The organism is Nocardioides bigeumensis (assembly GCF_039531755.1).
GTDB classification, from domain to species: Bacteria; Actinomycetota; Actinomycetes; order Propionibacteriales; family Nocardioidaceae; genus Nocardioides; species Nocardioides bigeumensis.
Genome location: NZ_BAAAQQ010000013.1, coordinates 55,657 through 112,390 on the forward strand (window position 1 = coordinate 55,657; position 56,734 = coordinate 112,390).

Consider the following 56,734-nt stretch of genomic DNA (forward strand, 5'->3'; position numbering starts at 1 on the left):
CAGCTTGATCTGGCGGCTGACGTCGGCGCGGTCGCGGAGGTCGACGGCGCCTTCGTCCGAGATCGCGGTGGCAATCGCCATGGCCTACGTCACCAACCCTTCGCCATCAACGCGGAGTCGCTGCCCTGGGCTCTCATGCGGGTGATCCCGCGCACGAAGGCGGGGGCGGCGACGAAGAGCACGATCAACGCCTGCAACACCTGGGTGAGCTCCTTGGGGGTCGACGCGGCGCTCGCCTGCATCGCCACGCCGCCGACGGCGAGGGCCCCGAAGAGCAGCCCGGCGAGCACCGTGCCGAGCGGGGTCGCCCGGCCGAGGAGCGCCACCGTGATGGCGTCGAAGCCGATCGTCCCGGCCATCGTCGGGCTCAGCGAGTCGCCTCGTCCCAGGACGCTCATCGTGGCGGCCAGGCCCGCGAGCAGGCCCGCGATCAGCATGGCCAGCGTGTAGATCTTCGGGACGCTCATGCCCGCCGTCCGGGCGGCGTCGGGATTGGCACCGACGGCGCGGATCTCGAAGCCGAGCGTGCTGCGCTCCAGCAGCCACCACACGACGATCGCGGCGAGAAACGCCAGGATCACGCCCCAGTGGGTGTTCCCGACGACGTCGGCGAACCGTGCCGACTCGTTGGCCGGGGGTGAGAGCCGGTTGTCGCTGCCCTCGCGCTGGAAGGCCTCCTTGGACAGGGCGTAGAGCAGCACCGATCCCGCGAGGAAGTTCAGCATGATCGTCGTGATCACCTCATGGGCGCCGGTCTGCGCCTTGAGGACACCGGAGATCGCTCCCCACGCCGCGCCACCCAGCAAGGCGGCGGTGAAGGCCGCGAGCAGGTGGATCCCGGCGGGCAGGTCCCAGGAGAACCCGACGTAGCCGGCCAGCATGGCGCCGATGATGAGCTGACCCTGGGCGCCGATGTTGAACAGGCCCGCGCGGAAGGCCAGGGAGACGCCGAGGCCGGCACAGATCAGCGGCGCGGACCGCTCGACCGTCGTGCCGATCGCCGAGCCGCTGCCGATGGCGCCCTTGACCAGGGCGGCGTACGACGAGGAGATGGCGTCCCACGACTCGCGGAAGAAGTCCTGGGGGTAGGAGAAGATGTAGGGCATCGCCTCGATGACCTTGCGCTCCGACAGGGCGATGAGGACCGCGCCGATCACCAGGGCCAGCGCGACGGCGACCAGCGTCTCCACCACCGTCGGCAGCCAGGTGATCGGGCTGCGCAGGTCAGCGGACTCCCCGTCGGCGTTGGGGTCCGGGTCGTCGCCCGCGCGTCCGGTCTCGAGCTTGGCCTTGGCCTCCTGCTGGAGGTCGGTCCACTGCTCCTTGTTGCTCCCGCTCGCCTGGTCGGGCGGCTCGGCGCCGTCCGACGGGCCTTTGCGGTGCTCGCTCACGCGGTCGCCTCCTGGTCAGCGGGGACCTCGCGGGCACCGGCCATCATCAGGCCGATGTCCTCGCGCTTGATGTCGGGACTGACGGTGCCGACGATGCGGCCGTCGTACATGACGGCGATCCGGTCGGACAACGCGTAGATCTCGTCCAGCTCGGTGGAGACGATGATCACCGCGGTGCCGTTGTCACGCTCGGAGATGATCCTCTTGTGGATGAACTCGATCGAGCCCACGTCGACACCGCGGGTCGGCTGTGAGGCGATCAGCGCCTTCAACGACCGGCTGAACTCCCGGGCGACGACGACCTTCTGCTGGTTGCCGCCGGACAACGAGCTGACGGGGCTCTCCGCCGACTCGGTGCGGATGTCGAACTCCTTGATCCGGGACTCTGCGTTCTCGCGTATCGCGTCCAGCTTGAGCGCGGGGCCATTGGCGAACGCGTCACTGCGGTAGAGGTCGAGCACGAGGTTCTCGCGGACGCTGAACGAGGCGACGTAGCCGTCGTGCGAACGGTCCTCGGGGACGTAGCCGATCCCGGCGTCCAGGCTGTCGCGCGGGGAGTACCTCGAGATGTCCTCGCCGTCGAGCAGGATCTTGCCCGTCTCGGGCCGCACCAGGCCGAGCAACGACTTGATCAGCTCGGTCTGGCCGTTGCCCTGCACGCCCGCGATGCCGAGCACCTCACCGGCCTTCGCGACGAACGACACGTCCTTGACGACCTGGTGGCCGCGCGGGTCGACCACGGTGACCCCGGAGACCTCGAGCACCGTCTCGCCGGTCTTCGCCGGCGCCTTGTCGACGACGAGGTTGACCTCGCGCCCGACCATCATCTCGGCGAGCTCGGTCTCCGGTGTCGACGGCGGCGCGCTCCCGACGACCCGGCCGCGGCGGATCACCGTGATGACGTCACCGACCGCCTTGACCTCGCGCAGCTTGTGGGTGATGAAGATGATCGAGGTGCCCTGCTCCTTGAGGGAGCGCATGATGTCCATGAGCTCGTCGATCTCCTGCGGCGTCAGCACCGCGGTGGGCTCGTCGAGGATCAGCACCTTCGCGTCGTGACTGAGCGCCTTGATGATCTCCACGCGTTGCTGCACGCCGACGGGCAGCTCGCCCACGAGGCTGTTCGGGTCGACCGCCAGGCCGTAGCGCTCGGAGAGCTCGCGGACCACCCGCGCGGCCTCGCGGCGGTTGAGCACGCCGGCCCCGCGCGTGTGCTCCCGGCCGAGCATGACGTTCTCGGCGACGGTGAAGACCGGCACGAGCATGAAGTGCTGGTGGACCATGCCGATGCCGGCATCGATCGCGCCGCTCGGCGAGGCGAAGGTGACGGGCTCGCCGTCGACCAGGATCTCGCCCTCGGTGGGATCGAGCAGGCCGTAGAGCATGTTCATCAGCGTCGACTTGCCGGCGCCGTTCTCGCCCAGGAGACAGTGGATCTGCCCGGGTTCGACGGTCAGGTCGATGCGGTCGTTGGCCGTGAACGTCCCGAACCGTTTGGTCAGCCCTCTGATCTCCAGCTTCACGCGGCCTCCCCGCCTCCGGATTCCTGTCCGACCTTGCTGTGCTGCCCCCCGAGGTCCCTGTCTCGCTGGCCTGAACCTTAGAACGACGAAGCCGGGGCGGGGAACACACCCCGCCCCGGCCTCTGTGTCGTTCGTCAGCCCAGAGGCGACTGGATCAGCCGGCCTTGATGTCCCCGCTGATGATCTGCGCCTTCAGGTCCTCGATGGTCGCCTCGAGGTCGGCGTCGACCTCACCGTCGGCGTACGGCGCGAGGCCGACACCGCCGTTCTCCAGCGTGCCCACGTAGAGCTCGTTGGAGAAGGAGCCTTCCAGGGAGGCACCGATGGCCTCGGTGACCGCGACGTCCATGCCCTTCATGACCGAGGTCAGGAGCGAGTCGCAGTACTCGGCGGCCGAGACGCAGCCGTCGGTGTCGACCCAGATGCCCCAGACGTCGTTGTCCTGGGCGGCCTGCAGGCCACCGAGGCCGGCGGGACCGGCGACCGGGAAGATCACGTCGGCACCCTGCTGGATGAAGCCCTCGGCGATGTTCTGGCCCTTCGACTTGTCCTCGAAGTCCTCGGTGAACGAGCCGTCGGTGCCGTCCCAGCCCAGGAGCTGCACGTCACCGCCGGTGTCCTCGTTGAACTTCTCGACACCCTGCTTGAAGCCGGTCATGAACGACGTGACGGTCGGGATGTTCAGGCCACCGAAGGTGCCCACGGTGCCGGTCTCGGACTTCGCGGCGGCGAGGTAGCCGGCGAGGAAGGAGGGCTCGGCGGTGTTGAAGACCAGGCCCTTGAGGTTCTTGGGAGCCTTCTCGTAGGCGTAGTCGACGATCGCGAAGTCGACGTCCTTGTTGGCCTTGGCCGCGGCCAGGGTCGCGTCTCCGAGGAGGAAGCCGACCGTGGTGATCTCGTTGCAGCCCTCGTCGACCATGGCCTGGATGTTGTCGCCGTACTCGGTGTCGGAGTTGGACTCGACCTGGCCGGTCTGGACGCCGAGCTGCTCGGCAGCGTCGGTCAGGCCCTTGTAGGAGGTCTGGTTGAAGCCCTTGTCGTCGAAGCCGCCCGAGTCGGAGACCATGCAGGCCTTGAAGTCGACCTCTTCAGCCGGCGCGGACGTCTCCTCCGTGGGGCTGGACTCCGACGTGGTGGGCTCGTCGGTGCTCTCCTCGTCGGGCCGGTCGCCACACGCGGCCAGACTGAGAGCTGCAATCGCAATGACTGCAGCGAAACGGGCCGTCTTCTTCACGGCGCCTCCTGATCCTCGGGATTTCGTCTGAGAAAGGAGCCCCAGCCGGGCTCCTGTGCGGGGCCACCCTAATACCCCGCCAGGCCAGATTCCCCGCCTGCGGGGCCGAACATCTAGAACTGTTACCGGGCGGTGACCGGGCCGCTCAGGGAGGCGATGGCGCCAAGGGCAACTTCTGCCAGAAGTCGGGCCCCGATTCTGGTCGAACCCTCGTCGACGCGCAGGTTTCCCTGGTGGAGGTCGTACGTCGGGCCCCCCGGCGTCCGCGTGCCCAGCCGAGCCATCGCGCCGGGCACCTTCTCGACGTACCAGCCGAAGTCCTCGCCACCCAGGCTCTGGGAGGTGGGCACCCAGCCCCCTACGCCGAGGACCCTGGCGATGGCGGCCCCGAACAGCTGTGTCGAACCCCCGTCGTTGACCACGGGTGGGACCCCGCGGTGGTAGTCGACCTCCGCGGTCACGCCGTAGGGCGCGACGACCTGCTCGATGGCCTCGCGGGCCAGCACCTCCGCCTCGGCCCAGGCGACCTGGTCGAGCATCCGGACCGTGCCGCCGACCATGCCGCGGCTCGGGATCACGTTGAGCGCGGAGCCGGCGGCGACGACGCCCCAGACGACACTGACCCCCGCGCGCGGGTCGAGACGGCGTGACATCACGGCCGGGACCTCGGCGATCACCTTGCCGAGGGCGAAGATCACGTCCTGCGTCAGGTGCGGTCGGGAGGTGTGGCCACCGGCGCCGCTGAGGCGGACCTGGATGCTGTCCGCGGCACCGGTGAGCGGACCCTCCCGGAGGCCGACCTGGCCCACGTCGACGGTCGGGTCGCAGTGCAGGCTGAAGATGCGCTCGACGCCGGCGAGGGCGTCCGCCCTCATCAGCTTGAGCGCGCCGCCCGGCATCACCTCCTCCGCGGGCTGGAAGAGCAGCCGCACCCGGCCCCGCAGCAGGCCCTGCCCGTGGACCTCGGCGAGCGCGTGCGCGGCACCGACCAGTGCGGTCGTGTGCACGTCGTGCCCGCAGGCGTGGGCGACGCCCGGGGTCTCGCTGGCCCACGGGTCGGTCGTGGTGTCGTCGACAGGAAGGGCGTCGAGGTCGGCGCGCAGCGCGACCAGAGGCCCGTCCTCACCGAGGTCGGCGACCAGTCCGGAGTCGCCGGCGCGGGTGGTCCGCCAGCCGGCCGCCTCCGCCTCCGCCGCGGCGATGGCCGTCGTCCGCCGCTCGTGCCACGAGAGCTCGGGGTGCCGGTGCAGGTCGCGCCGCATCTCGACGAGCTGGTCGGCGATCTTCTCGACGACGGCCTCCACGACGCGGGAGGCGTCGGGGGTCGGATCTGAGTGGGCGGGAACGGCGGGCTGCGGCGACATGTCAACACCGAGGTTAGTTCAGATGAGGCGTCCGGCCGTCCTCGGGACCGTGGCGCCTCAGTCGGCGTCGTACGCCGCGAGCAGCCGGTCGGCCGCCAGGCTGGCCGGCAGCTCGCCGGACAGGACGGCGGTGCGGACCTCGTCGCGGATCGCCGCGACGCCGGGCGAGCGCTCGAGCCGACGGGCCAGCTCGTCGCGCACGATCGACCAGGTGAACTCGAGCTGCTGCTCGGCACGCTGAGCGGCGATGCCGTCGGCGCCGAGGTGCTCGCGGTGCCGGCCGACCTCGGCCCAGACCTCGGGGACGCCGGTGCCCTCCAGACCTGAGCAGGTGAGGACTGGTGGCGTCCACTCCCCTGTCGCTTCGCTCCTGTGCACCATCCGCAGGGCGCCCGCGAGCTCGCGAGCCGCGGACCGGGCCTCCTGCACGCGGTCGCCATCGGCCTTGTTGACGGCGATCACGTCGGCGAGCTCGAGGATGCCGCGCTTGATGCCCTGGAGCTGGTCGCCGGTGCGCGCCAGGGTGAGGAAGAGGAACGTGTCGACCATCCCCGCGACAGTCGTCTCGGACTGACCGACGCCGACGGTCTCGACCAGCACGACGTCGTACCCCGCGTTCTCGAGCACGATCATCGCCTGGGTGGTCGCCCGGGCGACACCGCCGAGGGTCCCTGACGACGGTGAGGGCCGGATGTACGCCGCCGCGTCGGCGGTCAGCCGCGGCATCCGGGTCTTGTCCCCCAGCACCGAGCCGCCGGTGCGCTGCGAGGACGGGTCGACGGCGAGCACCCCGACGCGGTGGCCCAGGCCCGTCAGGTGCGTGCCGAGGGTCTCGATGAAGGTCGACTTGCCGACGCCCGGGACCCCGGAAATGCCGACCCTGGTCGAGCCCGGACTCGGCTCGAGGGCGCCCAGCAGCTCGCGAGCGGCCGCACGGTGGTCGTCGTTGGCGGACTCCACGAGCGTGATGGCCCGGGAGACCGCTGCCCGGTCGCCGGCGCGGACGCCGGCCAGGAGCGCGCCGACGTCGACGGGACTGGCCATCAGTCGTCGGCCATCAGTCGTCGGCCATCAGTCGGTAGCCATCAGGTGTGGCGCAGTCGCTGGACGAGGTCCAGCGCGGACTCGGCGATGACCGTGCCGGGCAGGAACACCGCGGCCGCACCCATCTCGTGCAGGCGGGCCACGTCGTCGGGCGGGATCACGCCGCCCACGACGATCATGATGTCGTCGCGCCCGAGGTCGGCCAGCGCCTGCTTCAGCGCCGGGACCAGGGTCAGGTGCCCGGCCGCCAGGGAGCTGACGCCCACGATGTGCACGTCGCTGTCGACGGCCTGCTGGGCGACCTCATCGGGCGTCGAGAAGAGCGGCCCCACGTCGACGTCGAAGCCGAGGTCCGCGAAGGCGGTGACCACGACCTTCTGGCCGCGGTCGTGGCCGTCCTGGCCCATCTTCGCGACCAGGATGCGGGGACGACGCCCCTCCTCGGCCTCGAAGGCGGCCGTCGCCTTCAGCACCTCCGCCACCGTGGTGTCGGAGCCCTCCGCCATCTCCGACCTGTACACGCCGCTGATCGTACGGATCTCGGCGCGGTGCCGGCCCCACACCTTCTCGAGCGCGTCGGAGATCTCGCCGACGGTCGCCTTGGCGCGGGCGGCGTCGACGGCCAGCTCGAGCAGGTTGCCGGTCCCGCTCTCGGCCGCCCCGGTCAGGGCGTCGAGCGAGCGTCGTACGTCGTCGTCGTCGCGCTCCGCGCGCAGCCGCTCGAGCTTGGCGACCTGCGAGCGGTAGACCTCGTCGTTGTCGACGCGCAGGACGTCGAGGCGGTCCTCGATCGGCAGCCGGTGGGTGTTGACGCCGATCACCTGCTGGGTGCCGGAGTCGATGCGCGCCTGCGTGCGCGCGGCCGCCTCCTCGATGCGCAGCTTGGGGAGCCCCTGCTCGATGGCCTTCGCCATGCCGCCCGCCTCCTCGGCCTCGAGGATGTGCGCCCAGGCACGGTCGGCGAGGTCGCGGGTGAGCCGCTCGACGTAGTAGGAGCCGCCCCACGGGTCGATCGTGTGGGTGGTGCCGGACTCCTGCTGCAGCAGCAGCTGGGTGTTGCGCGCGATCCGCGCCGAGAAGTCGCTCGGCAGCGCGATCGCCTCGTCCAGGGCGTTGGTGTGCAGCGACTGCGTGTGCCCCTGCGTCGCGGCCATCGCCTCCACGCAGGTGCGGGTGACGTTGTTGAAGACGTCCTGCGCGGTCAGGGACCACCCGCTGGTCTGGCAGTGGGTGCGCAGGCTGAGCGACTTGGGGTTGCGCGGCTCGAACTGGCTCATCAGCCGCGCCCACAGCAGTCGCGCCGCGCGCAGCTTGGCGACCTCCATGAAGAAGTTCATGCCGATCGCCCAGAAGAAGGAGAGCCGCGGCGCGAAGGCGTCGACGTCGAGGCCCGCCGCGATGCCGGCGCGGACGTACTCGACGCCGTCGGCGAGGGTGTAGGCGAGCTCGAGGTCGGCCGTCGCCCCGGCCTCCTGCATGTGGTAGCCGGAGATCGAGATCGAGTTGAAGCGCGGCATCCGCTCGGCGGTGAAGGCGAAGATGTCGGAGACGATGCGCATGCTCGCCCGCGGCGGGTAGATGTAGGTGTTGCGGACCATGAACTCCTTGAGGATGTCGTTCTGGATGGTCCCCGACAGCAGCTCCGGCTTCACCCCCTGCTCCTCGGCGGCGGCGATGTAGAGGGCCATCACCGGGAGCACAGCGCCGTTCATGGTCATGCTGACGCTCATCTGGTCGAGCGGGATGCCGTCGAAGAGCGTGCGGGTGTCGTAGATCGAGTCGATCGCCACGCCCGCCATGCCGACGTCGCCGCGCACCCGTGGGTGGTCGGAGTCGTAGCCGCGGTGGGTGGCGAGGTCGAAGGCGACGCTGAGCCCCTTCTGCCCGGCCGCGAGGTTGCGGCGGTAGAAGGCGTTGGACGCCTCGGCGGTGGAGAAGCCGGCGTACTGGCGGATCGTCCAGGGCTGCGTGGTGTACATCGTCGGGTAGGGCCCGCGCACGAACGGGCTCGAGCCCGGCCAGGTGTCGAGCCCGTCAGGGCCCTCGAGACCCTCGAGGTCCGTGAGGTCGTACGACGGCTTGATCTCGATGCCCTCGGGGCTGAGCCAGGTCTCGGGTGGGCTCGACCACCGGGGGTCGAAGCTCTCCGGCACGCTCATCCGAGGACCTCCCTGGTGCGGGTGAGGAACGCCAACGCGTCGGCGCCGACCGAGCAGGCGTCGTCGGCGTAGTCCACGGGCTTGCCGGCGATCACGACGTGCTGGGCGCCGGCCGCCCGCAGCGCGGCCGCGGCTTCGGCGCCCCAGGCCGCGTAGGCGGAGTCGGTGCCCGCGAGGCAGACGACCTGCTGCTCGTCGTACGCCGCCACCAGGTCGTCGACGCCGGTCGTCGGTCCGGCGGTGTCGACCGCGATCCCTCCGGCGGCCAGCAGGTTGGCGGCGAAGCTCGCGCGAGCGGTGTGCGCGGCGACCGGTCCGAGGGTGGCCAGGAAGACGGTCGCGTCGGCGGGGACGTCGCGCAACGCCTCGAAGGCCGCGCCGTAGCGGCGTACGGGCGGCGCACCAGGATCGGGCTCCCGGACGGGGAGCACCTCACCGAGGTGCGGGAACTCGGTCAGACCGGTGATCGGTCGGCGGCGGGTGGCGACCAGGCGGTCGCGCTCGGCGACGGTGTCGGCGACGAGCCGGTCCAGGTCGGCACCCTCGTCCAGGCGGACGAAGAGGTCCCACGCCGCGGCGGCCAGGTCGTGGGTGAGCCGCTCGACGGCGTACGCACCGCCGGCCGGGTCGGCCACCCGGCCGAGCTGCGCCTCGGCGAGCAGCACCGCAGAGGTGTTGCGGGCGATCCGGCGGCCGAAGGTGTCCGGCTTGCCGAGCGGGCTGTCGAAGGGCACGACCGTCACCGCGTCGGCGCCGCCGACCCCGGCCGCGAAGGCGGCGACGGTCGTGCGCAGCAGGTTGACGTGGGGGTCGTAGGTGCTCAGCATCGCCCGGCTCGTCACGGCGTGCTGGCGCTGGGCCGCGTCCCCGGCTCCACTCGCGTCGAGGATCCGCGCCCAGAGGCGACGGGCCGCCCGCAGCTTGGCGATGGACGGGAACTGCTCGTCGGTGGCGGCGTACCTGAACTCCACGAGCCCCGCGGCCGTGGTCGCATCGAGGCCGCCGGCCTCCAGGCTGCGAAGGAGGCGCACGCCTGCCGCGACCGACCAGGCGAGCTCCTGGACCTCGGACGCGCCACGGTGGTGGAGGTCGAGCGCGTCGACGACGAAGGCGAGCGTGCCGGCCTCCGCGGCCAGCTCCGCGGCCTCCCTCAAGGTCGCGTCGTCGGCGGTCGCGGGGACGCCGAGGTTGGTGCCGGTGGCGGGAGCCGCCCCGGTCAGGTGCGTGCGGAGGTGGTCGACGAGGTCGCGCGCGTGGGCGAGGTGGTCGACCTCCAGGTCGAGCACGACCGGCGCGAGGTCGAGCAGCACCCCGTCGAGCAGCGTCGGGAGGTCGTGGGCGGAGTGCACCCACAGGCTGTTGGCGCCCGTCTCCAGGTCGGCGAGCACCTGCTCGTTGAGCGCCCTCGCGTCGTCCCCTCGGACCTCCACCCGCACGTCCCAGGCGCCGTGTCGCGTCGGCCGCACGTCGGTGTCGACGCCTTCGAGGTCGGCGGGGGTGCCCAGCGGGGTGACGGCGATGCCGTCCAGCGTGCGCCGCGTGAGGGCGTCCCACACCGCCGCGTCGGGGTCGCCCTCGCCCAGGCGTCCCGCCTTGCGCAGCACGCCCGCGGCGGCGTGCTCCCAGTCGGCGCGTGTGGTCATGCCTCGACCCTAGAAGCCGGTGACACCCCGCTCCACCTGGTGTGAGCAATCGGGCACGCCGCAGGGCCTTGTCTTAATATGATGTCATTAAATCTCGGATCCCTCTCGCCCACCCGCCGCCCATGCCCCCCAGACCTCGGAGCGCCCCGATGCCAACGCTCACGCCACCTACCCCTCAAACCTCCCGTCCGATCAAGCGACGGGCGGCCATCCAGGCGGGGCTGTGGAGCGCGCCGGCCATCGTCGTCAGCGCCGCCGCACCAGCTGCGGCGGCCACGTCGGGGCGGACCCTGACCCTCGACGGCGGCGCCAGCAACCCGGTGCTCGAGGTCGGCCTCCTCACCTGGGAGTTCTGGTTCGCGAGCGCGACGATCGTCAACGACGGCCCGCCGATACCCGCCAACAGCCTGCAGCTGACCGCCACCTTCGCGCCCGACCCGGGCTTCGGCGGGCACAGCCTCCTGGCGCTGCAGCCGACGGCGCCCCCAGGGTGGACCAAGGTGGGCAACAGCAACATCGACTTCTCCGTGACCTACGTGTACGCCGGCTCCGTGGCGAGTGGCGCCACCGTCCCGATCCCCGACGGCTACTGGTTCGGCACGTGGGAGGCCCGCGACCGGCAGCAGGGCAGCTTCGTGCTGACCGCCAGAACCATCTCGGGATCGGTCTCGCCTCCCTGGACTCTGCACGTACCACCCAGTCGCTGGCTGCAGATCGGGCGGGGAGGCTCGGCGGTGGTGCCCGTCGGGCCCTGTGCCGGCCTCCAGTTCGACAACTTCGCCGTCTCGTCCGGTGGCGGGACTCCACCAGACCTGCGCCTGACGACCACCTTCCTCTCTGACCCGGACGCCACTGACCCGAGGCTGTCCTGCACGTCGATCCCCACCGGATGGTCCGGCTCTGTCATGTCCAACGCTGACAGGATCGACTGGACGGCCACCACCATCAGTGGGGCCACGTCCGTGCCCGACGGAACCTACTTCTGGACCACCCAGTCGGCCTTGTCCCAGCCGGGCTTCTTCCAGGTCCTCGCGACCTCGACCGGCAACACGTCATCGGTCTGGCGCGTGCACACCTGAGGTCGTGCGCGCGGCCCTGAAGTCCTCGAGCAGCTAGTCAGCCAGCCGCTGCGCCGCCTGTGCGAGGTCGTCGACGCCTCGCGCGAGCTCGTCCGGGCGGTCGGTGGTGAGGTCGAGGTGGAAGCCGTAGAGCGCCGAGTCGACCAGCGTCACGATGCGCTCGACCCGGCTCTTCGGGGCGCCGCTGCGCACGAGGTAGTCGGCGATGGCGGCCGACCACCTCGCGTTGCTGGCCCGGGCGTCGGTGAGGTACGGCTCGCGCCCGATCAGGCCCGTGGCGGCGGCCTGCACGTAGACCGACTGGCAGCTGAAGAGCGGCTCCTCCTGGTAGGCCACCCACAGCCGGTTGACGGCGGCCCGGACCGACGGCGCCGCCGGCAGCGCCCGCACGGCCGCGGTCGAGCGCGCCGTCACCTCGGCGACCACCGCCGACACGAGCGCGTCGCGGTTGTCGAAGTGGTAGAGCAGCATCCGGTCGCTCGTGCCGATCGCCGCCGCGAGCGGTCGCAGGGTGAGCCCGATCAGCCCCTCGTGCAGCACGTGGTCGGTGACGGCTGCGAGCAGCTCCTCGCGACGGCTCACCTGTGACTCACCCGACTCCCTGCCTCATGGGACTGCTAAAGGTGCGGCTCTTGACCCGCGGGAATAGCGTAGCGACTGCTACAGTTACGGGTGTAGCGACTGCTACATCCACGACGGCGAAAGAAGACGAAGATCATGTACGGCGCGGCACTGCTCCTGGTGGTCGCCATCCTCATCGAGGTGATGGCGACGGCGCTGCTCCCGCGTACGGAGGGTTTCACCAGCCTAGGGTGGACCGTGGCGGTGGTCAGCGGCTACGCCGCGTCGATCTGGATGCTGGCGATCGTCGTGCGCACGCTGCCCGTCTCGATCGCGTACGCCGTCTGGTCGGGCCTCGGCACCGCCGTGGTCGCGATGATCGCCTACTTCTTCCTCGGCGAGCAGATGACGCTGCTCAAGGCTGCCAGCCTCACCATGATCGTCGCGGGCGTCGTCGGGCTGAACTTCTCGGGCGCGCACTGAGCCTTGCGCGAGTAGCGTTCGCAGCATGGCCACGATGAGCATGAACAAGGTGATCCACCGTGCGTTCCGGCGCGACCTGGACCGCTTCGTCGCCGCCCTCGGATCCTTCCCGGCAGGGGACCACGAGCGCGCGGCCGGGCTCGGCAGGGCCTGGGACAACTTCGAGGACCAGCTCACCCACCACCACACCGGCGAGCACGAGATCGCCTGGCCGGCGCTGCGCCGGCTGGGCGTGAGCGACGACCTGCTCGCGCAGCTCGACGCCGAGCACGACGTGATGGCGGGCGCGCTCGGGGACGCGCTGACGACGATGACGAGGCTGCGCACGTCCGCCTCCGCCGACGACGCCGCTGCAGCCAAGGCCGCGTTCGAGCAGCTCCGAACGGTCACCATCACCCACCTCGACCACGAGGAGAGCGAGGTGGAGGACGTCTACCTCAGCAACGTCGACAGCCCGGTCGTCAAGGAGATGGGCAAGCAGTTCGCCAAGGTCTCGCCTGCCCGCGGCGGCCGGTTCTTCGCCTGGCTCCTCGACGGGGCCACACCCGAGGAGAAGGCGGCCGCCACGAGCGACATCCCCGCGCCCGTCCTCGCCGTGATCAGCGGCGTCTTCGGACGCGGGTACCGCAAGGACATCGCCCCGGTCTGGCGGTCCTGACACGCCCTGACGGGACGCCGATCGCGGGCGATCAGGGCGACAACAGCCAGGGGTCGGTCAGGTCGAAGTACTCCGTCTCCCCGATCGCGAGCGTCTCCAGCTCGGCCATCGCCTCGGCCATCTCGGGCGGCGGCGGCTTCTGCTCACCGGCGCGCGCGTCGGCCTCGCTGGTGAAGTAGATGGCCATCGCCCAGCCGTCGTCGTCGTAGTTGATCATCAGGGTTCCGAGGATGTCGGGCCGGTACTCGTTCCAGTCCACATCGCCGTCGCTGCTCATGAGCTCACGACCGCGCCCGAGGTCCTTCGTCCTGCCCTGCATCACCTGCACGAAGCCTGCGGCGTCCGGGTCGCCCGGCTGGTTGGCCTGCACCCACGTGCTGTCGTGGAACTCCGGCTCGCCGTCGAAGCAGGCCGCCATCCCGGCCCACCACGCGTCCTGCTCGGGCCGCTCGCTGTTGCGTCGCGCGGCCTCCGCCGACTCGAACCGGGCCAGTGCGACGACGCGCCCGTCGGCCGTCACCCCGCTGGTGCTGCCGAGCCAGCCGTCGGCGCCGGGAGCCACCTCGTCGCGCCACTTGTCGAGCTGCGCTCGTACGGCGCCTGGATCACCGGTTCGCCCCTGGATCATCTGCACGAACATCTGTCGCCCTCCTTTCGAGGACCCCCTGGATGCGGTCGCGGCTGCTGATCGCGGTCTTCGACGCTACTCGCGTGCTGGCAGCACCGGGAGTGCTCTGTCGGAGCGGTCCAGACCTGCCAGCTGTGGAGCCGCGGTGTGCAGCCAGCCCTGCCGCCAGCACCAGTGGACGCACAGCGCGGCGGTGATCGCGCCGAGGCCACCGAGCGCGATGTCGCCGAGCGTGTCGGCGTACGCGCTCATCCGCTCGGGCGAGGTGCTGATGAAGGCGAAGTACTCGGCGATCTCCCACGCGACCGCTGCGGTGACCCCGAAGGCGACCCCACGCTCCAGCGTCTCCATCACCGTCGCGGCGTGCTGCTTGGTCAGCAGGATGACCGCGCCCGTGAGCACGCCGGTGTTCATGAAGTGCATCCAGTCGTCGAACCAGACGATCCGGTCGTAGAGGTCCATCCGGTTGCCGAGGGTGTCGGTGAAGCAGGTGGCGGTGACCAGCAGGTCGGCGACCCAGGGGAAGGACGCGCGCTCGCGCCAGCGGTACCACCAGATGAAGGGCACGGTGAACGCCAGCAGCGGGTAGGCCACGGCGCGCGCACCGGCTGCCTTGTCCTCCATGTTGCCGATCTCGGGGTAGACCAGGGCCACGGCGAGCAGCCAGACGAGGAACACCTTCGCGGCCACGTCGAGCGCTCGCACCACTGGCGGCGTGGGCCACCTCACGGCGTCGTCGATGGTGCTCATCGTGCGTCAGGGTAGTGGCGCACGAGCTCAGGCACCGGCACGGGGCTTCGGGCGGGCCCGCAGGTGGGCGCGCTCCCCCTGCTTTCCGAAGAGGCTGAGGAACTCGACGGACTGCCCGTCGGCCGGGCCGAACCAGTGCGGGGTCCGCGTGTCGAGCTCCGCGGCCTGTCCCGGCTCGAGGACCAGGTCGTGCTGCGCACCTCCTGGCAGACCCAGGATGAGGCGCAGCCGTCCGTCGAGCACGTAGACCCACTCATAACCCTCGTGCGTCCTGAGCTCCGGCTCGTCGCGCTCCTGGCGGGGGGCCAGCACGATCTTGAACGCCTGGATCCCCTCGGCCCGGCGGGTCAGGGGCAGCATCGTCATCCCGTGCACGGTGACGGGCTTGAGGTTCACCCGTGGGTCGCCGGTGGGGGGAGCGTCGACCAGCTCGTCGAGGCTGACCTGGTGGGCACGCGCCAGGGGCAGGAGCAGCTCGAGGGTCGGCTTGCGACTGCCCGACTCCAGACGCGAGAGCGTGCTCACGGAGATCCCGGTCGCAGCGGACAGCTCGGCCAGCGTGGTCTCGCGGTCCTGGCGCAACGCGCGCAGCCGCGGACCGACCGAGGCGAGGGCGTGCTCGTCGTCGGGCTCGTCGTGTGGCATGCGAGCAGTTTGCCAGATCAGCAAGGGCGTTTGCTCGTCGGGCTCCCGGTGGTCATGCTGGTCGCATGGATCAGCTGGAGAGCGCGTACGACGTGGTGGTGGTCGGCGGCGGTGCAGCCGGCCTGAACGCAGGGCTGATGCTCGGCCGGGCGCGGCGCAGCGTCCTGGTCGTCGACGCTGGGACGCCACGCAACGCGCCCGCGGACGCGGTGCACGGGCTCTTCGCCCGCGAGGGCACCCGCCCGGCCGAGCTGCTCGAGCGCGGTCGCCACGAGGTGCGGACGTACGGCGGCGAGGTGGTCGCCGGCGAGGTCGTCACCGTCGAGCGCGCCGGCGACGGCTTCGCGATCGGCCTGGCCGACGGACGCGAGACCCGCGCCCGCCGGCTGCTCGTCACGAGCGGCCTGGTCGACGAGCTGCCCGACGTGCCCGGCCTGCGCGAGCGGTGGGGCCGCGACGTCGTGCACTGCCCCTACTGCCACGGCTGGGAGGTCCGCGACCGGGCCATCGGCGTCGTCGGCAGCAACCCGATGGCGGTGCACGGGGCGCTGCTCTGGCGGCAGTGGAGCGACGACGTGGTGCTCTTCCGGCACACGGCTCCCGACCTCACCGACGACCAGGCCGAGCAGCTCGCCGCGCGAGGGGTCCGCGTGGTCGAGGAGCCGATCGCGGAGGTGGTGGTCGAGAACGACCGGATCGTCGGCGTCCGGCTCGCCGACGGCCAGGTCGTCGCTCGCGAGATCCTCGCGGTCGGCACCCGGATGGTCGCCCGGGCCGGCTTCCTGGCGGGGCTAGGGCTGGTGCCCGAGGAGCACCCGACCGGCATGGGTGAGTTCGTCCCCGCCGACCCGATGGGCCGCAGCAGCGTCCCCGGCGTCTGGCTCGCGGGCAACGTCACCGAGCTGCACGCCCAGGTCGGGGCGGCCGCCGCCGGCGGTGCCTTCGCCGCGGCGCAGCTCAACATGGACCTCGTCGCCGACGACACCGCGCGGGCGGTCGAGCTGCGGCGCCGTCAGCTCCTGGCCGACGCGTAGCCGAGGACGGCCGCCAGGCCGAGCGCGCTGCGGGGCTCGTACGGCGCCCGCCAGAGCCCGCCGTGCACGGCGGCGTGGGCCTCGTCCTGCCAAGGGTGCGCGTGCGGGACCGGGTCGGTCGACAGGTCGTGCACCAGCAGGGCGGCCATCAAGGTGTTGGCCGTGTCGGGCTCGAAGACCTCGACCCCGAAGCGGTGCGCGCCGGCGAAGGCGGCGGCGAGCGCGCGGTTCTTGACCACCGAGCGGGTGCGTGTGGACGGCGCGACGTGGAAGGACACCTGGCGTCCCTCGTGCCGGGCAACCGTCGCCCGCCACCGCTGGACGCGCTTGGCCAGGGCGTAGTTGGGCCCCTGTTGCGGGACCAGGCTGTCGGCGATGCCCCAGCCGGTCTCGGTCGTGGCTGGGTAGGCGCGACGCAGCAGCCTGCCGCGGCTCGCCCAGCGAAGGGGCCGGCCGAGCGTCTTGGCGGTGGCCGTGCGGTCGGCGTACGCCTGCGTCGAGTGCTCGACCGCTTCGCGCGGGACCACGAAGACGTCGGTCGGTGTCGCCAGGAAGCCCAGCGCCGTGTCGGGACGCGCGGCACAGACCCGCTCCCCCAGGGCGTCGGCCGCGACGGACACCCGCACGTGCGTGCCGCCGTCGGCGTAGAGGTAGTTGCCGACCAGCAGCCGGCCCTCCAGGCCGGCGAGCCAGTCAGCGACCGCGGGCACCTCCGCCAGGAGATCGACGCCCGCCCGCTCGGTCAACGAGGCCCCCTCGCCCGACGCGGTCGGGACCACGAGGCGGCCGGCGCCGTCGCGGGCGGTCCTGACGACGCGCTCCCAGATGGCCGCGACCGGCAGGTCCACCGCGGCGACGGTGGCTCCCCAGCCGAGCAGCGGCCGCAACGGTCCCATCTCCGCGCCGGCGCCGAGCACGGCGATCGTGCGGCCCTCGAGCCGCAGCCACTCCGGGTGCGCGGCCACGGCGCGCAGCGCCTCGGCCGCCGACGGCTCGAGCACGCCGTTGGTGAGCCACTCGTCCAGCTGCCGGTGCAGCGCTCCGCCGGCGAGGCGGCGGCCGCGATGAGGAAGGACGAGCTCGTCGACCCGGTCGCCCTCGCCGCGCACCTCGACGGTGTCGAGCGCCCGGCCCGCGGGAGCGTCGGCCAGCGACGCCAGCGGCACGTCGCCGTCGTCGGAGGCGACGACCATCCGGCTCCGGACGGAGCCCAGACCCGCGGCGGCCACCGCGCGCCACGCCTCGGGCGTCGCCACGCCGGCCTCGACCAGGCGGCGGAAGTGCCGCAGGTAGCGGCCCCGCCAGGCCGTCTCCTGCTCGGCACCCAGGGCGCCGACCGGGTCGACGTCGCGCAGGGCGTCGGCGACCACTGCGCGCCCTGTAGTGGTCGTGCTCCTGTCGTCGGAGCCCTCGGTGACGGGGAACGAGACGCCGTGGGTCACTGGTCGGGGGCCAGCACGATGTCGAAGCGGGTGCGCGTCCAGGGGCGACCGTCGAGGTCGCGCCCGTCCGGCGTGGCGACCGAGGCGTCCTGGTCGACGAAGTCCTTGATCAGCGACTCGCGTACGCCGAACACGGCGTCGGTCGGCAGGCCCGGGTCTCCCTTGACGAAGATGTGGGTGATCAACGTGCGGTGGCCCGGGGCGCTGACCAGGAAGTGCAGGTGCGACGCGCGCATCGGCGTACGGCCGGACGCCCGGAGCAGGTCGCCCACCGGACCGTCGTCGGGCACGGGGTAGTTGAGCGGCATGATCGCCCAGAAGCGGTAGCGGCCCTCGTCGTCCGCGCGCAGCCAGCCGCGCGTCGACATCCTCCCGTCGGGGTGCTGCATGTCGTAGAGGCCCTCACCGTCGGCCTCCCACACGTCGAGCCTGGCTCCCGGCACCGGGGCACCGGTCGTGTCGGTGACCGTTCCCTCGACCCAGAGCGGGCGGCCGTGCTCGTCGCCCACGGCGATGTCGCCTCCGAGCGGGATCTCCGGAGCGCCCTCGTTGAAGAACGGCCCCAGCACCGTGGCCTCGGTGGCGTCGCCGGCGGCCGGGTTGTTGACCGTGATCGTCTGCATCGAGGCACCGAGGACATCGGAGAGCAGGATGAACTCCGACCTCCGCTCGTCGGACCAGTGGCCCACCGCGGTGAGGAACTCGATGCCACGCATCCACTCCGCCTCGGTCGGACGCACCTCCCGCAGGAAGGCGTGGAGGTGGCGCACCAGCGCCAGGACGACCTCGCGCGTCCGTGGGTCGGGCGTGGCGTCGAACGCGGCGAGGACCGTCGCGACGAGCTCCTCCTCGCGGTTGCGTTGCCGTTCGTTCTCGTGGGCGGTCATCTCGGGCGGGCTCCTTCCCAGGAAGCGGTCAGCAGGTCGATCAGCTCACCGGCGGTGACGTGCACCGGGTTGCTGTCGGGTACGAGCGGCAGGATCGCATCGACGGCGCCGGGGATCGCCTCCCGCTCGAGTCCGAGGTCGCGCAAAGATCGTGGCGCGTCGAGGCGGTCCCAGAGGGCGTCGATCCCCAGGGCGGCGCTCGCAGCCCCGAGCGCGTCGGCGACCAGGCGCTCGGCCTCCGGGGCACCGGGCATGTTGAGAGCGACGACGTGGGGCAGCACGACCGCGTGGGTCTCGGCGTGCGGCAGGTCGTGGCGGCCACCCAGCACGTGGCAGATCTTGTGGTGCAGGCCGGAGCCCGCCAGCGCGAAGGACAGCGCAGACACGTAGGCGCCGCGCAGGGCCTCCTCGCGGCCGGCCAGGCCCTGCGGCTCGTCGGCCACCTGAGGCAGCGCGGCCGCCAGCGCGGCGATGCCGTCGCGGGCGAGGCTCGCGGTGCGGTCGTCGGCGCGTGGTGCCCACAGGCCGTCGACCGCGTGGGCGAACGCGTTCAGCCCGGACACCACGCTGAGACGGGTCGGCATCGACAAGGTCAGGGCGGCGTCGTACACGATGGCGACGGGCCGCACCCGCGGGTCGCTGCCGGTGGTCTTGCGGCCGTTCTCGGTGAGGCCCCAGACGTCGGTGACCTCGGAGCCGGCGTACGTCGTCGGGACCGCGACGATCGGCAGGCCGCCCGGCCGGTCACTCGTCAACGCGACCGCCTTGGCGAGCCCGACCGCCGAGCCGCCGCCGATGCTGACCAGCAGGTCGGCCTCGTGCTCGGATGCGGCGGCTCGGGCGCGCTCGGCGACCTCGACCGGCACGTGCTGGACCACCTCGTCGTGGCGGTGCACGACCGGGAGACCCGACGTCAGGTCGTGGGCCACCTGCTCCGACGAGGGCGAGGCGATCACCAGCACCCGTCGGGCACCATACGTCGCCGCCTCGACCCGGAGCGCCTCGGCGGCCCGTTCCGGCACGAAGTGGACCCGCTGGTCCCGCGCCGCCCCTTCGCTGCCGGTCAAAGCACGATCTCGCCGTACATCTCCCCCAGCGGGTCGGCGATCAGCTCGATCCGCGCGCCGTCGGGATCGGTGAAGTAGACCGACACGTCGCTGTGGATCACGTGCTCGACACCAGCCTCCTCGAAGCGCGCCACGATCGCCTGCCAGCGCTCCGGTTCCATCGAGATGGCGCAGTGGTGCAGCCCGCCGAGCACCTCGGCGTAGGGACCCACGTCGAGGCCCGGGAAGTCGAAGAACGCGAGCAGGTTGCCGTTGCCGATGTCGAAGAAGAAGTGGGACGAGCCGGGGTAGTCGCGGTTCTCGATCAGCTCGGTCAGCGGGAAGCCCAGCAGGTCCTGGTAGAAGCGGATCGTGGCCTCGACGTCGCTCGAGATGAGGGCGGTGTGGTGCAGGCCCCGGGCCGTCGAGGCCGGCCGCTCCCCCGCGGGCTTGAGGTGGGCGGACCTGAGGCGCGCCCGCCTGGCGTTGATCGCGTCCAGGTCTGCAGGGCTCCTCGTCATGGGCCCATCCTGGCGTGGAAGGATGAGAGGCGCCATGAGCGACAGCCCCCGACACCCGACCACCCCGCCGATCGCCCCGCACACGGCGCAGCAGTACGACGCCCTGCGCAGCGAGATCGCCCGCAGCACCCGCCTGCTCGTCGGCTTCTCGGGCGGCGCCGACTCGGCCCTGCTCGCCTACGCCGCCCACGACGTGCTGGGCGAGGCGGCGGTCGCCGCCACCGCCGTGTCCGCGAGCCTGCCCGCGGCCGAGCGCCGCGGCGCGGCGGACTTCTGCCGGGAGCTCGGCATCGCGCACGTCGAGGTGTGCACCGACGAGCTCGGCCGGCCGGAGTACGCACGCAACGGCGCCGACCGGTGCTTCCACTGCAAGTCCGCGCTCTTCGACGCCCTCGAGCCGCTGGCCCGGATGAGCGGCGCCGACATCGCGGTGGGCACCAACCTCGACGACCTGGGCAGCCGGCACCGACCCGGCCAGACGGCCGCCGCACAACGCGACGTACGCCGCCCGCTGGCCGACGCCGGGCTCACCAAGGCCGACGTCCGCGCCGTCAGCGCGATGCTCGGACTGCCCTCCGCGGCCAAGCCCGCCGCCGCGTGCCTGGCGTCGCGGGTCGCGTACGGCGACCAGGTCACCGAGGCGTTGCTGGCTCGCATCGAGGCTGCCGAGGTGACGCTGCACCAGCTGGGCTTCCCCGAGTCGCGGGTCCGCTCGCACGCCGACGGCGCGGTGGCGCGGGTCGAGGTGCCGGCTGCCGACCTGCCCCGCCTGGTCGACCTGCGCGACGAGGTGACCGCAGGGGTGAAGGCCGCCGGCTTCACGTTCTGCTCGCTCGACCTCGACGGGTTCCGCTCGGGCAGCATGAACGCGCTGCTCACCCTCACCCCGGTGGCGCCTGCGTGAACGAGCCGCGGCTCGACGAGCTCGGGTTCGCCGTCGTCGACCTCGATCGCGAGCGTCGGCAGGGGCTCCCTGAGATCGTCTACGGTCCCGGCAAGACCTCCGAGGAGATCGCGGCGATCGTCACGTCCCTGCTCGCGGGCTGCGAGGGACCGGTGCTGGTGTCGCGGGTCGAGGCCGACGTCGCCGCGAGCGTCCTCGGTTCGCCGGAGCTCGTGAGCGGTCGGGACCAGGGCGAGTACGACGCCGGGGCGCGGCTCCTCGTCTGGCGCCCCCGCCCAGCGGGCACGGTCTCCCTGACGGTCGTCAGCGCCGGCACCTCCGACGGGCCGGTCGCTCGCGAGGCGGCGGGAGTGGCCCGTGCGATCGGGCTCGACGTCACCGAGCACGCCGACCTCGGGGTCGCGGGGATCCACCGGATCCTCGGTCGCGCCGAGGAGATCTCGCGCGCCGACCTGGTGATCGTGGTGGCCGGCATGGAGGGTGCCCTGGCCAGCGTGGTCGGCGGGCTCGTCGCCGTCCCCGTGATCGCGGTGCCGACGTCGACCGGCTACGGCGCCGCCTTCGAAGGGGTCACCGCGCTGCTGGCGATGCTGTCGTCGTGCGCAGCCGGCGTGACCGTCGTCGGCATCGACAACGGCCTCGGGGCGGCCCTCGCCGCGCACCGCCTGGCCACCACGCTGGACCGCCGCGCGAGCCGATGACGAAGCCGGCAGATCGAGTCCTCTGGCTCAACCCGGTCTCCGGGATCTCCGGCGACATGCTGCTCGGGGCGTTGATCGACCTCGGAGCGCCTGTCGAGGAGATCCGCGAGATCGTCGCCTCCACCGGGCTCGACGGCTGGGAGCTCGACGCCGACGTCGACCGACGCCACGGCGTACCGGCCACCAAGGCCGACGTGCGGGTCACCGACACCGCCACCCACCGGCACGCGCGCGACCTCTTCGCGATCGTGGACGCCGTCTCCCCCGCCGAGGTCGGCGCGGTGGCGCGGCGCGCACTCGAGGCCGTCGTCGCGGTCGAGGCACACACCCACGACGAGTCGCCCGACGAGCTGCACCTCCACGAGCTCGGCGGCCACGACGCGGTCGTCGACCTGGTCGGCGTCGCCGCGGCCCTGCACCTGCTCGGTGTCACCCGTGTCGTCAGCGCGCCGCTCCGTCTGGGGACGGGCACGGTGCAGACCCGGCACGGCCTGCTGCCGTCACCCGCGCCCGCGACCCTGGCCCTGCTGGAGGGCATGGCCGTCGAGAGCATCCCGACCAGGCTCGAGACCGTCACGCCGACGGGGGCCGCCCTCCTGCGCGCGGTCGGCTGCACGTTCGGGGCGCTGCCGCGATCGACGGTGCTGCGCACGGGCTACGGCGCGGGCACCAAGGTGCTCGACGACCGGCCGAACGTGCTCGTGGCCACGCTCTGCGAACCCCTGTCCACACAGGCCCTGGTCGAGGACCTCGTGCTCGTCGAGACGACGGTCGACGACGTGACCGGCGAGCTGCTCGGACACCTGGTCGCCGCGTCGCTCGAGGCCGGCGCTCTCGACGCCTGGGTCACGCCGGTGCTCGGCAAGAAGGGCCGTCCTGCCCACGTCGTCACGATCCTCGGGTCGCCCGAGCAGGCCGACGTCTTGCAGGACCTCCTGCTCCGTGAGACCGGCAGCCTCGGCGCTCGGCGCACGACGATCGAGCGGCACGCGCTCCCCCGCGACATCGTGACGGTCGAGGTCGACGGACACCCGGTCCGGGTGAAGCGCGGACCCGACGGCCAGAAGCCCGAGCACGACGACGTCGCCGCCGTGGCCCGGGCTACTGGTGAGCCGCTACGCCGGGTGGCCGATCGGGCCACCCGCGCGGCCGACGACTGACCCCCCGCAACGACGAGTCGGCGCGAAGTCGAGGTCCCACAACGCCGAGCGGCTAACCGCGTCCGCTCGACGAACGGAGCCGCCTCGAGACCGAGTCGATGGCGACAGCCAGGAGCAGCACTGCGCCCGTGACCATGAACCGCACCTCGGACTCCACGTTGATGAGGTTGAGTCCCGCGGTGATCGCCTGCAGCACGAGCATGCCGAGCAGCGCGGCGTACGCCGAGCCGCGACCACCGAAGAGGCTGGTGCCGCCGATCACCGCGGCCGCGATCGCGGTCAGGTTGGTGTCGGTCGTGCCACTGCTCTGCGAGACCGTGGTCAGCTGGCCGGCCAGCATCAGGCCGCCCAGTGCCGCGAACGTCGAGCACAGCCCGAACACCGAGGTGTAGATGAGCCCCACCTTGATGCCGGACCGCCGGGCCGCTTCCTCGTTGCCACCGACGGCGGTGACGTGACGTCCCCACTTGGTCTTGCGCAGCAGCAGGTCCATCAGCACGACGAGGAGCACGAAGAACGTGAAGAGATAGCCCACACCGCGCGCGTCGTTGGCCCCGAGGTAGTAGCAGAAGAAGCCGAGCCCGACCGCCATCGCAGCGGCCTTGACCAGCACGCCCACCAGGCTCGGCGGCGTGAGTCCCGCGACCTGGCGTCGCCGGATGCCGACGACGTTGCTCACGACGTACGCCGCCACGGCGATCGCGACGAGGCCGTAGGCCTGCGCGTCGGTGAGGAACTTGTCGCGGGCGAACTCGCGGAGACCCGAGTCCTGCGGGAGCGTGATGGTGCCCTGGTCGCCGAGCGTGTAGAGCAGCGCGCCCTGGAAGGCCAGCAGGCCCGCCAACGAGAACACGAAGCTCGGCACCCCCACCACCTGGTGGAGCGTGGCGTAGACGAGGCCGATGAGCAGCCCGACGCCGAGCGCCGACAGCAGTGCGACCAGGAGGGAGGCGCCGTGGTTGGCCACCATGACCGCCATGACCGCGGACGTGAAGCCGGCCACCGAACCGACGGACAGGTCGATCTCGCCGAGCAGCAGGACCAGCACGATGCCGAGCGCGATGATGCCGGTCGGTGCCGCGAACTGCGTGAGGGTCACCAGGCTGCGTGAGGAGAGGAACGTGGGTTCGCGCGCGTAGAAGACCGCGCAGATCACGACCAGGCCGACGATGACCGGCAGGGTGCCGAGCTCGCCGCCCTTGAGCCGGTTCCAGACCATGGTCGCGATCCCGGCCGGGCCCTTGCTCAGGATCAACCGCTCGTCGGCCATGTCGGCCGCGACCGCGGAGGTCGGGGTCTCCTTGACCTCACTCATCGGGATCTCCTTCGGTACCGGCGGGCCCTTCAGCTGACCGGGCCTCTGAGCGCGCGGTGCGCGCGGCGACGACGTTGTCGCTGGCTCCCGTGATGGCGGCGACCAGCTGTTGGGTGGTCGCCTCCTCCACGCGGAACTCCGCGGCGTTGCGGCCGAGCCGCATCACCACGATCCGGTCAGCCACCGCTTGGACGTCGGCCATGTTGTGGCTGATCAGGATCACGCCGAGCCCGGACTCGCGCAGCCGCTCGATGAGGTTGAGCACCTCCGCGGTCTGGGCGACGCCGAGCGCGGCCGTCGGCTCGTCGAGCATGACCACCTTGGGCGCCCCCACCAGGCTGCGGGCGATCGCGACGGTCTGTCGCTGACCACCCGAGAGCGAGGCGATGGGGATGCGGACCGACGGGATCTTCGCCGACAGGGACCGCAGGAGGCGCCAGGCCTCCTTCTCCATGCCGGCCTCGTCGATGATCGGCCCGAGCAGCCGCTCCTGCCCGAGGAACAGGTTGGCGACCACGTCCAGGTTGTCGCACAGCGCGAGGTCCTGGAACACCGTCGCCACGCCGAGGTCCTGGGCAGCGGACGGACCGTTGACGGTGACCTTCTTGCCGTCGTAGAAGATCTCGCCGTCGTCGGGCTGGTAGACCCCCGAGATCACCTTGACGAGCGTGGACTTGCCGGCGCCGTTGTCGCCCACGAGGGCGACGACCTCACCGGCCGCCACCTCCATGTGCACGTCGCTGAGCGCCTGCACGGCGCCGAATCTCTTGTTGACCCCAGCCAGGGACAAGACGATCTTGCCCCTGGCGGGTGCCGTAGCCGAAGTGGTCATCAGGAGATGCCGGCCGCCTCGCAGTCGTCGACGTAGTCGCCGGTGCAGATGTCGGCGGCGTCGTAGAAGCCGTCGGCGATCACGGTGTCGGCAACGTTGTCGGCGGTGACCACGATCGGGTCGAAGATGTACGACGTGACGCCTTCGTACTCGGACTGGTCGATGCCCGTGTCGGACGTGGCGCCCGGCTCGTCGCCGTTGGCCAGCGCGACGGCGACCTCGGCGGCGGTCTCCGCCTCGATCGGGATCGGCTTGTAGATCGTCAGCGCCTGCTCACCCGCGAGGATCCGCTGGATCGCAGCGACCTCGGCGTCCTGGCCGGTGATCGGCGGCAGCGCGTCGAGCGCCACACCGGCACCGGTCAGAGCAGCGACCACGCCACCAGCCTGGCCGTCGTTGGCGGCGTACACGCCCTGGATCTCGCTCGGGTCGTACTTGCTCAGCTGGTCGCTGGTCCACTGCTGGGCGTTCTCCGGGCTCCAGTCGGGGTTGTCGTACTCCTCCAGGATGTCGACGTTGCCGTCGAGCGCACTGTGGGCGCCGGTCTTGAACTGCGCGGCGTTCGGGTCGCTGGGGGCACCGTTGAGCATCAGGATCGCGCCCTCGCCGCCCATCGCCTCGAGGAGTCCTTCACCCTGGAGCTTGCCGACGGTCTCGTTGTCGAAGGACATGTAGTAGTCGGCGTTGGTGATCAGGCGGTCGTACGCGATGACCGGGACGTCCTGGCCCTGCGCCTCCTCGACCATGCCGGTCGCGCCGGCGCCGTTGACCGGGTCGAGCACGACGACGTTGGCGCCGTCGTTGAGGGCTGTGGTCATCTGCTGGGCCTGCTTGGCCTCGTCCTGGTCGGCGTTGTAGTAGAGCACCTCGCAGTCCTCGCACAGCTCCGCGACCTTGGCCTCGAAGAGCGGCTTGTCGAAGGTCTCGTAGCGCGTGGTCTTCGACTCGGGCAGCAGCAGCGCGATCTTGGCGCCGCTCGCGCCGTCACCGCCGCCGCCGTCGCCGCCGTCGTCACCGCCGTCGTCGTTGGCGCCGCAGGCGGCGAGGAAAGCCGTGCTCAGCACGAGCGCGGCTGCGCTGGCGGCCACACGGGCCATCTTTGGAGGAAGGGTTCTGGTCACGACGGGTTTCTCCTGGGATTGCTCGGGGCCGCCTTGGTCTTGGGGCTGGAGGGTGCGGCCTGGTGCGCCGAGTGTGGCGGTCATCACCGTTTGTCGTCAAGAGGTGAACACAAACTGTGCTCTCATCGTGAAAACACATCATTTGCGTTCGAGTCTTGACGACAGAGGAGGGACCGGTCACAGTTCCGCCATGACCTCGCCACGACCGGACGCCGGCGCGGCGCCGGGCTCCACGGCGTCGTTGCGCACGGCCAACCGGCACCGCGTCCTGGACGTGCTGCGCGACGAGGCAGGGGTCTTCACGCAGGCCGAGCTGGCCAGGGCCACCGGCCTCGCCCCGGCCACGGTGTCGAGCCTGGTCCGCGAGCTGTCGGAGGAAGGGCTGGTCGAGGCCGAGCCCGGCAGCGGTCGCCGCGGCTCCGCCGTACGCCTCTCCCGAGAGACCGGCATCGTCGCCGGCATCGACTTCGGCCACAGCCACGTCGCCGTCGCCGTGGGCGACCTCTCCGGGCGCATCCTCGGGGAGTACCGGCGCCGTCTGCAGGACAGCGTCGACCACCACGTGGCGCTCGCCGACGCGCGCACGATGCTGGACAGCGTGCGCGTCGGATCGGCTCGCCTGCGTGCGGTCGGGCTCGGCCTGCCCGCGCCGATCGCCGGTGACGTGGTCCAGTCGTCGGCGATCTTCCCCGGCTGGGAGGGCGTCAACGCCCGAGAAGTCGCGGAGGAGGTCTTCCAGGTGCCCGCGCACGTCGACAACGACGCAAACCTCGGAGCCCTCGCCGAGCACCGCATCGGCGCCGCGCGCGGCCACGACAGCAGCGTCTACGTGAAGACGGCGTCCGGTGTCGGCGCCGGGATCATCGTCGACAACGAGCTCTTCCAGGGCGCGAGCGGGACCGCCGGCGAGATCGGGCACCTCACCATCGACGACAACGGCCCGCTGTGCCGCTGCGGCAAGCGTGGCTGCCTCGAGGCCTACACCTCCACGCCCTTCGTGACCCGTGAGGTCTCCGGTCAGGTCCCCGGCGCCGACGACATCGACAAGGTCGTCGCCGCGGCGCGGGAGGGCAACGTCGCCGCACGCAGGGCGCTCGAGGAGGCGGGACACCACCTCGGTCGGGGACTGGCCGCCGTCGTCAACCTGATCAACCCCTCCATCGTCGTGGTCGGGGGCCACCTGGCGATGGCAGGTGACCTGCTGCTGGACTCCGCGCGCATCTCGCTGCGCAGGTATGCCGTCGACCCGGTCGCCTCCACCCCGGTGCTGCCCAGCGCCCTCGAGGGGCGTGCCAGCACCATCGGCGCCGTGCTGCTCGCCGCCGAGCGGACCACGATCGTCGACTGACCTGATCCTCAACGAGGGTGCGCTGCGTGCTGCGTGTCCGCGTGCGTGGCGTGCAGGTAGAGGATGCCGACCAGGTTGTGCTTGCCCTCGCGGCGGAAGCGCTCGGTGGCCTCGTCGCAGTAAGGCACGATCTCGTCGGGCTCCAGGGGCAGCGCGGTCTCCAGCACGAGGTCGTGGGCGGTGACGGCGTACCCCAGCTCGGTCAGCAGGTCGAGCACCCACTGCGGGTCGTGGCCGTTGGCGCGCAGGCCGTCGGGCCAGAACTCCATCCACAGCGCCGGGCGATAGCGGCGCAGCACGTCGGCCGCGCCCTCCAGGACCCCCCACTCCCAACCCTCGGCGTCGATCTTGAGCACCGTCGGCGGCCGACCGTCGAGCCGGATCGCGCAGAGCTCGTCGAGGGTGACCACCTCGACGGTGACGGAGTCCTTGATGTTGCGGACCAGCGCGTCGCTCAGCGAGTGCGTGGCGAGGTTGGTCCCACTCCGGAAGAGCCGGGCGGTCCCGGGCTCCGCGCCCGCGGCAGCGGCCACGACCTCCACGTTGGTGTGCCCGTTGGTCCGCATGTTGTGGGACAGCAGCGACCGCGTGTCCGGCTCCGGCTCCAAGGACAGGACGAAGCCCTCCGGACCGACCTCGGAGGAGAAGTACGACGACGTGTAGCCGTAGTTGGCGCCCACGTCGATCACGACGTCACCCGGCTCGACGATCGGCTCGAGGAACGCCGTCTCGTAGGCCCAGCTGACCCCGGTCGCGAGCACGTCGCCGTAGTGGCTGGCGTCCTCCTTGAGCACCGTCAGCTCGGCCCCCGCGCGGTGCGGATGGTCACCGGCGTGCCGCTCCAATAGTTCACGTCGCCCCCCTCAGGCGAGGGTGCCACGTCGCATCGGCCGCGGACAGCCCCGCTCTGGGCCCACGTGCGCCGGCGGAGGGTGATGGTGCCGTCGGGGTGGTAGGTGGTGTCACAGGGCTTCGAGGGTTCTGTGGTGCGAGACCACCGACGCCTCGACCATCGGAGGCGCCGGGATCTACCGGCCCTCCTCCTCTGGAAGCAGGGGTGGTTGACTGCCGTGATGAGCGCTTCGCAGCCGACCGTCCGGGCTCTTCGGGCCGAGGACCACGACGCATGGCGTGAGCTCTTCCGCGGCTACGCGGCCTTCTACGAGCAGAGCGACGCGATGCTGGAGACGACCTGGGGTTGGTTGCTCGATCCCGACCACGAGGTGGAGGGTCTGGTCGCGGAGGAAGGCGAGCGGTTGATCGGCCTGGCTCACTTCCGACCGTTCTCACGCCCCCTCGCGGCTTCGGTCGGCGGCTACCTCGACGACCTCTTCGTGGCACCCGACGCCCGGGGCAGCGGCGCCGCCGACGCACTGCTCGAGGGGGTGCGCGAGATCGCCCAGGACCGTGGCTGGACCGTCGTCCGCTGGATCACGGCCGACGACAACCACCGGGCAAGGTCGAAGTACGACCAGGTCGCCACCCGGACGATGTGGGTGACCTACGAGATGCCGGTCTGATCGATGGCGAACACACCTCTCCGCGAGACCGTCGAGGAAGGGCTGTGGCCGCTGGTCGACCACTTCCTGGAGACCCAGGACGCCGTCGGGACAGCCGTGGCGGTCGTCCGCGACGACGAGGTCGTGGCGCGCGGGTTCGGCGCGCGCGACCTCCGCTCCGGAGAGCCCGTCACCCCCGAGACGATGTTCCACCTGGCGTCGGTCTCCAAGCCCTTCGTCGCCACTGCACTCGTCTCCCTGGCGCTGGGCAAGCCCATCGGGTCCGCAGGCGGCCCGGTCCTGGACCTGGACGCACCCATCGTCGACCGGGTTCCCGAGCTCACCTTGGCCGATGGACGAGCTTCCGAGATCACGGCCCGACGCCTGCTGAGCCACACCAGTGGCTTGCCCGACGTCGCGGCGTACGGCTGGCACGACCCGCAGCTCGGCGACGACGCCCTGGCGGACTTCGCCGCCAGCCTGTCGGACTGGCGGCTCGCGGCCGACCCCGGATCGGCGTACTCCTACTCCAACGCCGGCTACGAGCTCCTCGGCCTGGTGCTGTCCCGGGTCATGGGGACGACCTTCGAGGACGCCGTACGCCGGCTGGTGCTGGCGCCGCTCGGCATGGGGCAGAGCACGTTCCTGCGCAGTGATGTCCCGACGAACGATGCGGCCGCCCCGCACGTCGGTCTGCCGCAGACAGTGCCCGGCGACCGCTACCCCTACACCCGGCGGCACGCGCCCAGCTCGACCCTGCACTCCAACCTCGTCGAGCTGAGCCGATGGGTGACGGCCCACTTCGCGACCGGCGATCCCGCAGGTCGGCTCGACCCCGAGCTGGTGGCGGTCATGCGACAGCCCGTAGTCGAGGTCAGCGAGCCGCCGTGGGACGGCGCAGCGTCGCTCGGGTGGCCGCTGGGCAACTATCGCGGCTACCCGACGATGAGCCACAGCGGTGCGGACCCGGGCTTCGGGTCCCGGGTGGTCCTGCTGCCCGACCAGCGGACCGGGATCGTCGTGCTCGCCAACAGCAACACCGTCCCCGCGTCGTACATCGCCAGGGCCGCCATCGATCTCGTGCTCGAGGACGACCCGGAGGGTGAGGGTTGCCTGGACCTGCGCAACCTCAGACGTCCAGTCGCCGGGCCCGTCGCCGACACTCTCGCCACCGAGGGACCCGAGGCCGCGGCGGCGGCGTACCGGCGGCTGATCTCGGCGGACCCGATCGAGGTGGACCTGGAGGACGACGGGTTCGAGGACGCGGTCTGGGGTGCCATCGAGCTGTACCGGACCGACCTCGTCTGGCCGCTGCTGCGGCTGTGGACCGAGCTGCAACCGGAGTCCTCGAGCGCGTGGACGATGACGGGCTGGGCGCACCAGGTGGACGGCGATCCCGACCAGGCCAGGCACCTGCTCGAGCGGGCTCTCGCCCTCGATCCCGACAACAGTGACGCCGCGCTCATCATGAGCGGTCTCCCACCTGCGTGACGGAACGCCGCCCCGGGTGCCGGTCGGCCCTTCGCCTTCCAGACGTGGTACGTCGCCGTGTAGGCGACCTCCGCTGTCTCGCCGGTGACGTCGCACTCTCCGGCTGCCGGAGCCCGACCGCCGGTGGTGTCGACACGCTGGATGTAGGTCGTGGCCGTGAGCCGGTCGCCGTCGGGCCCGGGTGCCGTGGGCTTCTTCGCCAGGAGCAGCCAGTCGACCGCGGTCGGGTCCATGTTGGCGCCGTCCACGTGGGAAGCGGTGACCAGGCTCCCGTCGCCGCGAAACTACGGACGACCCGAGGGTCCGACCGTCGCGACCCCAGGCTTGCGTCCCCAGACCTGCACGATGCGGGGCGAGGCGACGAACGCCTCAGGGTCACGGGCGATGGAGTAGAGCGCGTCGACCACGCGGTCGACCTCGTCGCCACTGGCCACCTCGTGCCGCACGGCGGTCGCCTTGATGTTCTCGAGCGTCAGGGCCGGGATCACCGTGACCTCGCCCTCCAGGCCCGAGGGCTGCACGACCTCGACCTCGACCCGCTCCAGGCCGGCCCTGGTCATCATCAGCGGCAGCCGACGACCGATCAGCGCGTCACCACCGTTGACCCTCGCAGCCTCGACGTAGATCTCCCGGTAGCGGTCGAACTCGTCGGTGGTGGGGTGGTCGAAGGTGCCGCCGTAGTCGATGTCCTCGACCACGACCTCCCCGCCCGGCTTGGCGGCGTCGATCATCAGCTGCAGCACGCCTTCGGGGTCAGGCACGTGGGTGAGCAGGAAGCGCGCGTACACGACGTCGTACTCCTCCTGGCCGAGGCCGCCCCCGACGTCGCCCAACCGGAACTCGACGTTGCCGACCTCGGCCTGCTCGGCGTCGCCGCGCGCCAGGTCGAGCTTGGTCTCGTCGAGGTCGACCCCGACGACGTGCCCGGTGATGCCCACCAGGGACGCGAGGTCGAAGGTCACCTCACCCGCGCCGCATCCCACGTCGAGGCACCGCATCCCCGAGGTCACGCCGACCCGCTCGAGCAACCGCAACGTCGTCGGCCGCATCACCCGCCCGACCACGCGCATCCGCTCGCGACCGGCGATGCCGCCGCGGATCAGGTAGTGGTGCTCGTCCATCAGGCCCTCCTGCAGCGGATTCTGCTTCACCGGCGGTCGACACCACTACCGGTGGTCGAGCCGGTCGCGCCACGTCCCCGGTGGTCGAGCCGGTCGCGCCACGTCCCCGGTGGTCGAGCAGGTCGCGCCACGTCCCCGGTGGTCGAGCAGCGAGCTTGCGAGCTTGCGAGCGAAAAGTCGAGACCCCGGAGGTTCACGAGACCACCTGTGGGTCTCGACTGCGCTCGACCACCGGTGGTCGAGCAGGTCGCGCCACGTCCCCGGTGGTCGAGGAGGTCGCGCAGCGACCCCGGTGGTCGAGCAGCGAGCTTGCGAGCGAAAAGTCGAGCCCCCCGGAAGTTCGCGAGACCACCCGTGGGTCTCGACTGCGCTCGACCACCGGTGGTCGAGCAGCGAGCTGGCGAGCGAAAAGTCGAGACCCCCGGAGGTTCACGAGACCACCTGTGAGTCTCGACTGCGCTCGACCACCGGTGGTCGAGCAGCGAGCTGGCGAGCGAAAAGTCGAGCCCCCCGGAAGTTCACGAGACCACCTGTGAGTCTCGACTGCGCTCGACCACCGGTGGTCGAGCAGCGAGCTGGCGAGCGAAAAGTCGAGACCCCCGGAAGTTCACGAGACCACCTGTGGGTCGACTGCGCTCGACCACCGGTGGTCGAGCAGCGAGCTTGCGAGCGAAAAGTCGAGACCCCCGGAAGTTCACGAGACCACCTGTGGGCCTCGACTGCGCTCGACCACCGGTGGTCGAGCAGCGAGCTTGCGAGCGAAAAGTCGAGACCCCCGGAAGTTCACGAGACCACCTGTGGGCCTCGACTGCGCGCTCGACCACCGGTGGTCGAGCAGCGAGCTGGCGAGCGAAAAGTCGAGACCCCCGGAAGTTCACGAGAACCACCGGTGGTCGAGGAGGTCGAGCCACGTCCCCGGTGGTCGAGGAGGTCGCGCAGCGACCCCGGTGGTCGAGCAGCGAGCTTGCGAGCGAAAAGTCGAGACCCCCGGCTGCCAAGTCGACGCCAGACACTGCGACCTCGACCAGATCCAGCCCTCCAACCCCACGGCCCACCCGGACAAACCCGGTCTGATTCACCCGGCGGCCTGTTTCACGGCAGCCGGCGGGAGCCGATCCCTCCGGAGCGGACCAGGCGGCTCAGCCGGTCCACGACGCGACGGCTCCGCAGCACGGGGCTGAGGGTGTTGGCACCGTCGCGCATGCCACGCACCAGCTCGTCGAGCGCGTCCGTCGCCGAGACGCGAGGGTCCCAGCCGAGCTCGGTGCGCGCCCGGGTGGTGTCCATGAGGGGCGTGTCGAACGCAAGGTCGATCCACCCGGGATCGAGGGCGTGCAGCCGCGCGTGCCACGTCGCGCCGATGACGGCGCGCAGCACCGCCCGCGGCATCGGAAGCGGTCTCGCCTCCAACGCCGCCGCCAGCCCCTGGCGACCGATGACCGGCTCGGCGGCAAGGTTGAACGCCCCGCTGACACGTTGCTCGAGGGCCCGGACGATCGCGTCGGCGACGTCGTCGGCGTGCACGACCTGGATCCGCAGGGACGCGTCCAGGGGGAGGACCGGGAGCGCCGAGACCAACCGGCGCGGCAGGTAGCCGGGCAACCCGTAGCGCAGCAACGAGCTGGCCGCGTCCCGTTGCAGCACCAGCCCCGGGCGAAGTCGGGTGACCACCATGCCGCCGCCGCGCCCGTCGTACTCGTCGAGAAGCCGCTCGACCTCGGCCTTCGCGCGGCTGTAGGCCAGGGACGGGACTCCTTCGGTGGGCCACGCCTCGGTGACCCGTCCCTTCGTGATTGCGCCCGAGTAGGCGCCGACCGACGACATGTGCACGAGGTGCTCGACGCCGGCGGCGTCGGCGGCGCGCACGAGCTCGCGCGTGCCGGCGATCCCCACCCGGTCGAGGTAGTCGGTGTCGCGCGCCGGCTGGAAGCCCCAGGCGAGGTGCACCACAGCGTCCGCCCCCTCGAGCGCCTCGTCGAGCGCCACGCGCACGTCGGCCGAGGCCAGGTCCGCCGTCACCCACTCGACGTCGTCGTACGGCGCGACCGACTGGGGCCGGCGACGGACGACGCCGACGACCTGGTGGTCCTGGGCGGGGTCCGACTGCAGCCGACGCAGCAGGGCGGTCCCCACGTTGCCGCTGGCTCCGGTGATCACGATGCGCACAAGGCGGGGTACCCGGTGCGGTCTCGGTCAGCCGCCGAGCCGCACGTCGGCCCCCATGCGTCAGGATGGAGGGGACCCCGAGGAGGCCGCATGTCCGGTACCAACCCGGAGGAGTCCGGAGCCGCGGTGCCCGCGACGAACTGGGCCGGCAACATCACGTTCCACGCGGCCCGACGGGAGCGACCGGAAGACCTGGCCGCGCTGCAGGCGCTGGTGGCGGGCTCGAGCCGGGTGCGGGCGCTCGGCACCGGGCACTCGTTCAGCGGGGTCGCGGACACCGACGGTCTGCTCGTGAGTCTCGCGGGGCTGCCGCGGACCGCGCGGGTCGACGCGGATCAGCGCACCGTCACGATCGGCGGCCAGTGGACCTACGGCGAGCTGGCGATGGAGCTGGATCGCGCAGGACTGGCGCTCCCGAATACCGGATCGCTCCCCCACATCTCGGTGGCGGGCGCCTGTGCGACGGGCACGCACGGTTCAGGCACGCACAACCAGGCCCTCGCGGCGAGCGTCCGGGGCGTCACGATCGTGACGGCGACCGGCGACGCCGTACGACGCGAGCGCGGCCACCCCGACTTCGATGGGGCGGTCCTGGCGCTGGGCCGGCTCGGGATCGCCGTCGAGATGACGCTCGACGTGGTGCCGACCTTCGACCTCGCCCAGACCGTGGTCGAGCAGGTGCCCGCCGCGCGAGTGGAGTCCGCGCTGGCCGACATCTTGGCGGCCGCCTACAGCGTCAGCGTGTTCACCACGTGGGGTCTCGACCGCCTCGACGACATCTGGGTCAAGCAGCTGGTCGGCGCCGAGCCGCTCGCCGAGCTGTGGGGCGGCCGCGTCGCCCAGGAGGCGCGGCACCCGGTGGCCGGCATGCCACCGGAGAACACGACCCAGCAGCTCGGCGTTCCAGGTCCCTGGCACGAACGGCTCCCCCACTTCCGCCTCGAGTTCATGCCGAGCGCCGGGGACGAGCTGCAGTCCGAGTACCTCGTGCCGGCGGCCCGGGCCACCGCGGCCTGGCGGGCGCTCGACGGGATCCGCGAGGTGCTGCACCCCTTGCTGCACGTGTCAGAGCTCCGCGCCGTCGCCCCTGACCCGATGTGGCTGAGCCTGACCGGGGGGCAGCCGTGCGTCGCCTTCCACTTCACGTGGAAGACCGTCCCGGGAGTCGCCGACGGCGTCGCCGCCGTGGAGGCGCAGCTCTCTGGGCACGACGCCAGACCGCACTGGGGCAAGGTCTTCTCGACGCCTCCCCGAGAGCTGGCGCGCCTCTACCCCCGGCTCCCGGACTTCCGTCGGCTCGTGCACGACCTCGACCCCGGCGCGACCTTCGGCCAGGACCTCGTCGACACCTGGCTCGGACTCGCCTGACCAGGGTCACCGCCTAGCGTGAGTGACTCTCCTTCAGCCGGCTGACGCGGACGTAGTCGTACTGCACCGTGTAGTCCCCCTCGATGTGCTCGCCCGGCGCAAGGCCCATCGCGACCAGCGCGAGCTGACGGTCGTCCAGCGAGTGCGTCCACGTCCCGCCGCGGATCCAGGTCTCGCCGTCCTGACTGGAGTACGCGGTGTATGCGTGCGTGTCGCCGTCGGCAGCCCGGCGCTCCGCACCGGAGAGCCGCTCCGCGACGATCCGCAGGTAGGTCCACTCACCGGAGTCCGACGGCGGCCCGACAACGCTGTTGCCGTAGCGGTTCCAGCCTTCGGGGACCGGGAAGAGCTCCTTGGCCCACTCCGTCTGGCGCGTGTTCCAGATCGAGGTGTTCGTCAGCTTCACGAAGTTGTCGTCGTCCTCGTAGACCAGGACGCCGCCCTGCGCGTAGTTGTAGCAGCAGTTCGGGCTGTCGGGGACGTTGAGGCGCACGGCCGTCTCGACCACGAAGTCACCGCGGGGCGCGTCGCGCACCAGCACCGAAGCGGTGTTGTTGCAGGCATTGAGGTCACTGGCCACGAGTCGGGTGTCCGCCGGATCGGGCGTGCACTCGTCCGGGGCCACGAGCGGCTCCTGGATCGTCCAGGTGAGGACGCCGTCGGCGACGGCGTACTCAGCGCGCTCGCCGCGGATCCACGACCACGCCGGGTCCAGCACGTCGCCGTCGAACTCGTCCGCGACGATGAGCCGGCCTGGCTGCTGCGTGGCGACCAGCCGCGTCTTGTGCCGCGACCGCTCGCCCGGCTGTCCGGCCGGTGCGGGCATCGTGCGGTCCGACGCCCACTCGCCGCCGTTGACCGTGGGCCAGCCGTCGACCCAGTCGATGGCGTCCAGCAACGCCGGGCGCTTGGTGAAGCCGGGCTCGGTCTCGAAGAACGGGTCGTTGCGGTCGACCGCGTGGTAGATCGTCCACCAGTCGCCGGCGGCGTCCTGGAAGACGGTGTTGTGACCAGGCCCGACCCAACGGTTGCCGTTCATGCTGATCACCGGCGTGCCCCCTGTCTGCGTGTCCGTCAGCAGGTTGCCCTCGCGGTCGACGAACGGTCCGGTGGGCGACGCAAACCGGCCCACGAAGACGCTGTAGCCGGTGAGCGCCCCGTTGCAGCAGTTCGTGGCCGAGACGAAGAGGTAGTAGTAGCCACCGCGCTCGACGACGTTCGCACCTTCGTACTTGTTGTCCGCCGCGACCTGGGTGTGGTCACCCTGGACGGCCGTGGCGCCGTCCTCGGTCAGCGTGAGGGCCGTGGCGTAGATCCCGCCGTAGTAGCTGCCGTAGTAGAGCGTGCTGCTCGTCGCCACCGAGTCCCCGAGCACGTCCGGGTCGTAGGTCCACTTGAAGTTGCAGCCCGGCCCGCCGCGGCGAGGATCGACCACGGGCTCGTCGGAGAAGGTCCAAGGACCTGTGGGGCTCTGGCTCGTCGCCACGCCGATGGCGTTGTCCGAGCCACAGTTCTCCTCACCACTGACGGCTGCGATCGTGTCCGTCACGCCGACGAACATGTAGTACTGGTCGTAAGTCGTCGAGTAGACGACCTCGGGTGCCCAGAGGGCGGCATCCTCCTCGGCCCAGCTCGGCAGCCCTGACGCCCCTTGCGGGAAGGCGTCGCCGACGTAGGTCCAGTTCACCAGGTCTTCCGACGACATCGTCGGGACGCGGTGGAAGACCAGCTCGCCCTCGGCGTCGACGTCCTCGTCGTTGAGCGGGTCGGTCGTGCAGTACATGTACCAAGTGGTGTCGCCGGGCTCCTGGCCGCGGATCACCGTCGGGTCCGCACAGCTCTCGACCACGCCGTCACCGGGGATCGCAGGCTCCAGCGGATTGCTGTAGCGCCCCGGGTCCTTGCCGGGTGCTGCCGGACTCGCGGCCGCCGTGCCGGTCCCGGGGGCCAGCAGGCCGGCGGCCAGCACCAGCGCGACCGCCGCGCCCGATCCCGCGAGGTTCCGCCGCGTGGTCATCGTGCGCCTTGCTCCTGCCATCAGCCCATCACCAGTCCTTCGATGTCGTGTTTCTGAACGATCGGGGTCAGCTCGTCGACGACCGGGCAGGCGAGGTGGTCGCGCACCCGCTGCGGCAGGCCGTTCCAGAAGGCCGTCGTCACGGCGAGGTCGTGGTGCGCGTCGTTGCCGGCGCCTGGAGCGTCGACGCCGAGCACCAGGACCGGGCGCGCCACCTGCGACCGGTTCGGGGTGCCGCGGTGGATGGTCAGGGCCGAGCGCGCCGAGATGTCACCGACCTGCGGGTACTTGCGCACGGCCAGCGCCTCGTAGCGGGGGTACGCCGACTTCGGCGGGAACTGCTCGTGGTCGAAGTCGTCACCGCGGTCCCAGTGCGTGCCGGGAGCGACCTCGAGGGGACCCATCTCGTCGGTCGTGTCGACGGTGGTGAGGTTGAACGCGAGAGAGGTGAGCCGGTGGCCGTCCCACGTCTCCGAGGGACTCGGGAAGTCCCGGTGCCACGGCTGCAACGTAGCCCCAGGAAACGGCGTGTCGAAGCCGACCTCGACGATGCGGTAGTCCGGGCCGAGGACCGTCTCGCAGACGACGCGCACCCACGGGTGGTCCACCAGCTCGACGAAGCCGCGCAGCGCCTCGGGGTGGAGCTCGACGTACCAGCGGTTCGGCCCGCGCCCGACCGCCCCGCCTTCCCGCGAACGGGCCTCGTCGAAGGCTGCGTCGACGTCCTCCCGCAAGGCCTCGACCCACGTGCGGGAGAACGCACCCTTGTGTGCGGTGATCCCGTCGGTCTCGAGCTGGCGCGTGATCTCCTCCAGGTCGAAGTCCTCCATCAGATCCATCAGATCCCCCTTCCGCTGCATCGCTCCCGAGCTCCGGTCATGTCGAGTGCAGGACCACGACATCGCCGTGGCCGCCGTAGCCCATGACGTCCTCGGTGAACTGCGTGCCGTCGAAGGTGACCATCCACCAGCCGCCACCGGGGTCCGCGAGCAGCTGCGGGTGCGGGATGTTGGTCGGGTACGGCGCGTCGAGCCGTCCGACGCGGCGGCCGGTCAGGTCGAAGACGGGGTAGTTGCGGTCGTCGCCGTCGCTGGCCAGGAGCCAGGTGTCACCGCCGACCGTCGCGATGATGGGCCCCTCGGCCTGGTGCAGCGAGTCGGCGGCCGCGACCAGGCTGAGGTCGTCGTGCCAGGTCCCCGACGTCGTGCTCGCCAGGGCCGGGTGGAAGTCGAACGGGTCCTGCGAGGGGCTCTCGACGAACCCGACGTACCAGGTCTCGTCGAGGCGGGTGAGCGCCGGATCCCAGGACCCGTGCTCGGTCGGCATCGGCGACCTCTCGGTGTCGAGCACGTGCACGCCCGTGAGGACGTCGTCAGTGGTGGTGGTGTGGCGGACGTGGATCGAGCCGGGCTCGAAGTCCCCCCACGAGCTCGTGGCGACGATCCACTCGTCGCCCGACCTGACGAGCTGGCCGGCATGGTCGCCGAGCACGAGCCCGTCGCGGCGGGAGAAGATCTGGGCCTCGAGCCGCATGTCCGTGGGGTCGGCGGGGTCGAGCGACCAGACCGTGAAGTGCGCCTGCTGGAAGAAGCCGAGCCCCGCGCAGGTCCACGTCAGGTAGGCCCGACCACCCCTGATGTACGGCGTCCCGTCCGTCTCCTGCACGAGGTGGGGGTCGCGCAGACCGGTCATGCCGAAGACGCCGGCGCGGGCGTCGTCGACGCCGGTCGAGCTCCAGGCGTAGGAGTAGCGGGACAGCACGTCCTCTCGGCGCAGGTCGACCAGCGCGGCCACCTTGGCGCGCTCCGTGAGCAGCGGGCGCCAGCCGTCGCCGGTGTCGACCAGCGCGGTGACCTGGTTCTCGCAGAGCGCGAAGGCAAGTCCGAACGCGCCGCCGGCCTCGAAGGTGACGCGTCGCAGCAGACGGGTTCGGCCGCCCTGCCTCACCGACAGCCACAGCCGCGACGTCGCCGCGGACCAACGGACGAGGACGTGGTCGCCGTCCTCGGTCGTCAAGCCTGCTGCCACGTCCTCGGCGTCGCCGGAGACCCGCAGCTCGATCGCGACGTACGGCGCCACAGGCCCGACCTCGCCCCGGAACATGCCGTTGGGGCCCGGACTCGCGGGCGCCTCGACCTCGAAACCGTCGGCGACGAGCGCGAACGGGCGGAACCGGTCGACGATCTCCAGTGACAGGTCGAAGATGACGGCCTCCTCGGCGTTCTGACGGGCGTTCGGCGTGTTGGTGCGCTGACTGGTCTGGGATCGGGAGGGGTCGGGATCGGCGGTGCAGCCCGTGAGGAGCACGGCGGTGGTGCCGAGCAGCACTCGCCGCCGCGACAGCCGCACGGACGTCAGCCCTTCAGGCCCGACCGGGACACCCCCTCGATGACGAAGCGCTGGGCGAAGGCGTAGAGCACCAGGACCGGCACGCTCGCCACGATCGCGCCCGCCATCAGGAGGTCGTAGCGAACGGCGTTGGCGGTCTGCAGCGTCGACAACCCGGCCTGGAGCGTCTGGTTCTCCGGGCTGAAGAGCACGTAGACCGGCCAGAGGAAGTCGTTCCAGTTCGTGAGGAACGACAGCAGCGCCAGCGTCGCGAGTGCGGGCTTCGACAGCGGGAGCACGATGCGCAAGAAGATCTGCCAGCGGTTGGCGCCGTCCAGCAGCGCCGACTCCTCGAGCTCGCGCGGGAGCCCGATGAAGAACTGCCGCAGGAAGAAGACGCCGAAGGCGCCGGCCGCGGTGGGCACGATGATCGCGGTCAGCGTGTCGAGCCAGAACAGCCGCCCGACGATCTCGTAGTTGGGGACCACGAGGATCACCGGCGGCACGAACAGCGTCGAGACGATCATGGCGAGCACGACCTTCTTGAAGCGGAAGTTGAGCCGGGCCAAGGCGTATGCCGCCAGCGCCGAGGTCACCACGACGAGCGCGGCGTTCGCGGACGCGGCCAGCATGGAGTTGAGGAACCACCGGAAGACGGGTGTGTCCGTCGAGCCGAGGATCCGCTCGTAGGCCTGCGTGGTGAAAGGATTCGGCCACCACGTCGGCGGGGTCTTGACGGCCTCCGACGGCGTCTTGAAGGACGTCGCCAGCGCGAAGACCAGCGGGCTGACGAACAGCAGCGTCAGCGGGACCAGGACGACGTAGCGCCAGACCTTGCCGCTCATGACTCGTCCATCGCACCGCGGGCCCGGAAGCCGGCGTACACCACGAGGGACAGCACGATCAGCGCCAGCGTGAGGATCCAGCTGGCGGCCGCGGCCTGGCCCATCTGGAAGTTCTGCAGGCCGGTCTCGGCGATCCAGAAGATGGCGGTCTGGGTCTCGCGACCCGGAGCACCGTTGGTCATGATGAACGACTGCCCGAACATGTTGGCCGAGGCGATGATCGTGATCAGCGTGACGAACATGGTGACCGGCTTGAGTCCCGGCAGCGTCACGTGACGGAACGACCCCCACCGGCCGGCGCCGTCGACGCGCGCGGCGTCGTACAGCTCGGCCGGAATGTCCTGGAGGCCCGCGATGTAGATGACCGCGTTGAACCCCAGCGTCCACCACACCGTGACCCCGACCAGAGCCACCCACGCGGCTGGGATCGACGTGAGCCATGCGGTGTCGCCGGGCAGCCCGAGCGCGTCGAGGTAGGAGTTGACGGCGCCGATGTTGCGGTCGAGGAGGAAGCGCCACATCACGCCGACGACCGCCACGCCGAGCACGTAGGGCGCGAAGTAGATCGTCCGGAAGACGTTGCGGCCGCGGAACTTCTCGTTCATGACCATGGCGACCGCGAGCGGGACGACGATGAGCAACGGCACGCTCAGGACCGTGAACAAGCCGGTTGCCTGCATGGCGTTCCAGAACGGGCCCGAGGACGTCGAGCCCGGCGTGAACAGGTCGACGTAGTTGTCGAACCCGACGAACGGCTTGCCCGGCAGCGTGAAGTCCCAGTTGTGCAGGCTGATCCAGAGGCCGAGCACGATCGGCGCCAGGACGAACGCGGTGAAGAGCACCAGGTAGGGCGCCAGGAAGAGCGCCGCCACGAGCCCGTCGCCCCGCGCCTTCGCCGGCCGCGGCGCGACCGCGACCTGTTCCGCCTCGGGACCGGCCAGCTGCCGGGTCGTCATCAGGACCCGAACTTCTCGAGGTTCTCCTGCATCATCTTCGTGGCGTTCGAGGCTTGCTGCGAGAGGGCTTCGTCGGGCGACTTCTGACCCAGGACCGCCTCGTTGACGGCGACCTCGAGAGTGGGGGCCTGCACGTCACCGAGGCCCGGGACCGCCGGCAGGAAGTGCAGCGCCTCGACCTGGTCGACGATGGCGTACTGCACGGAGTCGGTGAAGTCCGCTTCCTCCCGGGCGGCGTTGAGCGCAGGGATCATCCCGGCGCCCGACCAGGCCGCGGACTGCTCGGACATCCAGCCGATGAAGGTCTTGGCGGCGTTGGCGCGGTCCTCGTCGCCGGCAGCCTGCTCGGTCATGAAGAAGTTGTGCGAGTTCGCCCACGCGGCAGCGTTGTCCCCGATCACCGGGAGGCTGGCGATGCCGTAGTCGATGCCCGACTCCTTGAGGTCGTTGATCTGCCAGATCCCGTCCCAGGTGATGGAGTTCTCGCCGTTCTTGAACGCGACGTACTGGCTGTCGATGTCGACGTTGTCGGGGCTGTAGCCCTTCTCCACCTGCTCGCGCATCCAGCTCAGCGCCTCGACGCCGGCTTCGCTGTCGTAGGTAGCCGCGGAGCCGTCCTCGGCGTAGGGCTCCCCGCCGAACTGCCAGAGCAGCGAGAGGAACATCAGGTGCGCCGGCCACTGGTTCGGCATCCAGAACGGCTTCGCGTAGCCCGCCTGCTGCAGCGCCTTGCACGCCTCGTCGAGGCTGGCGGCGTCGGTCGGGGCCTCCTTGATGCCGGCCTTCTCGAAGTGCTCCTTGTTGTAGTACATCGCGATCGTGTGCACGTCGAGAGGGATGCTGTAGCGCTGGTCCTGATAGATCCCCGGCGTCCACACGGCGGGCGCGAAGTCGCTCTCGGAGAGCCCCAGCGCCTCCGCCAGGTCGTCCACCGGAGCGAGGACGGACCGCGCTGCGTTCGTCGCGATCTGGTCGAGGTGCATCACGCCGACGTCCGGACCCTTGCCGGCCTGCGCCGCGGCCGGGAGCCGCTGGTAGAAGTCGGACCACTCGATGGTGTTGTTCTTGATCGAGATGTTGTCGTGCTCGGCCATGAAGTTCTTCACGAGCTCCTGCATGGTCGGCCCGTCACCGCCGGTGAAGCCGTTCCAGTACGCGAGCGTGAGGGCCGGGCCCGCGTAGTCCTCACCGGAGAAGCCGCCCACGCCCTCGCTCTGCGAGTCTCCGACACCCTTTCCACCGCCGCACCCGGCCAGCAGGAGGCCCCCGCCGCCGACGACGATGAACCCACGGCGGGACAGGCGCGCCGAGGTCATGACGGCTCGTGATCGGTTCATCGAAATCTCCTATGGGGTGGTGGATGTGCGGGCGTCCGGCTCCAGCCGGACGACGTTCCAGGTAACGGGGGGCAGGGCGACCTGAAGGCGGCCGTCGCCGAGCTGCACGTCGGGGTTGGCCCGCGGGAGCACCGCGTCGGGCGTCGCGGCGGTGTTGCGCGACGCCGGGTCCGAGGCCGAGAGCGTGCTGCACATGGTGACTCGGTGCCCCGGAAACGCCCGCACATGCACGGTGAGGTCGAGCTGCTCCGTGGTCGAGCGGTTGACGGCCAGGATGGTGACGGCGCCGGTCTCCTCGTCGTGGGTGGCGGTCGCGTGCAGGAAGGGCACGTCGCCGAGGCCGGTGGTCGGGTACGTCGGGCAGGTCGGCTCGACCCTGAGCACGGTCCCGCGGGCCAGAGCAGCGGCCTGGGCGAACGGGTGGAAGATCGTCTGGCGCCACGCCGGCCCACCGGGCTCTGTGCGGATCGGCGCGATCACGTTGACCAGCTGGGCCTGGCAGGCGATGCCGACCCGGTCTGCGTGGTTGAGCAGCGTGATGAGCAGGCTGCCCACGACGGCGGCGTCGGTGACGTCGTACTCGTCCTCGATGAGGCGGCGGGCCTCGACCCAGTCACCCATCGACGTCTCGTCCCAGGCCGACTGGTACCACACGTTCCACTCGTCGACGGAGAGCCGAAGTCTCCGCTGCGACTTGAGCCGGGCGCCGACATGGTCGGCGGTGGCGACGAGCGCGTCGATGGCGCGGTCGAGGTCGACGGCGCTGGCGAGGAAGTCCTCACGCGACTGGATCAGCGGGTCGTAGTAGTTGTGCAGCGAGACGTAGTCGACGCTCTCGTAGCACTCCTCCAGCACGGTGGCTTCCCACGTGGCGAAGGTCGGCATCGCGGTGTTGGAGCTGCCGCACGCGACCAGCTCGAGGTCCGGGTCCATCCGCCTCATGGCCCGCGCCGTCTCGGCCGCCAGCCGTCCGTACTGAGCGGCGCTCTTGTGGCCGATCTGCCACGGGCCGTCGAGCTCGTTGCCCAGGCACCAGACCCGGACCCCGTGCGGCTGCTCGACGCCGTTCTTGCGCCGCAGGTCCGACAGCAGGGTGCCGCCCGGGTGGTTGCAGTACTCCAGCAGGTCGAGCGCCTCGGCCACGCCACGGGTCCCGAGGTTGACCGCCATCATCGGCTCGACGCCGGCCTCAATGCACCACGCGGCGAACTCGTCGACGCCGAAGGTGTTCGGCTCGATCGAGCGCCAGGCCAGGTCCAGGCGGCGCGGGCGATCCTCGAGGGGGCCGACGCCGTCCTCCCAGCGGTAGCCGGACACGAAGTTGCCGCCCGGGTAGCGCACGATCGTCGGACCCATCTCGCGCACCAGCTCGAGCACGTCGCCGCGGAAGCCGCGGTCGTCCGCCGTCGGGTGACCGGGCTCGTGCAGCCCGGTGTAGACGCACCTGCCCATGTGCTCGGCGAAGGACCCGAAAAGGCGCGAGTCGACGGCGGCAACCCGATAGGCCGGGTCCAAGGTCATGCTCGCCGAGATCATCCCTATTGGTTCTACGCGCAGTTTCCAACGTTGTAAATGCCCCCGATACCCATTCGTTACAACGTTGTAAACGCCTCCGGGAGCACTACTGTCGCCCGTGGACATCGCCGGCGACGGGAGGGACGCACGTGCAGGCACGACTGCGCGACGTCGCCGAACGGGCCGGCGTCTCGGTCAAGACGGTCAGCAACGTGGTCAACGGGTACCCGCATGTCTCGCCGGGGATGCGCGAGCGGGTGCAGCAGGTGCTCGACGAGATGGGTTACCGGCCCAACGCCAACGCGCGGATGCTGCGCGCCGGCCGCACCGGCGTCATCGCGCTCGCGCTGCCCGAGCTCGCCAACCCCTACTTCTCCGAGCTCGCCGGCTTCGTGGTCCAGGTCGCCGAAGAGCGCGGCTGGACGGTGCTCGTCGACCAGACCGACGGCCTACGTGAGCGCGAGCTCCTGGTCGCCGGAGGCGTGCGGCACCACTTGATCGACGGCCTGATCCTGAGCCCCGTCGCCCTGGGCTCCGACGACCTCACGCACCGCTCCGCCGACGACATCCCCCTCGTGCTGATCGGCGAGAAGCTGGACGCCGGGCCGGCCGACCACGTCGCGATCGACAACGTCGCCGCGGCCCGGGCCGCCACCGAGCACCTCCTCGGGCTGGGCCGGACCCGCGTCGCCGCCCTCGGCCACCAGCCCGGCAGCGCCAGCGAGTCGGGCGTCGCCGCCCTGCGCCTGCACGGCTGGGAGGAGGCGCTGCGCGCGGCCGGGATGCACGTCGACGAACACCTCGTCAGCGCGGTGCCCACCTTCCGCCGCGAGGACGGCAAGGCCGCGATGGCGGCGCTGCTGGAGTCGGGCGCCCGCCCGGACGCCGTCCTCTGCTTCAACGACACGCTCGCCATCGGGGCCCTGCGCGAGCTCCACGACCGCGGTCTGCGCGTTCCCGCCGACGTCGCCGTGATCGGCATCGACGACGTCGCCGACGGGCGCTTCTCCGTGCCCACGCTGAGCACGATCGCCCCCGACAAGGCCAGCATCGCGCGCACCGCCGTCAGGATGCTCGCGGAGCGGCTGGAGCCCGGCGGGCGTGACCTCGCCCCCCGCGAGGTGGTCGCGAGCTTCGAGCTGGTGCCGCGCGAGTCGACCCTGGCGTAGGCCCGGACGAGCGGGTCGAGCGGCCGGCGACCTCACCTTCGAGCCGGTCCTCCGCGCGCCGCCGCACGCCGTTCAACATGTCGCGACCCATGACGAAGTCTGCCGGGACGAGGACCGCCCGGCTGACACGCGTCAGCCACCAACCGGCACAAGTGGGGCGAGCTGGACCCGCTGAGCGTGGGTCCCGACCGAGATCCGAGGTTCTGCCGGTCTGACCACGAGGGTTGCCCGCTCACCTCTCGATCGCGGCGATGATCTCCGGCCGCAGACGAGACGCCTCGATGACGGCGTCGACGGAGCCGACCTCGACTGCGCGGTAGATGTTGTGGATGCCGTCGAACTCCGCGGCGACCTCGCCGATCTTCTCCGCGCGGACGGCGGCGCGAGCATCGGCCAGCTCGCCTGCGAGCCGACCGCGCTCGGGACCGGTCGCGACCCGGATGCGCTCGTCGAGGTCCTGAACGGCGGGGCTGGCCGCGACGCGCTTCTCGACCTCGTTGGCGAAGACCACCGCAGCGGCCGGCGCACCGCCGATGACGGAGGCGAACGAGCCCTCGAGCGCCAGCACCGTCATCCGCGGGTTCAACGCCTTGGAGAACACCACGAAGGCGCCGCCGTGGTAGCGCGAGATCACGCAGAAGACGATCGGGCCACGGAAGTTGACGATGGCCCGACCGATCTCGGCGCCGTACTCGAGCTGGAGGTTGCGCATCGAGTCCGGCGAGCCGTCGAAGCCGGAAAGGTTGGCGAGCACGACGAGCGGGCGGTTGCCCGACGCCGCGTTGATCGCACGGGCCGCCTTCTTCGACGACCGCGGGAAGAGGGTGCCTGCGGTGTAGGTGTCGGGGCCGTCGGCGGGCGGAAAACCCCGACGCCGCAAAGGCTTCGACTCGATGCCGAGCAAGCACACGGAGTGGCCGCCTACGTAGGCGTCCTGGACCACGGCCGTGTCGGCGTCGGCCATGCCGGCCCAGCGCTCCAGGCTCGGCAGTTCCTGGTCGGCGACTGCCCGCATGACGGTGCGGATGTCGAACGCCTTCTTGCGCTCGGGGTTCGTCTCGGCGGAGAAGATCTCGCCGACCGTGCGGAAGTCGCTGCCCTCGGCCTCGTGCGGGAACGTCGTGATGTCGCGATCGGCAGGGTCGCTGGTGACCGCGCGTCGGGGTCCGGGCTCCCCGGGGGCGACGTACGTGTGCTCGTAGTGCGCCATCAGCACGGCGAACGCACCCGCCAGGTCGGGAGCCCAGTACTGCGCCTGGCCGTTGGGTCCCATCACTCGGTCGTAGCCACCGATGCCGAAGTTGTCCTCTGCGGAGACGCCCCCGGAGAAGTCGAGCGACTGCTTGCCGGTCAGCACCATCGCGCTGTCCGGCGTCATCACGAGGATGCCCTTGGTGTGCATCAGCATCGTCGCCTCGGCGTTCCAGTAGGGCTGCGCTCCGACGTTGATGCCCGCCACGACGACGTTGATCTCGCCGCCGTCCTGGGTGAACTCGACGATCCGCCGCAGCGCCGCGGCGACCCAGTCCATGTTCTCCGTGCCCGACCCCATCGAGATCCGGGCGCCCGCAGACAGCGCGAACCACTCGACCGGCACCTGCATCCGCTCGGCGAGGTCGAGCGCGGCGCTGATCCGCCGGCACTCCGCCTCGGCGACCGAGCCGAGTGACTTCGTCGGGTCTCCGCACAGCACGACACGGGTGACACCCTCGGGGTGGAGGCTCGTCGGGGTCCGGACGACGCCGACGATGATGCCGGCCTCGTTCTGCCCACGCGGGCGGTCGACCGGCACGAGGTCGCCACTGGCGTCGAGGTCGTGCTCGACCAGCGAGCCCCCCGGGCCGGTGAGCATCGGCACCAGCTCGTAGGGGTAGACCAACCCGCGGCGCCGGGCGCGCAGCACCTTGCCGGCGTAGTCGTCGAGCTGCTCGAGCGGCTCTGTCGGCGGCTCCTCGACCGAGGTCGCCACCCCGGCCCCCGGCTGTGCCCCGAACCGCACGCAGACCGGGACCGGCGCGCCGTCGGCACCGAGGACGCGCCCCTCCGCGAGCACCTCCACGATCCCGGCACCGTCGGTGAGCGGACGGATCTTGTTGCCCAGCGCGGCCAGCCCGTCGCCGTCGATCTCGACGACCGGCCAGACCTGGACCCACACGTGGTTCATGTCGAGCTTGCTGCCGGCCGGACCGCGCGCGACGCGGGTCTGCCGGATCGCCTCAAGGCAGTTCTCGACCGCGCGCTCCGCGTGCGGGAGCCCGGTCACCTTGCCCTCCGCATCGCGGACGACGGCGAGCTGGCGCACCTGCGCCAGGGCGACCAGTCGACGGTCCGCCGGGTTGTCGCGGCCGACGCACTCGTAGAGCAGCACGTCCTCCGGCGCTTCGAGCCGCGTCACGTGGAACTCGCGGAGCCGCCAGAGGTTCAGCCGGCGGCCGACCATCGGGTGAACCCCACGGGTCAGCGTGTCCTCGGTCATGCCTTCGGGACCGTCGGGCCGGAACGCGAAGTAGCCGACCGGCCGGTCCGGGCCGTCGCACACGGCAACGGAGAGCCGGCGTACGTCGAGCGCGAACGGCAGTGCCGCCACGAGTGGTCGCAGCGCCCGGCTCACCTCGTCGGCGTCCGCAGGTGCGCCGGGCCAGTGCAGGTAGAGATCCACGACGGCGTCCCGGTCCTCGCGGCCCGCCACGTGCGCGCCGATCACGGCCGACAGCTCACCGGAGGGGTCGGCCAGCTCGGTGTAGGTGCCGACGGTGGACACCAAGCGGGTGCGCCGGCCATCCAGCGTGTAGCCGGCCACCACGCACGGACGACCGTCCTCGGACGACGTCAGGTCCTCCAGGTCGTACTCGCGGTAGTGGCGTCTGGCCAGCACCTCGAGCATCGGCTCGTGCTGCGGCAGCCCGTCGACCATCCGCTCGGCGAGGAACCGCACGATCTGCTCGGGGATGCGCGCGAGCGCCTCGATGCGCGCCACCCTTTCGGGGCCGGCGCCGTGGGCCGAGAGCTCGGCGAGCTCGTCGCGTACGCCGGCCAGCGCACTCGCGCGCTCGGCGTCGACCTGGGGCTGGTCGAACCACCGGAAGCGCACGCTCCGAGCCAGGTCGCCGATGGCGGGGAACCGCAGCTGGGTCGCCCGCCCGAGTCGCTCCAGGAGCTGACGGGCCTGGCCCGCCAGGTCTCCGGTCGGCGCGGGCTCGGCGATCCAGCAACCGAGCAGGGCGGTCACGATGGCCACCTCGGGCGCTGACCGTTGCTGGGCCAGGAAGATCCTGAAGACCGCAGCCTCCAGCTGCGGCGTGCGCTCGAGGTCGTGGACGCCGTGCAGACGCAGCACCCGGCCGAGCCGCTCGCTGAAGCTGACCGGAAGCCCGCCGCGCTCGACGTCGAGGCTCTGCAGGTAGGTGTGGAAGTGCTCGCGTGAGCTGTGCACCCGAAGCTCCGTGTGGCGCTCCTCGTCGGCCGGACGGTTGCGGCTGAGCTCGGCGAGGTCGGCGAACGTGCCGAGCAGGTCGAGCTCCTCGACGAGGACCGACTCCTGACCGGCCCGGACCTCGTCCCGGACCGCCAGATAGCGCGCCAGCACGTCGTCCTGGGTCGCCGGTGGCACGTCGAAGCCCAGGATCACCGCGGCGAGTTCGGCCCGCGCACTCGACAGCCTCTCGGCCGCCGGTCGCCCGTCAGTGGCCTGAGGCAGATCGAGCGCCTGCCCCGGACCGGCCACCTCGGCAACGGCGTCCTGCTCGCCCACTTGCTCGAGACGCAGCAGCGGCGCGCCCGTCTCGACCTGGCTGCCGGTGATCACCTGCAGCTCCTTGACGCGCGCCGTGAAGGGCGCGTGCAGGACGGTCTCCATCTTCATCGACTCCAGCACGATCACCGGAGCCCCTGCCTCGACCTCGTCGCCGACAGCGACGGGCGTCGCCACCACGAGGGCCGGTGCGGGCGACCGCAGCACGCCGCCCTCGTCCCGGGTGACCCGGTGGGCGACGCCGTCGACCTCCACCAAGGTCGTGGGGCCATGGGTGGCCGTGACGACGTGGTGCCGGCGGCCGCCGACCACGAGCCGCCGGTGGAACTCGTCGATGCGGTCCCGCGCCACCTCGACGGTCTGGCTGGTCCCGGCTCCCGCGACCGTCACGCGGTAGCGGGACGGGCCCGTGTTGAAGGTCGTCACCTGATAGGTCGTGCCGCGCAGCTTGAGCTCGATGGCACGCCCGACGTCGTGCTGGACCTGGGGACGTCCACCGTGGGCGGTGGCGAGCAGGTGGGCGATGTCGAGCTCGACCGCGTCGTCGTAGGCCTCGATCGCGGCTGCGACGATCGCCACGCCCGCGTGTTCGTGGGTCACGAGCCGGCCCTCGGCGCGCACGCGGTCGATCCAGCCGGTGTCGGCCCACCCGCCGGTGCCGTCGACGACCTCTGGCTGGGCGAGCAGGTCCAGCACGAAGCTCTTGTTGCACGCCCCTCCCTCGATGACGACCGTGGTCTCACCCATGGCCCGCCGCAGCCGCGCGAGCGCCTCGTCCCGCGTGCGGCCGAAGGCGATGATCTTGGCGATCATCGAGTCGAAGTCCGGTGGGATCGTGTCGCCCTCCGCGACCCCGGTGTCGACGCGGACACCGGGTCCCGACGGCAGGTCGAGGAGCGCGATCCTCCCCGGCGCAGGTGCGAAGTCGCGGTCGGGGTCCTCGGCGTTGAGTCGCGCCTCAACGGCGTGCCCGACCTCGGCCGGCCTGCCGTCGTACAGGTCGGTGAGCCGACCGCCGCCGGCGACGTGGATCTGCGCGCGCACCAGGTCTGCGCCCGTGGTGGCCTCGGTGATCGAGTGCTCGACCTGCAGCCGCGTGTTGACCTCGAGGAACGCGAACGTCTTCTCCCCCGGGTGGTAGAGGAACTCCACCGTGCCGGCGCCGACGTACCCGACGGCGAGGGCGAGGCGCTCCGCCGACGCCTTGAGCTCGTCGACCTGATCGCGGCTCAGCAGCGGGGAGGCGGACTCCTCGATGACCTTCTGGTTGCGTCGTTGGATCGAGCAGTCGCGTACGCCGAGCGCCCAGGCAGTGCCGTGGGAGTCCGCGATCAGCTGGACCTCCACGTGCCGGGCCCCGCTCACCAGCCGCTCCAGGAAGACGGTGCCGTTGCCGAACGCCCGCAGGGCCTCGTCGCTCGTGCGCTGGAAGGCGTCCTCGAGGTCGGCGGCCGAGGCGACCATCCGGATCCCGCGCCCGCCACCTCCGGCGGTCGCCTTGAGCATCAGCGGGTAGCCGATCTCCTCGGCGGAGGCGAGCGCCCCTGCGACGGAGTCGACGGAACCCCGGCTCCACGGGGCCACCGGCACCCCGACCTCCTCGGCGAGCAGCTTGGAGCCGATCTTGTCGCCCAGCTTGCGCATGGCGTCGGCGGACGGACCGATGAAGGTGACCCCCAGCCGGTCGCAGAGATCCACGAAGGCGGGGTCCTCCGCGACGAAGCCCCAGCCCGGCCACACCGCGTCGGCGCCCGACTCGGTGAGCGCCCGCTCGAGCGCCACGAGGTCGAGGTAGGGGCGGGCCGACGCCGGCCCCAGGTCGACCGCCAGGTCGGCGGCCCGGGCGAACATCGCCCCGCTCTCGCCGGAGGTGTGCAGAGCGACGGTCTGGACAGGACCCTCCCCTGCCGCGTTGATGTCCCTGACCGCATGGATCAGGCGCATCGCCGCCTCACCACGGTTTGCGATCGCGATGCGCGAGATCACGTGCTGCACCTCCAGGAGAGCTTGCGGGACTCGATCCTCGTGTGAAGCGCGAGGCACTTCAACCCAGGGCGAGCATCGCAGGCCCGGCTGGCGGCCGCCCTGCTGGCATCCCCACGCCGTCGGGATCCGGTGATTCCCCGTTCGGCCATGGCAGGCACCGGTGACTGTTAACGTGCTCCTGACTCGCGCGTGCACGCCTTCGGCGTCCCCCCATACATGCGGAGCTTCGGAGGCTGTGCCCCATGTTCCGCGATCACCTCACCATGCCGTCCCGTCCTGCGGGAGCACTCGGCCTGGTCAGCGTCGTCCTGCTGACCGTCGGCCTCGCCGGCTCCCCCGCCCAGGCCGCGGAAGCCACCGTCGACCTCGGGTCCGCCGACTCCTTCGCCGTCCTGGCCGGGGAGTCGATCACGAACACCGGCACGTCGGTGATCACCGGCGACGTCGGCGTCGGACCAGGCAGCTCGATCACCAGCGTCCCGCCCCTGGTGATGGTCGGCGGCGCGATCCACGTCGCAGACGCCGTGGCCAACCTGGCGCAGTCGGACCTCGTCAGTGCTTACAACTCGGCGGCGGGACGCCCCACCGTCACCGACGTCACCGGCAGTGACCTCGGTGGGATGACGTTGACCAGTGGGGTGGTGGAGCACACGTCGGGCATGCACCTGACCGGCACCGTGACCCTGGACGCTCAGGGCGACCCGGCCGCCGTCTTCATCTTCAAGGCGGGCAGCACGCTCGTCACCGCTCCGGACAGCACGGTCTCGCTCATCAACGGAGCCTCTCCCTGCAACGTCTTCTGGCAGGTGGGCAGCAGCGCCACCCTCGACACCAACACGACCTTCGTCGGGACGATCATGGCGCTGACCTCGGCGACGCTCGCCACCGGAGCCTCCGTCCAAGGCCGCGTGCTCGCCCGCAACGGATCGGTGACCCTGGACACGAACGTCATCACCCGGCCCGGGTGCGCCACAGTGGTGAACCCGTCGAGCTCGCCGAGCTCGACAGTGCCGGCGACGGCGACGGCGTCGGCCGCGCCGAGCGCCTCCGCCAGCCCGAAGCCCCCGAAGTCCTCGTCATCCGGTCACCCGCACCCGTCGGCCACGCCGACCAGCACGGTGCCGGGTGGCGGCGGCGGAAGCGGCGGAGGCGGCGGGGACGGCAGTGGTGGCGGCAGCGACACACCCACGATCCCGGTCGGTCATCCGGCGACCGGCCTGGGCAGCGGCTCGTCTCCTGGCCTCCCGGTCCCGGCGATCCTGGTGCTGCTGGGAGCCGTGGCGGCTCTCGGCGCCTCCCTGTCCCTACGTCGCCCCCGACCCGCGCGACAGCACTAGCGATGGGCGGCCCGCTCGGTCGCGTCGCGCTGCTGCTGGCCGGCGTCCTGCTCATCGCCGGCTGCGGCGACGCCTCGGACCCGCTCGTCGCGTCGTCACCAGGGTCCGCTGCGACTGGCGCCACCGAGTCTGCTGCGGCGACCGGCGCCACACCCCGGAAGCCCGACGTGTCTCCGGTGCAGCTGCGGATCCCGGCCATCCAGGTGTCGACGCCGCTGGTAGGTCTCGGTCTTCACGAGGACGGCACCGTCGAGGTGCCGACCAACCCGGACCGTGCCGGGTGGTACGAGCTCGGCACCGTCCCCGGACAGCCCGGCTCCTCGGTCATCCTCGGCCACCTCGACTCGCTGGACGGTCCCGCTGTCTTCGCCGAGCTCGCGACGCTGCGCGTCGGACAGGACGTCGAGGTGGGTCTCTCCGACGGCACCACTGTGACCTTCCGGATCCGGCGGATCGCCACCTTCGCCAACGCCGACTTCCCTGCCGACCTGGTGTACGCCGGGTCGCGCGGCCAGACCACGCTGAACCTGGTCACCTGCGGCGGCGAGTACGACCCCGATCTCGGTGGCTACCAGGCCAACGTCGTCGTGTTCACCCGACGCGTCGCTGCCTGACCGACCGCGTGACCGTCTTCGGTCGCGCGGACATGGAGAGATGAGCAACCCGACCGCCCGCATGAGCGGGGACGTCCGGGGCGATCGGGTTGCTCTGGGGGGTGCGCGTCCACACGGGGCATGGGGTCCCTCTACGGACGGCAGTGAGCTGGTGGTCGCCGCCGCCGTCCTGCCACCTTCCCCCCGGTCGGTGCGGACGGCGGCGGCTGATCAAGGAGTGCCCCACAAGGCCTGGCTGACGGGTCGGCCCATGAGGACGGGACCGACGTGCGAAGGGAAGCCGGCTCAGAGCGGCAGCTGCACCAACCAGCTCGCTGGGATACACCTCGTCGCGATCCACTGGGCCCCCTCGTCCTGTCAGCCGACATGGCCATGGCGGCGACTGAGGTCACGGGGTCTGGGTGGCCTGCCTCGGAACTAGTCCAAGAACTCGACGGTAACTGCCTTTCGCGACCCGGGTCAACCAGCGCCGCCGCCCGGCGGGGTCAGCCTCTCGATCCCGACCATGGGCCGATGTCCCCGTCCAGACGAGGTCGTCACCAATGTCTGTGCGCCGAGGCCTCAAGTCCTCGTCCCCGTCAACCGAAGGCTTACATGAGAGCAAGCTGCGGAAGGTCATCCCCCCGGGACCTTCCGTTCTGGAGGCAGGGGCCGGCGACCCCCCCGAGCCGGCCCCGCCTCCGGATCTCCCCCTCCCCTGGAGGCTCCTTGCGAGCCCCTGACTACTCGATCGGCACCGCGATGGCTGCTCATGCACGCGTCGGACACAGTCCGGCAGACCTGGTCCTGTGGAACGACGACTGGGCCGCCGCGGCCCTGTGCCGCGAAGCGGAGCCTGACGCGCTCTTCGTGCGCGGCGCCAAGCAGAACAAGGCCAAGCAGCTGTGCGGCGGTTGTCCCGTCCGCGCCGAGTGCCTTGCCGAGGCGCTGGACAACCAGGTCGAGTGGGGTGTCTGGGGCGGCTTGACCGAGCGCGAACGCCGGGCCCTCCTCCGCCAGCAACCGGGCACCTCGTGGCGGGCGGTGCTGGAGTCTGCCAGGAACGACGCTCCACGGATCGGTCGCCACCTTCACGCCTGAGGGTGCGGCGTTCCGCGTCCTGCCCAGCTGGGGCGTAGGTTCGGCATCGTCTCCCCCTAGACGAGGACACCACGCATGAAGCAGGAACGGTCCATCTCGCAGCCACGACCGCCCATCAGGTCGGCCGTGTCCACCCCAGACCTGGCGGGGCTCGACGTCGGCCAGCTCCGTGCCTACCGGGCGGCCCTGGCTGCTGAGGAGGACACCGTGTCCTACTGGCGGCGCCTCCTCCACGGCCGGATCGACCTCCTCGAGGCCCAGGCCGTGTCCGACGACGGCTTGACCCTCGAAGACCTGGTGCGCGTCCTCGGGGACACCGGCTCCGGACGGTCGCGGCGCACCTTGATGCGGGTGCCCGCGCCGGTGGCGCTTCCCGATCTTCCCGACCTCGACCAGATGGCTCACCTGTGGGCCTCGGATCCTCGCGACGACCACGAGGTCGCTGACGTCATCGCCGGGCTCAGGGCCAAGGAGACGAGGCTCAGCGACTACCGCACAGCCCTGCACGTGAGGATCGACGCCGCCACGGGCGAGCTCATCACGCGCTACCGCGCCGACCCCAGCGCCGCCCTCGCTCTCCTGCCCAGAGACTGACGCCCGCCTGAGCTCGGGGTTGATCCCCGGTCTTGAGCGGCGAGGCCATCACGCGAGGGAGAGGAAGAGCTTCTCCAGCTTCTTCACATCCACACTGTCGGTGCCGTCCCCCTCGGCCAGGCACTGCTGGAGGCCGCTGGCGATGATGACGAACCCGGCCCGGTCCAGGGCTTTCGAGACCGCTGCGAGCTGAGTGACGACGTCGTCGCACTCGCGCCCCTCCTCAAGCAGACGGAGCACGCCTGCAAGCTGGCCGTGGGCGCGCTTGATGCGGTTGACGACGGGTGTCAACTTGGTGGGGTCGAGCTGCATCGGTCCTCCTGGGACTCGGGCGGTCTGGGCTGTCAGGGGGACGTGCGAGACCTAGATGAAGAGCAGCTGGGCCCCGTCGGTCTTCTCGATGAAGTCGGAGGCGCTGATGATGGCCTCGACCTCGTCGTAGAGGTCCGCCTCGTCGAGGTGCTGCATGTCCGCTGACATCCGGCAGGCCCACAGGTGGCCACCGGAGTCGACGATCTGCTGGAGGAACTCCGGCACCTCGGGGACACCGATCTCCTCGATCGACTTCTTCATCTGCCGGGTGGCCATCGCGGTCATGCCGGGCAGGCCGCCCAGACCCTGGGGCATGTGCGTCGCGGTGTTGCCGAGCATCGTGAACTTCAGGTCGTGCATGGTGCTCTTGTTGATCATGTCGAAGCCCCAGAACGTGAAGAACAGGTGCGTCTCCACGCCCTCACCGAGGGCGGCGTTGGCGAGGATCAACCCGGGGTAGGCCATGTCCAGGTTGCCCTTGGAGCAGATGATCGCAAGCTTTCGGCCGGTGTCCTCCTCGTCGAAGGACGGGACGATCGGGGCGTGCTGCGTGGTGGTCATGACGGTCTCCTGTTCTCACACGCAACCGCGAGGCTTGGGCAGCCCGGCGATGTAGGCCATCTTCTTGGCCGGCTTCTTGGGGAAGAGGGCGAACAGCTCCTTGGTCGGAATGCCGCCGACGGTCGCCACGCGGCGCAGTGTCGCGGTCTCGCCGTGCTCGCGGAAGTCGCTGCGCAGGAAGCGGATCGCCTTCCAGTGCTCGTCGCTCATCTCGACGCCGATCTGGGCGGCGAGCCCCTCGCCGAGGTCTTCGGTCCACTCCTCGTACTGGGTCATGAAACCCTCGTCGTCGACGTGGATCTCGTGGTTGTCGATCGTGGTGGTGGGCATGTCAGGCCTCCTGCTTCTCTCGCTCGGTCTCGGGCAGGTGCTTCCCGGCCATCGACATCAGGGCCGGGAGCGGGATGGGACGCCCGGGGAGCAGGACGTTCCAGTAGATCCATCGGAAGGCGAGCTTCCCGAGGTGGTTGGCGCGGGTCTCCTTCAGCAGGGCCATCGGGCCGACGACGGGCAGTGGGTACCTGCCGGTCAACGGCTCGGTGTCGTAGTTGAAGTCGATCAGCAACGCCTTGTCGTCGCCGGACTCCACGAAGCAGTTGGCGTGCCCGTCGAAGGCGCCGGGCATCGGTCGCCCGGCGATGTGCTCGAGGAAGTTGTCGACGAAGATCTCGACGGAGAAGTGGGCCACCGAACCGGCCTTGGAAGCAGGGATGTCGCTGGCGTCACCGATGGCGAAGAGGTTGTCGAACGTCGTCGAGAGCTGGGTGTGCTTGTCCACGGACACGTAGTTGAGCTCGTCGCCGAGCCCGGAGCGAGCGACGAAGTCGGCGCCCATGTTGAGCGGGACCGTCACCAAGAGGTCGAACGGGACCTCGCGCTCGTCGAAGGAGACCAGCACCTTCCGCTCGGTGTCGATCCGCTCCACCATGAAGTCGGTCTCGACGTGCACCTTGCGCTCGTCGAGCATCCCGCCCAGATGGGCAGCCGCCACCGGCTTGGTGAAAGCCGCGTCCAACGGGGTCACGAAGACCAGCTCCACCCGGTCGCGGAGCCCGCGTGCTCGCAACCATGCCTCGGCGAGGAACGTGAACTCCAAAGGCGCCACCGGGCACTTGATCGGCATCTCGGTGATGTGCACGACCAATCGGCCGCCTTCGAAGCGCTTCAGCGCCCCGGCAAGCGCCTCCGCGCCGTCGAGCGTGTAGAAGTCGAAG

General features: G+C 71.1%; 50 protein-coding genes and 1 pseudogene (2 of these 51 running past the window's edge). 16 read left to right on the plus strand and 35 right to left on the minus strand.

Annotated elements, in window-relative coordinates; translation table 11 throughout:
- The 8 genes from ABD295_RS14570 to ABD295_RS14605 form a co-directional block, all read right to left on the minus strand.
- Positions 1–81, minus strand: the 5' end (the start) of a protein-coding gene (locus ABD295_RS14570; protein ID WP_344304502.1) for an ABC transporter permease. The gene continues 1,212 nt to the left of window position 1, outside the view; the window shows 81 of its 1,293 coding nt (coding positions 1–81); the start codon lies at positions 79–81; the stop codon falls past the left edge of the window.
- Between the two features lie 8 nt (positions 82–89).
- Positions 90–1,391: an ABC transporter permease gene (locus ABD295_RS14575; protein WP_344304503.1), complete on the minus strand. Its 1,302-nt coding sequence runs from the start codon at positions 1,389–1,391 to the stop codon at positions 90–92.
- Complete coding sequence (locus ABD295_RS14580; RefSeq protein ID WP_344304504.1) at positions 1,388–2,914, minus strand: ABC transporter ATP-binding protein; 1,527 nt, start codon at positions 2,912–2,914, stop codon at positions 1,388–1,390. The genes ABD295_RS14575 and ABD295_RS14580 overlap by 4 nt, the downstream gene beginning before the upstream one ends.
- Positions 2,915–3,068: 154 nt before the next feature.
- A complete protein-coding gene (locus tag ABD295_RS14585; protein ID WP_344304505.1) occupies positions 3,069–4,148 on the minus strand; it encodes a BMP family lipoprotein in 1,080 nt (359 codons plus the stop codon).
- 122 nt (positions 4,149–4,270) lie between these two features.
- Positions 4,271–5,512 (minus strand): amidohydrolase, encoded by a 1,242-nt coding sequence (locus ABD295_RS14590; protein WP_344304506.1) that lies wholly within the window; start codon positions 5,510–5,512, stop codon positions 4,271–4,273.
- A gap of 57 nt (positions 5,513–5,569) precedes the next feature.
- A complete protein-coding gene (meaB, locus tag ABD295_RS14595; protein WP_344304507.1) occupies positions 5,570–6,556 on the minus strand; it encodes a methylmalonyl Co-A mutase-associated GTPase MeaB in 987 nt (328 codons plus the stop codon).
- Between the two features lie 41 nt (positions 6,557–6,597).
- A complete protein-coding gene (scpA, locus tag ABD295_RS14600) occupies positions 6,598–8,715 on the minus strand; it encodes a methylmalonyl-CoA mutase (RefSeq protein ID WP_344304508.1) in 2,118 nt (705 codons plus the stop codon).
- Entirely contained in the window at positions 8,712–10,358 is a 1,647-nt protein-coding gene (locus ABD295_RS14605; protein ID WP_344304509.1) for a methylmalonyl-CoA mutase family protein, read from the minus strand. Before ABD295_RS14605 ends, scpA begins: the two co-directional genes overlap by 4 nt.
- Positions 10,359–10,507: 149 nt before the next feature.
- Here ABD295_RS14605 and ABD295_RS14610 point away from each other — a divergent pair, with 149 nt between their 5' ends.
- Positions 10,508–11,437 (plus strand): hypothetical protein, encoded by a 930-nt coding sequence (locus ABD295_RS14610; protein ID WP_344304510.1) that lies wholly within the window; start codon positions 10,508–10,510, stop codon positions 11,435–11,437.
- 33 nt (positions 11,438–11,470) lie between these two features.
- Here the strand turns inward: ABD295_RS14610 and ABD295_RS14615 are convergent, their stop codons facing one another.
- A complete protein-coding gene (locus tag ABD295_RS14615; protein ID WP_344304511.1) occupies positions 11,471–12,019 on the minus strand; it encodes a TetR/AcrR family transcriptional regulator in 549 nt (182 codons plus the stop codon).
- A 135-nt stretch (positions 12,020–12,154) separates the two neighbouring features.
- Here ABD295_RS14615 and ABD295_RS14620 point away from each other — a divergent pair, with 135 nt between their 5' ends.
- Both ABD295_RS14620 and ABD295_RS14625 read left to right on the plus strand, forming a co-directional pair.
- The gene (locus tag ABD295_RS14620; protein WP_344304512.1) at positions 12,155–12,481 is read left to right on the plus strand and encodes a DMT family transporter; all 327 of its coding nucleotides are present in this window, start codon (positions 12,155–12,157) and stop codon (positions 12,479–12,481) included.
- Positions 12,482–12,506: 25 nt separating this feature from the next.
- Positions 12,507–13,139 (plus strand): hemerythrin domain-containing protein, encoded by a 633-nt coding sequence (locus tag ABD295_RS14625; RefSeq protein ID WP_344304513.1) that lies wholly within the window; start codon positions 12,507–12,509, stop codon positions 13,137–13,139.
- 31 nt (positions 13,140–13,170) lie between these two features.
- On the opposite strand, the gene ABD295_RS14630 is transcribed toward ABD295_RS14625, so the two are convergent.
- The 3 genes from ABD295_RS14630 to ABD295_RS14640 all read right to left on the minus strand — a co-directional run bounded on the left by ABD295_RS14630 (position 13,171) and on the right by ABD295_RS14640 (position 15,162).
- A complete protein-coding gene (locus ABD295_RS14630) occupies positions 13,171–13,779 on the minus strand; it encodes a hypothetical protein (RefSeq protein WP_344304514.1) in 609 nt (202 codons plus the stop codon).
- Positions 13,780–13,842: 63 nt separating this feature from the next.
- On the minus strand, positions 13,843–14,517 hold the full coding sequence (locus ABD295_RS14635; protein WP_344304515.1) for a DUF2238 domain-containing protein: 675 nt from the start codon (positions 14,515–14,517) through the stop codon (positions 13,843–13,845).
- Positions 14,518–14,544: 27 nt separating this feature from the next.
- Entirely contained in the window at positions 14,545–15,162 is a 618-nt protein-coding gene (locus ABD295_RS14640) for a helix-turn-helix domain-containing protein (protein ID WP_344304516.1), read from the minus strand.
- 65 nt (positions 15,163–15,227) lie between these two features.
- Between ABD295_RS14640 and ABD295_RS14645 the strand changes: the two genes are divergently transcribed.
- Positions 15,228–16,196 carry an NAD(P)/FAD-dependent oxidoreductase gene (locus ABD295_RS14645; RefSeq protein ID WP_344304517.1) on the plus strand — a complete coding sequence of 323 codons (969 nt, stop codon included), beginning with the start codon at positions 15,228–15,230 and terminating at the stop codon, positions 16,194–16,196.
- On the opposite strand, the gene ABD295_RS14650 is transcribed toward ABD295_RS14645, so the two are convergent.
- The 4 genes from ABD295_RS14650 to ABD295_RS14665 all read right to left on the minus strand — a co-directional run bounded on the left by ABD295_RS14650 (position 16,175) and on the right by ABD295_RS14665 (position 20,092).
- Positions 16,175–17,566 carry a hypothetical protein gene (locus tag ABD295_RS14650; protein WP_344304518.1) on the minus strand — a complete coding sequence of 464 codons (1,392 nt, stop codon included), beginning with the start codon at positions 17,564–17,566 and terminating at the stop codon, positions 16,175–16,177. The genes ABD295_RS14645 and ABD295_RS14650 overlap by 22 nt on opposite strands.
- Before the next feature lie 68 nt (positions 17,567–17,634).
- Positions 17,635–18,525 carry a dioxygenase family protein gene (locus tag ABD295_RS14655; RefSeq protein ID WP_344304519.1) on the minus strand — a complete coding sequence of 297 codons (891 nt, stop codon included), beginning with the start codon at positions 18,523–18,525 and terminating at the stop codon, positions 17,635–17,637.
- Positions 18,522–19,547, minus strand: coding sequence for a maleylacetate reductase (locus ABD295_RS14660; RefSeq protein ID WP_344304520.1), 1,026 nt, complete (start codon positions 19,545–19,547; stop codon positions 18,522–18,524). Before ABD295_RS14660 ends, ABD295_RS14655 begins: the two co-directional genes overlap by 4 nt.
- Before the next feature lie 41 nt (positions 19,548–19,588).
- Complete coding sequence (locus ABD295_RS14665) at positions 19,589–20,092, minus strand: VOC family protein (RefSeq protein WP_344304521.1); 504 nt, start codon at positions 20,090–20,092, stop codon at positions 19,589–19,591.
- Positions 20,093–20,126: 34 nt separating this feature from the next.
- Between ABD295_RS14665 and larE the strand changes: the two genes are divergently transcribed.
- Genes larE through larC form a run of 3 tightly spaced genes read left to right on the plus strand, consistent with a single transcriptional unit; the run spans position 20,127 to position 22,857 of the window.
- A complete protein-coding gene (gene larE, locus ABD295_RS14670; RefSeq protein ID WP_344304522.1) occupies positions 20,127–20,996 on the plus strand; it encodes an ATP-dependent sacrificial sulfur transferase LarE in 870 nt (289 codons plus the stop codon).
- Positions 20,993–21,697, plus strand: a complete 705-nt coding sequence (gene larB / locus ABD295_RS14675) for a nickel pincer cofactor biosynthesis protein LarB (protein WP_344304523.1) — start codon at positions 20,993–20,995, stop codon at positions 21,695–21,697. Before larE ends, larB begins: the two co-directional genes overlap by 4 nt.
- Positions 21,694–22,857: a nickel pincer cofactor biosynthesis protein LarC gene (larC, locus tag ABD295_RS14680; protein WP_344304524.1), complete on the plus strand. Its 1,164-nt coding sequence runs from the start codon at positions 21,694–21,696 to the stop codon at positions 22,855–22,857. The genes larB and larC overlap by 4 nt, the downstream gene beginning before the upstream one ends.
- 52 nt (positions 22,858–22,909) lie before the next feature.
- Here the strand turns inward: larC and ABD295_RS14685 are convergent, their stop codons facing one another.
- The 3 genes from ABD295_RS14685 to ABD295_RS14695 are packed head-to-tail and all read right to left on the minus strand — an operon-like array spanning position 22,910 to position 26,101.
- The gene (locus ABD295_RS14685; RefSeq protein WP_344304525.1) at positions 22,910–24,172 is read right to left on the minus strand and encodes a sugar ABC transporter permease; all 1,263 of its coding nucleotides are present in this window, start codon (positions 24,170–24,172) and stop codon (positions 22,910–22,912) included.
- Positions 24,165–25,004 (minus strand): ATP-binding cassette domain-containing protein, encoded by an 840-nt coding sequence (locus tag ABD295_RS14690; protein WP_344304526.1) that lies wholly within the window; start codon positions 25,002–25,004, stop codon positions 24,165–24,167. The genes ABD295_RS14685 and ABD295_RS14690 overlap by 8 nt, the downstream gene beginning before the upstream one ends.
- Complete coding sequence (locus tag ABD295_RS14695) at positions 25,004–26,101, minus strand: substrate-binding domain-containing protein (RefSeq protein ID WP_425574135.1); 1,098 nt, start codon at positions 26,099–26,101, stop codon at positions 25,004–25,006. The genes ABD295_RS14690 and ABD295_RS14695 overlap by 1 nt, the downstream gene beginning before the upstream one ends.
- A gap of 214 nt (positions 26,102–26,315) precedes the next feature.
- Between ABD295_RS14695 and ABD295_RS14700 the strand changes: the two genes are divergently transcribed.
- Positions 26,316–27,473: an ROK family transcriptional regulator gene (locus tag ABD295_RS14700; protein WP_344304528.1), complete on the plus strand. Its 1,158-nt coding sequence runs from the start codon at positions 26,316–26,318 to the stop codon at positions 27,471–27,473.
- 8 nt (positions 27,474–27,481) lie between these two features.
- On the opposite strand, the gene ABD295_RS14705 is transcribed toward ABD295_RS14700, so the two are convergent.
- Positions 27,482–28,318 carry an FkbM family methyltransferase gene (locus ABD295_RS14705; protein WP_344304529.1) on the minus strand — a complete coding sequence of 279 codons (837 nt, stop codon included), beginning with the start codon at positions 28,316–28,318 and terminating at the stop codon, positions 27,482–27,484.
- A gap of 228 nt (positions 28,319–28,546) precedes the next feature.
- Between ABD295_RS14705 and ABD295_RS14710 the strand changes: the two genes are divergently transcribed.
- Positions 28,547–28,993 (plus strand): GNAT family N-acetyltransferase, encoded by a 447-nt coding sequence (locus tag ABD295_RS14710; RefSeq protein WP_344304530.1) that lies wholly within the window; start codon positions 28,547–28,549, stop codon positions 28,991–28,993.
- Between the two features lie 3 nt (positions 28,994–28,996).
- Complete coding sequence (locus ABD295_RS14715) at positions 28,997–30,463, plus strand: serine hydrolase (RefSeq protein WP_344304531.1); 1,467 nt, start codon at positions 28,997–28,999, stop codon at positions 30,461–30,463.
- Between the two features lie 47 nt (positions 30,464–30,510).
- On the opposite strand, the pseudogene ABD295_RS21235 reads toward ABD295_RS14715, so the two are convergent.
- From ABD295_RS21235 to ABD295_RS14725, 3 genes and pseudogenes are all read right to left on the minus strand, one after another.
- Positions 30,511–30,729, minus strand: a pseudogene (locus ABD295_RS21235) (DUF3455 domain-containing protein); the annotation flags it as partial.
- Between the two features lie 18 nt (positions 30,730–30,747).
- The gene (locus ABD295_RS14720) at positions 30,748–31,584 is read right to left on the minus strand and encodes a class I SAM-dependent methyltransferase (RefSeq protein WP_344304532.1); all 837 of its coding nucleotides are present in this window, start codon (positions 31,582–31,584) and stop codon (positions 30,748–30,750) included.
- A 1,092-nt stretch (positions 31,585–32,676) separates the two neighbouring features.
- Positions 32,677–33,750, minus strand: a complete 1,074-nt coding sequence (locus tag ABD295_RS14725; RefSeq protein WP_344304533.1) for an NAD-dependent epimerase/dehydratase family protein — start codon at positions 33,748–33,750, stop codon at positions 32,677–32,679.
- A gap of 90 nt (positions 33,751–33,840) precedes the next feature.
- Here ABD295_RS14725 and ABD295_RS14730 point away from each other — a divergent pair, with 90 nt between their 5' ends.
- Positions 33,841–35,118 (plus strand): FAD-binding protein, encoded by a 1,278-nt coding sequence (locus ABD295_RS14730; protein ID WP_344304534.1) that lies wholly within the window; start codon positions 33,841–33,843, stop codon positions 35,116–35,118.
- A gap of 13 nt (positions 35,119–35,131) precedes the next feature.
- Here the strand turns inward: ABD295_RS14730 and ABD295_RS14735 are convergent, their stop codons facing one another.
- From ABD295_RS14735 to arfA, 7 genes are read right to left on the minus strand one after another with little or no spacing between them, the layout of a single operon-like run.
- Complete coding sequence (locus ABD295_RS14735) at positions 35,132–37,135, minus strand: family 43 glycosylhydrolase (RefSeq protein WP_344304535.1); 2,004 nt, start codon at positions 37,133–37,135, stop codon at positions 35,132–35,134.
- A 20-nt stretch (positions 37,136–37,155) separates the two neighbouring features.
- Positions 37,156–37,974 (minus strand): phytanoyl-CoA dioxygenase family protein, encoded by an 819-nt coding sequence (locus ABD295_RS14740; protein ID WP_344304536.1) that lies wholly within the window; start codon positions 37,972–37,974, stop codon positions 37,156–37,158.
- A 37-nt stretch (positions 37,975–38,011) separates the two neighbouring features.
- On the minus strand, positions 38,012–39,484 hold the full coding sequence (locus ABD295_RS14745; RefSeq protein ID WP_344304537.1) for a hypothetical protein: 1,473 nt from the start codon (positions 39,482–39,484) through the stop codon (positions 38,012–38,014).
- Between the two features lie 5 nt (positions 39,485–39,489).
- On the minus strand, positions 39,490–40,308 hold the full coding sequence (locus tag ABD295_RS14750; protein WP_344304538.1) for a carbohydrate ABC transporter permease: 819 nt from the start codon (positions 40,306–40,308) through the stop codon (positions 39,490–39,492).
- Entirely contained in the window at positions 40,305–41,264 is a 960-nt protein-coding gene (locus tag ABD295_RS14755; protein ID WP_344304539.1) for a carbohydrate ABC transporter permease, read from the minus strand. Before ABD295_RS14755 ends, ABD295_RS14750 begins: the two co-directional genes overlap by 4 nt.
- Positions 41,264–42,601, minus strand: coding sequence for an ABC transporter substrate-binding protein (locus ABD295_RS14760; RefSeq protein WP_344304540.1), 1,338 nt, complete (start codon positions 42,599–42,601; stop codon positions 41,264–41,266). The genes ABD295_RS14755 and ABD295_RS14760 overlap by 1 nt, the downstream gene beginning before the upstream one ends.
- 9 nt (positions 42,602–42,610) lie before the next feature.
- Positions 42,611–44,122 carry an arabinosylfuranosidase ArfA gene (gene arfA / locus ABD295_RS14765; RefSeq protein WP_344304541.1) on the minus strand — a complete coding sequence of 504 codons (1,512 nt, stop codon included), beginning with the start codon at positions 44,120–44,122 and terminating at the stop codon, positions 42,611–42,613.
- A gap of 143 nt (positions 44,123–44,265) precedes the next feature.
- On the opposite strand from arfA, the gene ABD295_RS14770 reads away from it, so the two are divergent.
- Positions 44,266–45,285 carry a LacI family DNA-binding transcriptional regulator gene (locus ABD295_RS14770; RefSeq protein ID WP_344304544.1) on the plus strand — a complete coding sequence of 340 codons (1,020 nt, stop codon included), beginning with the start codon at positions 44,266–44,268 and terminating at the stop codon, positions 45,283–45,285.
- Positions 45,286–45,517: 232 nt separating this feature from the next.
- On the opposite strand, the gene ABD295_RS14775 is transcribed toward ABD295_RS14770, so the two are convergent.
- The gene (locus tag ABD295_RS14775; RefSeq protein WP_344304545.1) at positions 45,518–51,022 is read right to left on the minus strand and encodes an ATP-binding protein; all 5,505 of its coding nucleotides are present in this window, start codon (positions 51,020–51,022) and stop codon (positions 45,518–45,520) included.
- A 242-nt stretch (positions 51,023–51,264) separates the two neighbouring features.
- Here ABD295_RS14775 and ABD295_RS14780 point away from each other — a divergent pair, with 242 nt between their 5' ends.
- From ABD295_RS14780 to ABD295_RS14795, 4 genes are all read left to right on the plus strand, one after another.
- Positions 51,265–52,359, plus strand: coding sequence for an ice-binding family protein (locus ABD295_RS14780; protein WP_344304546.1), 1,095 nt, complete (start codon positions 51,265–51,267; stop codon positions 52,357–52,359).
- A gap of 2 nt (positions 52,360–52,361) precedes the next feature.
- The gene (locus tag ABD295_RS14785; RefSeq protein WP_344304547.1) at positions 52,362–52,973 is read left to right on the plus strand and encodes a sortase domain-containing protein; all 612 of its coding nucleotides are present in this window, start codon (positions 52,362–52,364) and stop codon (positions 52,971–52,973) included.
- 741 nt (positions 52,974–53,714) lie between these two features.
- Entirely contained in the window at positions 53,715–54,053 is a 339-nt protein-coding gene (locus tag ABD295_RS14790) for a WhiB family transcriptional regulator (protein WP_344305452.1), read from the plus strand.
- A 126-nt stretch (positions 54,054–54,179) separates the two neighbouring features.
- Complete coding sequence (locus ABD295_RS14795; protein WP_344304548.1) at positions 54,180–54,647, plus strand: RsiG family protein; 468 nt, start codon at positions 54,180–54,182, stop codon at positions 54,645–54,647.
- Between the two features lie 48 nt (positions 54,648–54,695).
- Here ABD295_RS14795 and ABD295_RS14800 read toward each other — a convergent pair whose 3' ends face one another.
- The 4 genes in view from ABD295_RS14800 to sqr are tightly spaced (at most 51 nt apart) and all read right to left on the minus strand, a layout consistent with a single transcriptional unit that may run on beyond the window.
- On the minus strand, positions 54,696–54,959 hold the full coding sequence (locus tag ABD295_RS14800; protein ID WP_344304549.1) for a metal-sensitive transcriptional regulator: 264 nt from the start codon (positions 54,957–54,959) through the stop codon (positions 54,696–54,698).
- Positions 54,960–55,010: 51 nt separating this feature from the next.
- Complete coding sequence (locus tag ABD295_RS14805; RefSeq protein WP_344304550.1) at positions 55,011–55,520, minus strand: DsrE/DsrF/DrsH-like family protein; 510 nt, start codon at positions 55,518–55,520, stop codon at positions 55,011–55,013.
- Between the two features lie 15 nt (positions 55,521–55,535).
- Positions 55,536–55,850, minus strand: coding sequence for a TusE/DsrC/DsvC family sulfur relay protein (locus ABD295_RS14810; RefSeq protein WP_344304551.1), 315 nt, complete (start codon positions 55,848–55,850; stop codon positions 55,536–55,538).
- A 1-nt stretch (position 55,851) separates the two neighbouring features.
- Positions 55,852–56,734: the 3' portion of a type III sulfide quinone reductase, selenoprotein subtype gene (sqr, locus tag ABD295_RS14815; protein ID WP_344304552.1), read on the minus strand. 401 nt of this gene lie beyond the right edge of the window; only the last 883 of its 1,284 coding nucleotides appear in the window; its start codon lies beyond the right edge, outside the window — the gene reads right to left on this strand; the stop codon is at positions 55,852–55,854.

Bases quoted from the DNA above. Each gene is read 5' to 3' on its own strand.
- ABD295_RS14590 (WP_344304506.1), bottom strand. From the start codon at position 5,512: ATGTCGCCGCAGCCCGCCGTTCCCGCCCACTCAGATCCGACCCCCGAC.
- meaB (WP_344304507.1), bottom strand. From the start codon at position 6,556: ATGGCCAGTCCCGTCGACGTCGGCGCGCTCCTGGCCGGCGTCCGCGCC.
- scpA (WP_344304508.1), bottom strand. From the start codon at position 8,715: ATGAGCGTGCCGGAGAGCTTCGACCCCCGGTGGTCGAGCCCACCCGAG.
- ABD295_RS14605 (WP_344304509.1), bottom strand. From the start codon at position 10,358: ATGACCACACGCGCCGACTGGGAGCACGCCGCCGCGGGCGTGCTGCGC.
- ABD295_RS14610 (WP_344304510.1), top strand. From the start codon at position 10,508: ATGCCAACGCTCACGCCACCTACCCCTCAAACCTCCCGTCCGATCAAG.
- ABD295_RS14620 (WP_344304512.1), top strand. From the start codon at position 12,155: ATGTACGGCGCGGCACTGCTCCTGGTGGTCGCCATCCTCATCGAGGTG.
- ABD295_RS14625 (WP_344304513.1), top strand. From the start codon at position 12,507: ATGGCCACGATGAGCATGAACAAGGTGATCCACCGTGCGTTCCGGCGC.
- ABD295_RS14630 (WP_344304514.1), bottom strand. From the start codon at position 13,779: ATGTTCGTGCAGATGATCCAGGGGCGAACCGGTGATCCAGGCGCCGTA.
- ABD295_RS14635 (WP_344304515.1), bottom strand. From the start codon at position 14,517: ATGAGCACCATCGACGACGCCGTGAGGTGGCCCACGCCGCCAGTGGTG.
- ABD295_RS14640 (WP_344304516.1), bottom strand. From the start codon at position 15,162: ATGCCACACGACGAGCCCGACGACGAGCACGCCCTCGCCTCGGTCGGT.
- ABD295_RS14645 (WP_344304517.1), top strand. From the start codon at position 15,228: ATGGATCAGCTGGAGAGCGCGTACGACGTGGTGGTGGTCGGCGGCGGT.
- ABD295_RS14655 (WP_344304519.1), bottom strand. From the start codon at position 18,525: ATGACCGCCCACGAGAACGAACGGCAACGCAACCGCGAGGAGGAGCTC.
- ABD295_RS14665 (WP_344304521.1), bottom strand. From the start codon at position 20,092: ATGACGAGGAGCCCTGCAGACCTGGACGCGATCAACGCCAGGCGGGCG.
- larE (WP_344304522.1), top strand. From the start codon at position 20,127: ATGAGCGACAGCCCCCGACACCCGACCACCCCGCCGATCGCCCCGCAC.
- larC (WP_344304524.1), top strand. From the start codon at position 21,694: ATGACGAAGCCGGCAGATCGAGTCCTCTGGCTCAACCCGGTCTCCGGG.
- ABD295_RS14685 (WP_344304525.1), bottom strand. From the start codon at position 24,172: ATGAGTGAGGTCAAGGAGACCCCGACCTCCGCGGTCGCGGCCGACATG.
- ABD295_RS14690 (WP_344304526.1), bottom strand. From the start codon at position 25,004: ATGACCACTTCGGCTACGGCACCCGCCAGGGGCAAGATCGTCTTGTCC.
- ABD295_RS14695 (WP_425574135.1), bottom strand. From the start codon at position 26,101: ATGGCCCGTGTGGCCGCCAGCGCAGCCGCGCTCGTGCTGAGCACGGCT.
- ABD295_RS14700 (WP_344304528.1), top strand. From the start codon at position 26,316: ATGACCTCGCCACGACCGGACGCCGGCGCGGCGCCGGGCTCCACGGCG.
- ABD295_RS14710 (WP_344304530.1), top strand. From the start codon at position 28,547: ATGAGCGCTTCGCAGCCGACCGTCCGGGCTCTTCGGGCCGAGGACCAC.
- ABD295_RS14715 (WP_344304531.1), top strand. From the start codon at position 28,997: ATGGCGAACACACCTCTCCGCGAGACCGTCGAGGAAGGGCTGTGGCCG.
- ABD295_RS14720 (WP_344304532.1), bottom strand. From the start codon at position 31,584: ATGGACGAGCACCACTACCTGATCCGCGGCGGCATCGCCGGTCGCGAG.
- ABD295_RS14730 (WP_344304534.1), top strand. From the start codon at position 33,841: ATGTCCGGTACCAACCCGGAGGAGTCCGGAGCCGCGGTGCCCGCGACG.
- ABD295_RS14735 (WP_344304535.1), bottom strand. From the start codon at position 37,135: ATGACCACGCGGCGGAACCTCGCGGGATCGGGCGCGGCGGTCGCGCTG.
- ABD295_RS14740 (WP_344304536.1), bottom strand. From the start codon at position 37,974: ATGGATCTGATGGAGGACTTCGACCTGGAGGAGATCACGCGCCAGCTC.
- ABD295_RS14750 (WP_344304538.1), bottom strand. From the start codon at position 40,308: ATGAGCGGCAAGGTCTGGCGCTACGTCGTCCTGGTCCCGCTGACGCTG.
- ABD295_RS14755 (WP_344304539.1), bottom strand. From the start codon at position 41,264: ATGACGACCCGGCAGCTGGCCGGTCCCGAGGCGGAACAGGTCGCGGTC.
- ABD295_RS14760 (WP_344304540.1), bottom strand. From the start codon at position 42,601: ATGAACCGATCACGAGCCGTCATGACCTCGGCGCGCCTGTCCCGCCGT.
- arfA (WP_344304541.1), bottom strand. From the start codon at position 44,122: ATGACCTTGGACCCGGCCTATCGGGTTGCCGCCGTCGACTCGCGCCTT.
- ABD295_RS14780 (WP_344304546.1), top strand. From the start codon at position 51,265: ATGTTCCGCGATCACCTCACCATGCCGTCCCGTCCTGCGGGAGCACTC.
- ABD295_RS14785 (WP_344304547.1), top strand. From the start codon at position 52,362: ATGGGCGGCCCGCTCGGTCGCGTCGCGCTGCTGCTGGCCGGCGTCCTG.
- ABD295_RS14790 (WP_344305452.1), top strand. From the start codon at position 53,715: ATGGCTGCTCATGCACGCGTCGGACACAGTCCGGCAGACCTGGTCCTG.
- ABD295_RS14800 (WP_344304549.1), bottom strand. From the start codon at position 54,959: ATGCAGCTCGACCCCACCAAGTTGACACCCGTCGTCAACCGCATCAAG.
- ABD295_RS14805 (WP_344304550.1), bottom strand. From the start codon at position 55,520: ATGACCACCACGCAGCACGCCCCGATCGTCCCGTCCTTCGACGAGGAG.
- ABD295_RS14810 (WP_344304551.1), bottom strand. From the start codon at position 55,850: ATGCCCACCACCACGATCGACAACCACGAGATCCACGTCGACGACGAG.